We start from the raw sequence: 53,871 nt of genomic DNA, 5'->3' as shown, positions 1-53,871 counted from the left end.
TCGTTGGCGACGACCGCGGGGAACGCCACGCCGTAGTCGGTCGAGGCGACGACCGCGCCCTCGTCGTCCGGGTCGGCGTAGTAGGAGTGGACGAAGTAGGCGTACTCGCCGTCGACGCCCTCGACGAGCGGGTGGTCGCGCTGGACGTTGAGTTCGTTCCAGCCCATGTGCGGGACCTTCTGTCCCTCGTCGAACCGGACGTTGCGGCCGGGGATGAAGTCGAGTCCCTCGACTTCGCCCTCGCCGGCGTGGTCGGCCTCCTCGGAGGAGGTAAGCAGCATCTGCATCCCGAGACAGATGCCGAAGACGGGCGTCCCGTCGGCGGCGGCCTCGGCGAGCGGTTCGCGGAACGGTCCGGCGTTTTCCATCCCCTCGGAGAACGCGCCGACGCCGGGGAGAACGATGCCGTCGGCGTCGTCGAAGTCGGCGGGGTCGTCCGAGATGACGACGTTCGCCCCCGCGCGTTCGAGCCCGCGCATGGCGCTCCGGAGGTTTCCGAGCCCGTAGTCGACCATCACCACGTCGGCGAGGGTCTCCTCGGGCGGCTGTGTCGTGCTCATACCGAACGTCCGCAGAGGACAGCAAAGTGATTTTCCCTCGGGGTGAGCGCTCCGCGCGGGAGCCGTCGGAGACCGGCCGCGCGACCCTGCCGCACGCCTCTGACCCGTCGCGTGAAGGGGTCCGAAGTCCGAACTCGAAGACTCCACGGGGGCTTGCAGGGGCGATAGCGCCGTCAACCTGAGAACACCGGTTCTATTCAATACGAATATAGAGAAAAAATAGCAAATCTTAACAACAAGTGTCGGAATTACAAGACGAGTTCAATGGCGAGTAGACGAGAATTCATCAGAACGGCAGGAATCACTGGCGTCGCGGGGTTGACGGCGCTCAGTGGATGTACGGGTGGCGACGATAGCTCGGAAGCGACGACGACCACGACGGAGTCGGGAGCGTCCTCGGAGACCGAGGCGACGACGACGTCGACTACGACCGAGTCGTCACCGGAGTCCATCATGTTCGCGCTCACGCCCGCCGAGTCGGACGTGGACGTGGAAGCGCAGTATCAGCCGCTTTTCAACTACATCGAGTCCGAGGTCGGCGTCACGGTCGAATCCACCGTGGCGGCCGACTACGCGGCGGTGTTGCAGGCGCTCGACAGCGGACAGGCCGACATCGCCGACGCCGCGCCCGCAATCGCTATTCAGGGCGGGAACGAGGGCATCACCGAGGTCATCGGCATCCGCATCGCCTACGGGGCCTCGCGGTACTTCTCGCTCATCACGACGACGCCCGACAGCGACATCGAAGAGCTGACCGACCTCGAAGGCGAGACGGTCGCGTTCGCTGACCGCCTCTCGACGAGCGGGGCGCTGTTCCCGCTGTCCATGCTGAGCCGAGCCGGACTCGACACGGGCGGCGCGCCCGACGGCAACCCCGTTGACTTCGAGGCGCAGTTCTCCGACCACTCGACGGCCCGCGAGACGCTCATCAACCGCGACGACGTCGTCGCCGCCGGCACGGGCGCGTTCTCGACGGCCCCGCACGTTCCGGAAGACCAGTTCCCCGAACAGTTCCTCGACATGTCGGCCGAAAACGACGGCGACCTCGGAACGGCGTCGCCCGAACTGCAACTGCTGTCGTGTTCCGACCCCATCCCGCGTGCCCCGATTCTCGGCCGCACCGACATGGACCAAGGGCTGTACGACGACATCGAAGAGGCGCTGCTCAACGTGACCGAAGACGACCTCATCAACGAGGACCTCGAAGACGACCAACAGCTCTGGTTTACCGGGGTCGACCAGGGGTCCGTCGACGACTACGCGCCCGTTCAGGAAGTCCTCGACGAGCTCGGCGTCACGCTCGGACAGTAAAAGCGAGACTCCGCGGTTTTGATTCCCTACCGTGCGGTCGCAACCCGACGAACGGTTCGACCGCACGCGAACTACGCGACGCGACAGACACGATAATGAGTACGATTGAAGTAACGAACCTCAGCAAATCCTACGGAGATGTCACGGCCCTCGACGACGTCTCGTTTACTATCCCGGACGGCGAGTTCGTCGTCGTCCTCGGGCAATCGGGGGCGGGGAAGTCGACCCTCCTCCGCTGTCTCAACGGAATCACTCGCCCGACGAGCGGGTCGATTACCATCGACGACGCGAACGTGATGGGGCCTCGAAACGACGTGGCAATGATATTTCAGCAACACTACATCCTCGGGCAGATGAGCGCGTACAGCAACGCGCTCACCGGGGCGCTCGGCCGGACATCGTTCCTCGGCAGCCTGCTCGGCCTGTACGACGGCGACGACAAGCAGGAGGCGCTCCGCGCGCTCGAAACTGTCGGACTGCTCGACGAGGCCAACCAGCGCGCCGGGAAGATGAGCGGCGGGCAGCAACAGCGCGTCGGCATCGCCCGCGCGCTGGTCCAGAACCCGAACCTCCTGCTCGCGGACGAACCCGTCGCGAGCCTCGACCCCGCGAGCGCGGAGACGGTGATGCGGTACATCCGCGACGCGGCCGACGAGCGCGACTTGACCACCATCGCGAGCCTCCATCAGGTCAACATCGCCCGCGAGTTCGGCGAACGGTTCATCGGAATGAAAGACGGACAAATCGTCTTCGACGGCTACCGCGAGGACTTCGACGTCGACGTCATCGACCGCATCTACGGCGACATCGAGACGGAGGCCATCCGCGAAGAACAGACCGACGAGCCGCCCGAAAACAACGCGGCCGCCACGAGCGGAGCGAGGTCACATGAGTACTGATACCGACCGAATCGAGGACGCGCTGCGGAACATCCAGATTGCAAAGCGAGTCAGACTGCTGTTTTCAATCGTCGTCCTCGTCCTCTTCGCGTGGTTCTTCACGAACGCGCTGAGCGAGGTCGGCTTTTCCATCGGTGAAATCGTCGAGTACTGGCCGGAGTTCACCGACGCGCTGGGCGACTTCTTCCCGCCGGGGACGCTGTTCGGCGTCATCCCCTTCGTCGACGTCAGCCAGTACTGGGCGTTCATCCAAGAACGGAACCTCCTCCTCCAGTTCCAGGACGGGAACCCCGTTCTCGGCGCGGTGTTCGTCACGTTCGCGATGGGGTTCGCCGGGACCGTCCTCGGCATCCCCGGCGCGCTCATCCTCGGGGTGCTCGGCTCCGAGCGCGTGACGCCGTACCCCTTCAACTTCATCTTCCGCGGGACGATGAGCGTCATCCGCGCCATCCCGGCGCTGGTGTGGGCGCTCATCTACATCCCCCTCGGCGGCGTCTCGCCGTTCACGGCGACGCTCGCCATCGGGACCGACACGATGGGGAACCTCGGTCGCCTGTTCACGGACGCCCTCGAAGAAGTCGAGGACGGACCGATAGAGGCCATCGAGTCGACCGGCGCGAACAGCCCCCAGAAGGTCGTCTTCGGGATGCTCTCGCAGGTCTTTACGCCCTTCATCGCGTGGACGATGTACATCCTCGAAATCAACGTCCGCATCGGCGTCACGATGGGACTCATCGGCGGCGGCGGCCTCGGACAGGTGCTTCAGACCCAGCGCGGTCTGTTCCGGTACACGAACATGATGGCGACGATTCTCGTCATCTTCATGCTCGTCGTCTCCGTCGAGTTCGTGAGCCAGCGGGTCCGGTCGTACATCCGCGGCAACGAGGAAGGGACGAGCCTGCTCAAACTCATCGTCGAGTTCCCGCAGCGGATGGCCCGCTCCATCTGGGAGTAGGCGTCCGCCCGCTCGGTGACGCACCCGCGGTTCGGTTTTTATCGCTCCCCTGCGTCTCACAGCGTCGCCCATGTCGTCGCCGCCGACTGCCACCACGAGGTCGCGTCTCGCCTCTTCGCCGGCCGCCCGCGCCGCGCTCAGAAGTCACCGAGACTGGCCTGTCCGTCCGCGGAGTCCGCGAGCCCCGAGAGGTCGGCGGCGCGCGCGATGGTCTCGAAGAAGCCCTCGCGTTGGCTCCGGTCGTACAGCGTCGCCGCGGGGTGGACGGAGAGGAGGACGCGGTAAGAGGCGTCCCCGACGCGGGCGTCCACGACCGACCCGGACTCGTTCGTGATGGCGACGCCGCGGTCGAGCAGGTGCTGGGAGGGCACCTTTCCGAGCGTGACGACGAGTTCGGGGTCGACGAGTTCGAGTTCGCGGGCGAGGTAGCCCCGGCAGTTCGACAGTTCGTCGCTCGTCGGGTCGCGGTTGTCCGGCGGGCGGCACCGCACGCAGTTGGTGATGCGAACGTCGGCGCGGGCGAGGCCGGCCTCGCGGAGCGCGTCGTCCAACACGGAGCCGGAGCGACCCACGAACGGCTCGCCGCCCTCGTCTTCCTTCGCGCCCGGCGCTTCACCGAGGAAGAGCAGGTCGGCGTCGTCGGGGCCGACCCCGTTGACGATGCGACTCCGCGAGTCGACGAGTTCGGGGCATCGCTCACAGCCCGTCACGCAGAGGCCCTCCATGTGTTCCATACTCGGTTCGAGGGCGGGGACGGCTTAATCCCCGGCGAAGCGTCGCGCGGCGCGGGCCGCCATCCGGGCCACGCGAATCGGCTCGGGGCGGCCGCCGGTCGGGGTAAAGCCGCGGACGACTTGCGCGGCCTCGTCGCCGTCGCAGCCGGCGGCCCGGACGAACACCGTCTCCCCGTTCACCTCGACGGGTCGGCGGGGCGGAGCTGCGCGGTAGGTGTCGAGTCGTCGGTCGAGCGCCGCGCCCGAGAACTGCTCGGTGAGCGCGGGTTCGAGCCCCTCGCTCTCCTCGAAAGAGACTGAAAGGACCGGGCGGTCGAGGGCCGCGGCGAGGCGGTCGATGTCGACGAGGTTGAACCACGCCGGAGCGATGCCGGAGACGAGCAGGTAACGTACGTCCTCGCGGTCGAGGGAGTCGTACAACGAGGCGATGGCGTCGGTCGCGTCGTCGCCGCCGACGGCGCACGTCTCGAAGGCGAGGCCGTCGACGACCCGGTCGGCGCGGACGACCGCGCCGCAGAGGACGCTCTCCGGAGACGGGTCTGTGGAAAAATGAGCGTCGTCAGCGTCGTCTGTGGGTGCGCGCGCCGCCCCGGGAGAGGATTCCGCGACCCCGAGGGCGCGAGACCCCGACTTCACTCGTCTTTAATCTCCTGGAGCCGGTCGAGGAGTTCGTCGTTGGACGCGCCGATTTCGAAATCGACCTCGCCCTCGTGTTTCTCCTCACTCGTCGTGACGCCGTCTTCCTCGTCGAAGTCGACGTTCTGGTCTCCTTGTTCGGACTCGTCGTAGCTCCCAAATCCCATACAGATATACGTACACGACCGAGCCCCAAAAAGGATTTGTCGCGTGAGCCCGATGTTCGGGGGCGATTCACGCGGCGAGGTGACGCCTCACCCGCCCGACTTTTTCCGGTCGAGCGCGTACGCGGCGGTATGGAAGTCATCCCAGTCACCGCCGACGCCGAGACCTTCACCTGCAACGCCTACCTCGTCCTCGGCGAGCGAACCGTCCTCGTCGACGCCGGGACGATGTCGGGCGTCGAAGACGTCGTCGCAGAACACACCGACGACCTCGACGCCGTGGTCGTCACCCACCAGCACTCCGACCACGTCGGCGAACTCGGCGCGGTGGTCGAACGGTTCGACCCCGACGTGTACGCCTACGCCGACCACCCGCTTCGGACCCACGAGCTCGGAGACGGCGACCACGTCGAGATGGGCGACGAGTCGTTCGAAGTGGTCTACACGCCGGGCCACGCCGACGACCACGTCTCGCTCGTGAGCGGGCGGTCGCTGTTTTCGGGCGACGTGTTCGTCTACAACGACGGCGCGTTCGACGACGGCAGTTTCGGCCGCACCGACATGCCGGGGCAGTCCCGCGAGCGCCTCATCAGCAGCCTGCACACGCTCCTCGACCGCCTTCCCTCGACCGTCGAGGCGCTGTACGCCGGCCACGGCGACCCCTTCGAGAACGAGGCCGGCGGCGACACCGTCCGCGACGCGCTCGAACGCGCAATCGAACGCGCGGAGCGGCGCGAGCCGAAGTACCCGGAGGCCTGAGATGGCGACCGACGCGGTCACGGAGCCGAGCGACGACCTGACGCGACTGCACTACGTCGGCGTCGCCCTCGCGGCCGTGACCGGCGCGATTCACCTCGTCCTCGGCGCGGGCGCGCTGGCCGCGAACCCCGCCGACCCGCTCGGCATCGCGTTCGTCGGGGCCGCCGCGGGGTTCGCGGCCGGTATCGTCGGCGTCCTCCGCGGCGACGAGCGCCGCCGCTCGCGGGTGGTGTTGCTCGGTATCCCCTTCACCGCCGGGCAGGTCGTCCTCTACGTCGCGCTGAACTGGCCGAATATCTTCGGCATCGGCGGCGTCGCGGACAAACTCGTCCAGCTCGCGCTGCTCGCGGTGCTGTTCGCGCTGTATCGGCGAGACGCCTGAGAGAAGCGTGCGGGCTTACGCGGCGCGGCGTTCCTTCGACTTGGGTCGAAGGTGCTTGTAACCGCACTTGCGGCACTGCTTTGCCTTCTGGGGGTTGCGCGCGTTGCACCGCATGCAAATCTGCTTCTCGAGCGTCCGCTTCGTCGCAGCGTCACTAGCCATGCATACGAGTCCCGCCGCCGGTCGTATAACGCTTGCGAGACACACCGCCGGCGCTCGCGGCGCGCTCGGCGGTCGTCCGGATGGGTCGGAAAACGCGGCGGTCCGCGGCGCGCTTACGCGCCGGCCTGGCTCAGCGCCGACTCGATGTCGTCGCGCTGGGTGACGCCCACGAAGCGGTCGACGATGCCGTCGTCGTTCTCGACGATGAGCGTCGGAAGCGAGCGAACCTGATACTGGTTGGCCACGTCCTGCTCCTCGTCGACGTCGACCTTGACGAACTCGACGGTCTCGTAGTCGCCTTCGAGCTCGTCGAGAATCGGGTCCTGCGTCTTACAAGGGCCGCACCAGTCCGCGTAGAAGTCCAAGAGTCGAACAGTCATCGTATCCCGGCGCAACTTGCCCGCCCCGGCGCATAAGGATTACTCATGGGCCCGCGGCTCTCCGGTTGTGCGCCCGTCCAGTTCAGTCGAATTCCAGCCTTCTGAGCGTCGAGGGGGCCGTCAGCCGACTCGCAATCCGAGCGGATTCGCCGGCAAGTCGGGAGGCGTTCCGGCCGGGCGACCCCCGGGACCGGAGCGAGCCGAAACGTTTAGGCGGCGGACGCACGGACGGTGGAACATGAGCAAGGGCCAGAACAGCGGCGGTCTGATGTCGAGTGCGGGCCTCGTCCGCTACTTCGACGCGGAGGACCGCAACGCGATTCGAGTCAACCCCAAGACCATCTTCGCCGCGGGGGCGCTGTTCGGCATCGGCGTGCTGGTGCTGAACTCGCTCGCGTTCTGAACCGCGCCGACCGCCGAACGGACGCTTTTTGTCCACGGCTTCCCGAGACCCGTCTATGACTACGCTACGCGCCGGTGTCGTCGCCGTGCAAGGCGACGTGTCCGAACACGCCGACGCCGTCGAGCGGGCCGCCGAGGCCCACGGCGTCGACGCCGAAATCGTCGAGATTCGAAGCGACGGCCTCGTCCCCGACTGCGACGTGTTACTCATGCCAGGCGGGGAGTCGACAACCATCTCCAGACTCCTCGAACGCGAGGGCATCGCCGACGAGATTCGCGCCCACGTCGAGGCTGAAAAGCCCGTCCTCGCCACTTGTGCCGGCCTCATCGTCGCCTCCCGCGACGCCAAGGACGACCGCGTGACGACGCTCGACCTCCTCGACGCGACGGTCGACCGCAACGCCTTCGGCCGGCAGGTCGACAGCTTCGAGGCCCCGCTGGACGTGGCCGGTCTCGACTCGCCGTTCCCCGCGGTGTTCATCCGCGCGCCCCTCATCGACGAGGTCGGCGAGGGCGTCGAGGTGCTCGCCGAGTGGGACGGCAACCCCGTCGCCGTCCGCGACGGCCCCGTCGTCGGCACGTCGTTCCACCCCGAGTTGACGCCCGACAGCCGCCTCCACGACCTCGCGTTCTTCGACGAACTGGCGGTCGAAATCGACGCCTGAGCGGCCGGCTAACTGGCTGAGTGACGGCCGCTCGCCGGAACCAGAGGGTCTTTTTCCGCGCCCGCCCGTCGTGCGACCATGGACGCCGACACCCCGACCGACGAGGTCTTGGACGAACTCTTTGCGACCATCGAGTCGCGCAAAGCCGACCTCCCCGAAGACTCCTACACGACGACGCTTTTCACCCACGAGAAAGGCGAGAACTACGTCCTCGAAAAGCTCGGCGAGGAGACGACGGAGACCATCCTCGCGGCCAAGGACGACGACGGCGAGGAACTGCTCTACGAGAGCGCCGACCTCGTCTACCACCTGCTCGTCCTGCTGTCGATGAAAGACGCCTCGCTCGACGACCTGCGCGACGAGCTGAAAGCCCGCTTCTGAGACGGGGTCCCACGACCGCGACCGCGACGACGACGCCGGTAGTCGCTCGCCGCGCCGACGCCCGCAGTTCCCGGACGAGACGGCCCGATTGCAAAGCACCAAGAGCGTGCGTTTACGATAGCGCACCCTCTCGATGCACGCCCCTCGAACCCGCGACTCCCAGTCCGCTCCCGCGCATCCCACGCCCCACCGCGCCGCGTCCGCCTCCCGAGGGTCGGCGGCGTGAGTCGGCTGTTCGGCGGCGACGAGCCGTCAGTCGAGTTCGTCGCGGGCAGCCTCATCGCGGGCGTCTTCTTCGGCGGCGTCGGCGCGGGCGTCGCCTTCCCGACGCTCCCGACGCTCGGCCCCATCATCGGCATCACGCCGTTCGTGGTCGGTCTCATCCTCTCGGCCAACCGGTTCACCCGGCTGGTCGTGAACACGCCCGCCGGGCAGATACTCGACCGGATGGGGACGCGCCGGCCGATGATAGCCGGCTTCGTCGTGCAGGGGCTGTCGCCGTTCGGCTACGTCCTCGGGCTGAACCCCGGGCCGATTCCGCTCGACAGCGCGACCGTCTTCCTCCTGTCGCGGGCCTGCTGGGGCGTCGGCTCGGCGTTCGTCTTCGTCGGCGCGTTCAGCACCATCACCCACGTCACCTCGGACGGAAACCGCGGGAAGTGGGTCGGCTACATGCGCGGCGGGCAGAGCCTCGGCTTCCCCGCGGGCCTCGTCGTCGGCGGCCTCGTCACCGACGCGTTCGGCTACGCCACCGCGTTCGCCGTCGCGGGGTGCGCGGGGCTGTTCGCCGCCCTCGTCGCCATCTCCGTCCTCCCGGACGTGAAAACCGACGTGACGGCGGCGAGTTCGCTCCGCGAGGTGCCGCGGCTTGTCAGCGCCGACATCCGCATCTTCACCGTCGGCACCGTCAACTTCGCCGTCCGATTCCTGTTTTCGGGCGTCCTCCTCTCGACGGCCGTGCTGTACGCGACGGCGAACGACATCTCGCTCGGCGGGCTGTCGGGGGCCGGCGTCAGCGGCGTCGTGATGGCCGTCGGCGTCGTCGCGTCGAGCGTCACGACGCTCGTCGTCGGCCGGTACTCCGACCGTCTGTCGAACCGCGCGGCGCTGACGCTCCCCGCGCTGGGCGTCCTCGCGGCCGGGTTCGCCCTGCTGGCGCTCGTACCGACGCTCCCCTCGACGCTCGCGGGCGTGGCGCTCATCGGCGTCGGCGTCGGCGGGTCGAACCCGCCGCTTTTGGCCTATCTCGGAGACCTCAGCCCGGCCGACGACGTGGGCAAACTCGGCGGCGTCTACAACGTCTTCGGCGACTCGGGGTCGACGCTCGGCCCGCTCGTGGCCGTCCCGCTGGCCGAGGTGGTCGGCTTCCGCGTCGAGTACCTCGCCTGCGTCGCGCTCGTCGTCGTCGTCGGACTGCTCGTGGCGCGGACGCTCTACGGGGAGGCCGCGACAGTGCCGCGGTCAGAACTGTCGTGAAAAATGGCTTCGGGCGCGGGTCGGACGGCGCTACTTGAACCGGATGCCGAGGTCGTGTAGGCCGTCGTTGTTCCGCGCGACGTTGATGAGAAGCGGGGTGATACCCTCGATTTCGGGGGCGTTGGCGAGGCCGCCGCCGTCGAGCGCGCGGAGGCCGTCGATGCCCTCGGCGAGCAGGCGCACCGTCTCTTTGGCGTCCTCGTCGTCGGCGACGAGCAGCGTGTCGATACCGAGGTCGGCGTCGAGGTCGGCCAGTCGGCCGGCCGCGAGGTTGTGGAACGCGCCGACGACCGGCACGTCGTCGGGGGCCGCGTCGGCGACGAGCGCCGTCACGCTCCCGGCCTTCGGCGGGTGGTAGTGGAAGCCGTCGTCGTCGCGCTTCATGCCCGCCGCGGGCGTGACGAGCACGTCGCCCTCGGACAGCGAGTCGGAAACGGCCTCGACGGTGTCGGAGACGTGGTACGGCGGCACGGCGAGGACGACCACGGAGGCGCGGTCGGCGGCCATCTCGTTCGTGAAGCCGTTTACCTTCACGTCGCGGCCGCGGCTGGAGAGTTCGGTTTCGTACTCGTCGGCCTTCGCGCGGGCCTTGTCGGGGTCGCGCGACCCGACGATGACCTCGTGGTCGGTGTGGTAGGCCCAGCGGAGGGCGAGGCCCTCGCCGATGTCGCCGGACCCACCGAGGAGTGCGATTCGCATACACACACCTCCGGACCGAGCCGACCTAAAGGGTTGTGCGACCGGTCGGTTCTGCCTGTGTTCGCGGGCGGGCGGCGGCGGGTGGACGGCGCTATCGACCCCCGCCGTCGGACTCGACGAGCGCCTGCACCCGCTCGAAGCCGTCGCGGTAGACGAGCCACCACGCGACCACCGGGGCCAAAAGCAGGAGCGGCCCGAGGAGGACCAACTGCGCGAACGGGTCCGGCGGGAGGAGGTACGTCCCGACGACGACCACGAGCGCGTCGAGCGCGAGCAGCGTGACGACGAAGGCGCGGAGGTGTCCCATCAGCGACCCTCCGGCGGCGAAACGGGAGTCTGAGTCGGCGTCTGAGCCATCAGTCGAGCAGGTCCGGAACCTCGTTCACGTCCTCGACGACGGCGGCCGCACCGATTTCGGAGAACTTCTGTCGGCCGTCGTCGCCGGTCAGACCGCCCGAGAGGACGCCCACGCCGTAGTAGACGCGCTCGGGGTCGGCGGCGTCGGCGTTCAGCGCCGTCTTCACGTCGTCGAGGGTGTCGCCGACGAAGACGACCGAGTCGGCTCCGAGGCGCTCCGCGACCGTCACGAGCGCGGCGGGGTGGGGCTTGCCCTCCTCCCAGTCGTCCATCGTGAACCGGTGGTCGTCGGCCACGTCGAGGTTGACGCGGTCGAGCGCGATGTCGGCCTCGGCGGCGGGACGACCCGTGACGACGCCGAGTTCGCGGTCGCCGAGGGCGTCGAGCGTCTCCGGGCGGAGGAGCACCGGTTCGTCGTGGATGTAGCCGGGGGCCTCGAACGGCGGGTCGCCGCCTTCGAGGTCGCGGTACAGGTCGCTCCCGAGGTAGAGCGCCTGAAACGTCTCGCGGAGCGCCTCGGGGTCCCACTCGTCGAAGACGACGCTCGGCTCCGAGAGCAGGGCCTCGACGGTCGCCTCGGCAGCGTCGAGGCCGCCGCCGCGGGCCTCGATTTCGCCGGTGAACGCGGCGACCGACAGGTCGGCCTCGCGGGCGGCGAGGACGGACAGCGCCGCCGCGTAGGTGAGTTCCCAGTCGTTGTTGAAGCCGCCGGCGTCCTTGAACAGTTGGACCTCGTCGCGGGAGATGGTCGTGCCGTAGTGTCGGTCCACGGATTCGACGATGGCGCGCCGGTAGGAGTCGGCGACGTCGACGAGCACTCCGTCGATATCGAGGACGACAGCGTCCGCGTGCATACCGGAAGCCCGCGACGAGCGGGCAAGTGCCTTACTCTTGGGACCGACCGGGAGAGTCCCGCCGGGCGCGCTGGTCCCGTCGCCCGCGCTCGGCGGCGTACAAGGTGTCGCCCGGCAGCGACTCGCGGGAGACCGGAATCGAGGGCTCGTCGTAGCCGAGCGTGGTAAACAGGAAGTCGGCGTCGGCGCGGCGGGCGACCTCCGCGGCGGGGCGGTGGAGTTCGACGGGGACGTTCAGCGCGTAGACGACCTCGGCGGCGGCGTAGGGGCCGAGGTCGGCGGCGTCGGCGCGGGCGAACACGTCGTCGCGGACGAACGAGACGTCGTCGGGGACGGGGAAGTCGTGCACGTCGACGGCGACCACGTCGACCCCGCGGGCGGCGAGGGCGGCCGCCACCGACGGCTCCCGGCCGACCCCGACTTCGACCGCGCGGTCGTACCCCGACAACCGTCTGACGAGCGCGTCGCGCAGCGATTTTTTCACGTCGGGATATTTATGAAGCGTCCCCGCTTAATCCCTCGCATGCTCGTCGATATCGTGCCTATCGGGGATATTTCTGCGGCCGTCAAGCGGGAGGCATCCGCCGGACTCCGCTCCGTCTACGACTGCGACGTGACCGTGCAATCGAATCAGGCGATACCCGAGGGCGCGTTCGACCGGAGCCGAAACCAGTACCGGGCCGAGCAGTTCATCGAGCTGGCGAGCCGCATCGGGCGCGGCGAGAAGAACATCGGCATCACCGAAAAAGACCTCTACTACCGCCGCCGAAACTACGTCTTCGGCCTCGCGTACCTCAACGGCAACGGCTCCGTCATCTCCACGTACCGTCTCCAAACCTCCAGCGACGGCGGCATCACGAACAAACCCGCCGAGGAGGTGCTGTCCGACCGCGTGCGAAAAGAGGTCGTCCACGAAATCGGCCACACCCTCGGCCTCGAACACTGCGACAACAACAAGTGCGTCATGTCCTTCTCGCCGACGGTCCGAGAGGTCGACGTGAAAGAAGAGAACCTCTGTGGCACTTGCAGTCGGCTCGTCCACTAGCGCCCGAACGCGAGTCCCGCCCGTCTCGTCTCGTTCCGTCTCGCTCCGTCTCGACTCACCCTTTTTCTCGTCTCGGCACCTGTATTCAGGTATGAACTTCGTCGTTGCAGTAGACGGCTCTGCGGCCGCCGACAGAGCGCTCGACCACGCGCTTTCGATGCTCGAACCGCTGGGTGCGACGGTCACAATCGTCCACGCGGTCGAACCGCAGGTCCTCGTCGAAGGCGGCGAGGAGCCGGTCGCGGGCGTTGCGGGGACGGGCGACCGCATCGTCGCCGAGAGCCTCGAAGACGCGGAATCGCGCGCCGAACGCGTCCTCAACGCGGCCGCCGAACGCGCCGCCGACGCCGGCGTCGACGCGGCCACGGAACTCCTCTACGGCGACCCCGTCGAGGCGATTCCGGCCTACGCCGACGAGGCGGACGCGGACGGCATCTTCGTCGGCCACCGCGGCCTCTCGAAGCGCTACGAGGGGCTGGTCGGCAGCGTCGCCAAGGAACTGGTCGAACGGGCGTCCTGCCCCGTCACCGTCGTCCGCTGAATGCGACGACTCGACGGCCGAAACGGCGGCGGCCAACCCCTGCGAACCGCCCTCGCGCTCTCGCTCGTCACCGGCGAATCGTTCGAGATGACGAACGTCCGCGGGAACCGCTCGACGCCCGGACTGAAGGCCCAGCACGTCGCCTGCGTCTCGGTCGCGGCGGCCGTCTCGAACGCCGCGGTCGAGGGCGGCGAGGTCGGCTCCTCGACGCTCCGCTTTTCGCCCGACCGCGTCCGAACCGACCCCGTCGAGGTCGCCGTCGGCACGGCCGGGAGCGCGACGCTCGTCTGTGAGACGGTGCTCCCGGCGGCCGTCGCCCTCGACGACCCGCTTTCGCTCACCGTCACCGGCGGCACCGACGTTCGGTGGTCGCCGCCGGCCGACTACCTCCGGTACGTAAAGCGCCCGCTGTGTTCGGCGTTCGGCGTCGAGTTCGGCGTCTCGGTGCCCCGCCGCGGCTTCTACCCGGCCGGCGGCGGAAGGCTTTCGCTCCGCATCGAACCGGCCGAGCCGACCCCGCTGGCGCTGGACCGCCGCGCGGACCCCGACGAACTCCGGGTCTACTCGGTCGAAAGCGGCTCGCTCGCGGCCGCCGCGGTGGCCGACCGGCAGGTCGAAGGCGTCCGCGACGCGCTCGCCGAGGCGGGCGTCGAGCTCCCCGTTCACGCCGCGGTCTCGTCGGTCGAAAGCGACTCGCCCGGGTCGGTCGTGGTCGCCGTCGCGCGGGGAGAGGATGACGAGCGCGCCGGCGACGGCTCCGAGTCGGTCGTCGCCGGCTTCGACGCCTACGGCGAGCGCGGCACGCCGGCCGAGGCGGTCGGGTCGCGGGCGGCCGCGTCGTTTCTCGACTGGCTCGGCGGCGACGCGCCCGTGGACCGACACATGGCCGACCAGCTGCTCGTCTGGGTCGCGCTCGCCGGGGGTCGCCTGCGGATTCCCGCCGTCACGGACCACGTGCGGACGAACCTCGACGTGATTCGGGCCTTCGGCTACGACGTGACGCTTCTGGCGGGCGACGACGGCGCAGGTGCGGTCGTGGAGTCCGACGGCGGCCGGTGAGCGAGGGACCCGTTTTCGGCCGGGTCAGAGCGCGTAGCACCCGGTCAGTTTCGTCTCGGCGACGACGTGTCCCGCGATGGCGCGCTTCAGGTCGGCCTTCGTCGCGCCCGCGTCGAGGTCGAGGGGTGCATCGAGCGCGTACAGCAGGAACCGGTAGGTGTGCTCGCCGTCCGGCGGGTTCGGGCCGCCGTAGCCCCGCTCGCCGTAGCTGTTCGTTCCCTCGACCGCGCCCGGTGGCGTCTCGCCCGCCGCGATGGCGTCCGTCTCGGGGGCGACGTTCCAGACGAGCCAGTGGTCCCACACCTCGCCCGCGGGCTTCACGGCGTCGGGGTCGTCCATCACGAGGGCGAGCGAGGCGGTCCCGGGTGGCACGCCGCCGATGCGGAGCGGCGGATTCTCGTTTGCGGCCGCGTAGCCGTGGGGGCGGGGTATCGGGCATCCGTCGTCGAACGCCGGGCTCCGGAGGGTGAGCCCGCGACGGCGCTCGCTCGACTCGCTCGATATCATACCGTCGCGTTGGGCGACCAGCGACAAAATTATTCGTTCGGGAAACCCGACGCGTCAGCGGCTGCGAACGACGCGAACGCCGATTCCGTCGGGGTCGGAGAGGACGAGCGACTCGGTCGCGGTTGACGCGTCGGCCGCGTCAGTCGCGTCGCCGTCGCCGGACCCGGGCTCGTCGGACCCGTCCTGTTCGATCTCGTGGCCGGCGTCGACCAGCGACTCGCGGACCGCGTCGAGCGTCGCGGCGTCGGGGACGACGACTTCGAACCACTCGATGCCGCGGCTCCCGCCGGCCGGGGCGCTTCGGGTGTTCCAACTGTTCAGGCCGACGTGATGGTGGTACTCGCCGGCGGCGACGAACGCCGCGCCGGGGTAACCCTCGTCGCGGACGCGCATACCGAGTGCGTCGACGTAGAAATCCCGCGAACGAGGGACGTTCGTGACTTCGAGGTGGACGTGGCCGAGGTCGGTGCCGGCGGGCGCGACCTCGTCGCCGGCGGCGTCGTCCGCGAGCGCACCGAGGTCCAGCGGGAGCGTGTCCATCGACACCCGGCGGTCGTCGGTCCACGGCCACTCCTCGCGCGGGCGGTCGCGGTAGACCTCGACGCCGTTGCCCTCCGGGTCGCGGAAGTACAGCGCCTCGCTGACGAGGTGGTCGGACGCGCCGGAGAGCGTCGCACCCGTGTCGCCGGCGCGGGTTCGGGCGCGGGCGAGCACGTCACCGAGCGCGCCGCGGTCGGGCACGCGAACCGCGAGGTGGAACAGCCCGGCCTCCCGGCGACCGCGCTCGGGGGCGTCGGAGTCCTCGTCGAGGACGACGACGGGCGTCTCGCCGGCCGAGAGCACCGCCCGCGACCCGTCGCGTTCGCGCTCGACCGCGAGGCCGACCACGTCGCGGTAGAACGGGACGACGCGGTCGAGCGAGCCGACGCGGAGCGCGACCCGACCGAGGTGGGTGTCGTCCGTGAGCGAGCCGTCGGATGGGGAATCGTTCGTCATATCCCCGTCTTCGAGCGTGGCCGTGAAAACGTCCGTAGTAACATCGGAGTCACTCGCGGCGCGGCGTGTAACCGGGTCGCCGGCGGCGAGAAACCGCCGGCTGAGACGGAAGGAAACCGAGACCGAGAGCTAACCGAAAGCGAGAGCGAAGGAGCGAAAACGGAAACAAAAACGAGGCGGACGGAAACGCGAACGGGCGACCGGGTCGCTACTCGGCGTAGTAGTACTCGCCGGCGCGCTTCTGCTCGCGGTCGAGTTGCGAGTCGGGCTTGTTGATGCGCGGGCGCTGGGTGCGCTCGTCGCGGCGGAACGTGATGTCGAGGTCCGACAGGAAGTCGTTCATGCCGTCGCGCATCTCCTGCGGTTTCGAGGCGTGGCCCTCGATGGACGGCTCGCCGTCGAACACCATCAGGCGGTCCGCGAGCAGGTCCATCATGTAGATGTCGTGGTCGATGACCATGACCGTCGCGTCGTGGTTCTCGGCGTAGCGGCGGATGGCCGAGGTGGCCTGCACGCGCTGTTCGACGTCGAGGTGGGCCGACGGCTCGTCGAGCAGGTAGAGGTCGGCATCCTGCGAGAGACACGCCGCGATGGCGACGCGCTGGCGCTCACCGCCGGAGAGGTCGGTGAGGTTGCGCTCCATGATGCGGTTGAGCTGGAGCGGGTTCGCGATTTCGGTGTTCCAGTACGACGAACCGAACTGGTCGGTGATGGACGAGAGGAACGCGTCGACCCGCATCGGCTGGTCGATTTCGATGTACTGCGGCTTGTAGGAGATGTCGAGCGCGAAGTCGAGGTCGCCCGCGTCGGGCGTCAGGTCGCCCGTAAACAGCTGTGCGAGCGTCGACTTCCCGATACCGTTCGGGCCGACGACGCCGAGCACTTCGCCGTTGTAGATGGTGCCGGATTCGACTTCGAGCGAGAACTCGCCGTCGCCGTAGGACTTGGCGAGGTCGGGGTACTCGACGAGGGGTTCGGCCTTCGTCGTCTCCCGCGGCGCGTGTTCCTCGAAGGTGATGGCCTCCGGGCGGATGCGCATGTTCTCGTTCGAGAGGTAGCCCTTCAGATACTCGTTGATGCCGTTTCGGACCGACTTGGGGTCGGTGATGACACCGTACGCGCCGGGCTCACCGTAGGCGACGTGGAGCGTGTCGGCGAGCAGGTCGAGGATGGCGAGGTCGTGTTCGACCACGAGCACCGCGCGGTCTTCGTCCTCCGCGAGTTCGCGGATGAGCCGCGCGGCGGTGACGCGCTGGCCGATGTCGAGGTACGGCGAAATCTCGTCGAGGAAGTAGAAGTCGCGGTCGCGGGCGAGCGTCGCCGCGAGGGCGACCCGCTGGAGTTCGCCGCCGGAGAGCGTCTCGATGTCGTTGTCGACGACGGGCCCGATGTCGAGGCGGTCGATGTAGGAGTCGAGCGCGCCGCGCTCGTCGGTCGCTTCGAGGAGTTCGCGCGCCGTCCCGTCGAACTGCTTGGGAATCTGGTCGACGTACTGCGGCTTGCGCGCGATGGAGACCTCGCCGTCGCGGACCTGCTCGACGTAGTTCTGGAGTTCGGTCCCGCGGAAGCGGTCGAGGACGGCCTCCCACGTCGGGTCGTCGTCGTAGTTGCCGAGGTTGGGGACCATCTCGCCCGCGAGGGCGCGGACGGCGGTCGTCTTCCCGATACCGTTCGGGCCGAGGATGCCCGTGACCGAACCGGCCTCGGGGACCGGAAGCCCGTACAGCGAGAAGGCGTTCTCGCCGTAGCGGTGGGTCGGCTCCTCGTCGAGCTCCGACGGGAGGTTGATGATTTCGATTGCATCGAAGGGGCATTTCTCGACGCAGATGCCGCAGGTCTCGCCGAGACAGATTTCCTCGGAGATGCGCACCTGGTCGGGGCCGCCCTGCTCGGCGTCCTCGCCGCGGAGCGTGATGCACTCTTTGCCCGTCCGGTTCGGCGGACAGAAGTTCGAGCACTCGTAGCTACAACGGTCCGGGGAACACCGGTCCAAGTCGACGACGGCGATACTATCGTCGGCCATCGTTAGAGCTGAACACCCGAAGTCAGCAGGATGGCGAACGTGATGAACCAGAGCGCGAAGGTCATGAACACCACGTAGAGGTAGTCCTTCGCGCCGAACCCGTTGACGTCGACGCCGACGACGCGGAGCACGGGGAACTGAATGAGGACGAGCGCCCCGAGGATACCCACGGCCAACTGATTGGTCGCGGCCTCGGGACTCGTCCCCACCACAGCACCCGAAACCACCGCGGCGGCGATGCCGGCGAGGCAGGCGAGTGTCGTGACCGTCACTCCGCGAATGTGACTGGAGAGTCCGGTCTGCGTTTCCGTGGCCATGTGTTCCCGTGCGATATCCGGCGTCAAAAGGCGTTCGTTCCTCCCGCCACCCCGCGGATAAAGCGTTGTCGGCCGGTCGCAGGCCAACAAGGTTTATGCTGGTAGCGCGTTTCGATTCGTAACGATGGCTGGAACAGAAGAGGAGAGTCTCGACGACCTCCCACCGAGTGCGAAGCTTGTTTTCAAAGTGCTCGAATACAACGGTCCGCTCACCCAGAAAGGCATCGTCGAAGAGTCGATGCTCTCGGCGCGAACCGTTCGCTACGCGCTCGAACGACTGGAGGGAATCGGTATCGTCGACGAGGACGTCTACTTCGCCGACGCCCGACAGAACCTCTATCAGTTGACCGATCTCGCGCCGCAGCAGGCGCAGGCCAAAGCCGACGGCGGCAAGGAAAAGGCCTGCTGCGCCGAGTAATCAGAACCGCCGCGGAACCACCGCACGCTTCGCAGTCGGTGTCGTAAGAGACCAGTTGCGACGTGTCGACCCGGTCGAACTCCGACCGACGAAAACGACGATTCGGCCGTTCTGTTAGGCCGGAACGACCGTAATCTGCTGTTTTCTGTCGATTGCGTTCTCCAGTTCCTCGGCGATGGCGCTGCCGCGGGAGACCTGAATGTCGCCGCCGCGACCGACCGTCGCCGTGAACAGGTACTCCCCGTCGGCGCGGACCTCGACCGTCTCACCGACGTGGCCGTCCATCCGAACGACGACGTGCCGCGAGGTGACCTCGGGCGTCACGACGACGCCCTCGTCGGCCCCGCCCGCGGAGGCTGACGCGCCGGACTGTCCGCCGGCGTTCGCGCCCGCGTGCTGCCCCGACGACGAGGGCTTCTCGTCGTGGGTCCGCACGTCGATGTCGATTCCGAGTCGGTCTTCCACGTCCGAGATGCGGCCGCCGCCCTTCCCGATGACGTAGGAGATGTCGTCTTCCTCGACGTAGACGACCGCGCGGTTCTGGCCCTGCAAGTCGACGTCGACGTGGCCGCGGGCGATGGAGCGAATCTCCCGTTCGATTTCCTGTTTCGCCAGCCGGGAGACGCCGCTTTCCTTCTCCTCGCCGTCCTCGCCGAGCGGGACGGTGACGACCTGCCGGTTGAACGTGTAAATCTCGTACTTCGGGGTGCCGGTCTCGAAGTCCCGAATCTGGATGACCGGACGGGCGAGGTCCTCCGCGAAGAGGCCCTCGGGCACCTTCACCTCGGTGCGCACGTCGTACACCGTGTGGACCTCGCCGTCTTCGATGTAGACGACGGTGTCGACGACCTGCGGAATCATGCCGAGTTCGACCCGGCCGACGAGGCGCTGGAGCGCGTCGATGGCGCGGGTGGCGTGGACGACCCCGACCATGCCGACGCCCGCCAGCCGCATGTCCGAGAACACGGAGAAGTCCTCGGTCTTTCTGACCTCGTCGTAGATGGTGTAGTCGGGGCGAACGAGCAGCAGCGAGTCGGCCGTCTTCGCCATGTCGCCGCCGAGGGCGGTGTACTGGGTGATGTCGGGGCCGACCTGGAGGTCGCGCGGCTTCTCCATCGTCTTGACCGCGTAGTCGCTGTCGTTGAGGAACTCGGCGACCGCCTGCGCGAACGTGGACTTCCCGGCCCCGGGCGACCCGGCGATGAGGACGCCGCGCTGGCGCTCGGAGAGTCGGTCGCGGAGTTCGTCGGCGAACTCGTAGTCGTCGAGTTCGGTCTTGACGATGGGACGGACGGCGGTGATTTCGATGCCGTCGGCGAACGGCGGGCGGGCGACCGCGATGCGGTAGTCGCGGAACTGGACGATGTCCATGCCCGGCTCGGAGAGTTCGACGAAGCCGTCGGTGGCGGCGCGGGCGGAGTTGACGATGTCGTCGGCCCACTCCTTCATCGTCGCCTCGTCGGTCGGCTCGTCGGCGATGGGCTGGTAGTGCATCTCGCCGACCGCGCCGCGTTTGGCCTTCGGGCGGGTGTCGGTCTTGAGGTGGACCGACATCGTCTGGTCGTCGAAGAAGCGCTCGATGATGAGCCCGCCGGAGCCGCGGACCGCGGCCTCGACGTACTCGACCGAGACGCCCTTCGCCTTCGCCACTTCGGCCTGCACCACGTCGCTCGTCAGGAGCGTCGCCGACCGCTCGGTGGCGATGTCGCGGATGAGCGCGTCGATGTCGCCCTCGCCGGCACCTTTCGTCTCGCCCGAACTCGGGCGACGGCCGACGTAGTTGAGGTCGATGACGCCGTCGTCGGCGAACTCTGCGAGGCGCTGGAGCTCCGAAAGGCCCTCCCAGCCCGTGTCACGGCCGTCGTTGGCCTGCGATTCGAGTTCGCTGACGACCGCCTCGGGGACGAGTACGTCGGCACCCTCGTAGGTGCCGTCGTCGACTCGCTCGGACACGCGACCGTCGATGACCGCGCTCGTGTCCGGCACTATCTTCATGCGCGTGAGTTTGGGCGGGTGACGGATAAGGTTGTAGATAAAAGCGGTGACACCGCCGGCGGGTCGTCGGGTGGTACCGCGTCCCGCGTTCCGCGCCCCGCGTCCGGCGACCCCGACTCAGTCGTCGCCCGGCGCGACGGCTCGCTCGCCGTCGACCACCTCGAACGACTCGACGAGGTCGTCGAGGTCGGCGGCCTGCGACGACAGCACCTCGGTCTGGTCCGCGAGGTCGCCGATGGACTCGGACTGCTCCTGTGCGGTCTCGACGACGGTTCGCGACTGGCCGGCGGTCTCCTCGGAGATGTTCGCCACGTCGTCGACGCGGGCGGCGATGTCCGCCGCCGACTCGGCCTGCTGGTCGGTCGCGGCGCTCACCTCGGCCACGCTGGCGTCGATATCCGTCACCATGTCCACGATGGTCTCGAACTCGCCGATGGCCTCCGTGACCGTCTCCAGACTGTCGGCGACCTGCCGGTTCATCTCCCGCACGTCGGCGAGCGTCTCCTCGGAGTGCTCGGTGATGTCTGCGATGAGGCCCGATACCTCGTCGGCGGAGTCGCGGGTCTCCTCGGCGAGCGACTTGACCTCCTGTGCGACGACCCCGAAGCCGTCGCCGGCCTCGCCCGCGTGGGCGGCCTCGATGGCCGCGTTGATGGCGAGCAGGTCGGTCTGCGAGCCGACGTGGTCGATGAACGCCGCGATTTCGTCTATCTCCTCGATGCTCTCGGTGAGTTCCGCGACGGCGTCGGCGGTGCGGTCGATGCGGGCCTCCACGGTGTCTAACTCCTCCATCGCCTCGGTCGCGGCGGCGCGGCCGACCTCGCCGCGCTCGGAGGCCGTCTCGGCCGTGGTGGCGACCTCGTCGGCGGAGGCGGCTATCTCCTCGACGGTCGCGGAGAGCGTGTTGAGTTCGTCGGAGACGGTCTGGAGGTGTTCCGTCTGCGCCCCCGCGCCGTCGGAGATTTCGGTGACCGAGGCGGCGACTTCCTCGCTGGCGGCGTCGGCCCGGCGGACGTGCTCGCGGGCGGTCGAACTCATCTCCGACACCTCCTGTGCGAACGACTGCACCTCGCCGATGGTCGACGAGAGTGTGCGGACGAGGTCGTTGTAGGTCGCCGCGACCTCCGCGTACCGCTCGTCGTCGACGCCCCAGTCGTCGGTGTCGATGGTGGCGGTGAGGTCGCCCGCCTGCGCCCGCGAAGTCGCCTCCGCGAACGCCTCCACGAGGTGCTGGAGGTTGCGCGTGTAGTCCGCGAGGTCGCGCTGCATCCGGTCGAGCGCGTCACCGAACTCGCCCGGTAAGTTCTCGTCGAGCGCCGGGTCGTCGAACCGCTGGTCGGCGAGCGCGCCCGCCTGCGAGGCGACGACGCAGAGGTGGTCGTGCATCGCGCCGAAGTCGTCGGCGAGGCGGGCCACCTCGTCGGTTCCGCTCACGTCCGGGGGGCGGGCCGACAGGTCGCCCGCCGCGACGCCCGCGGCCGCCGACGAGATGGACTCGATCGGCGAGACGATGTCTTTTCGCGTGATGATAATCGTGTTGACGAACGCGAGGCCGGCACCGAACAGGAGGAGCGCCGAGAGTTCGAGTCGGAGCGCGCCGGTCGCGACCCACGGAAGCGCGGCCTGCGCGAGCGAGACCGCGAACTGGATGGCGACGGCGGCGACGACCTTTCTCTCGACCGAACCCGAGATACCGAGCGCGTCCATGCTTCCCCAGAGCAACCGTTCGTACGTCGAGACGAGTCGCATACTCCGACGTGCGGGGTATACGTCATAAGCCGGACCGGGCATTCTCGGAATTTGATAACGGACTCCCCGCGAGGCGGCGCGAGGGAGTGCCCGACCGCAGTCGCGACGGGTCCGCGGCGGGACTGCCGGACGCACACGCTTTTGGAGCGACCCGCCGACGGGCCGGCATGGACGAACTCCGCGACCTCACGGAGACGCTCGTGTCGGTGCCGAGCCACGAGGACGAGACCGCCGCCGGCGACGCCATCGAAGCGTGGCTCCGCGAGGAGACCGACGCCGACGTGGCCAGAGACGACGCGGGGAACGTCGTCGCCCGCGTCAACCCCGGCGTCGGCGAGTCGCTCGCGCTCGTCGGCCACCACGACGTGGTTCCGCCGGCCGACCGGCAGACCACGGACGGCGGCGACTACGTGGTCGAGACCCGCGACGGCCGCCTCTACGGCCGCGGCGCGGCGGATATGAAAGGTGCCGTCGCGGCGTCGATGCTCGCCTTCCGCGACGCGGCCGCAGACGCCGACTCGGAGGTCGCCTTCGCCTCGTTCGTCGGCGAGGAAATCGGCGGGGAAGGCGTCCGCGCGGCGCTCGACGACGGCTTCGAACTCGACTACGCCGTCGTCGCGGAGGGGTCGACGAACTACACCGGCCCGGACCGAACCGACGTGGCCGTCGCCCACCGGGGCCGCCGGGCGAGCACCCTCGTCGCGTCGGGGACCGCCTGCCACGCCAGCGAACCCGAGCGCGGCGAGAACGCCGTCTACCGCGCGACCGACGCCGTGGACGTGGTTCGCGGTCTCTCCGTGCCGGACGCCGAGGTCCTCGGCCACCCCGTCTCGGGGAGCATCGCCGTCACCGAAATCGACGGCGGGAGCGCGTGGAACGTCATCCCCGACCGCTGCGAGGTGACCATCGACGAGCGGACCGTCCCCGGCGGCTTTGCTGACCTCGCGCTGGCTGCGGAAATCGAGGGCGTCGAGTGGGTCGTCGAACAGGACCTCCCGCCGATGGCGTGCGACGACGCCGAGTTCGCTGACCGCGTCCTCGACGCCGCTCGGACGGTCCACGAGGCCCGCGGCGACGAAGCACCCGAACAGACGACGAAGCCCCACGCGACCGACGCCGGGTGGCTGGCGCAGGCGGGCACGACCTGTGTCGTCTACGGCCCCTCGGAGCCCGGCGAGGCGCACACGAGAGACGAGAGCGTGTCGCTCGACGTGCTGGCGCGGTGTTACGAGACGTACCGCGCGCTCGTTGGGGAGTGGTGAGAGCCACCGGCTCCGCCCGCGACGACACCTGAACACCCCGCCCGCGACGACGCCCGAGACACCACCGGGCGGGACTGAAAGGGGCCGCGGGAGTCGTCGCTCGCGGGGGCTTTCGCGGTGTCGTTCACGGCTGTTGTGTCGTTGGAGCCGGTCGCAGTCTCGTCGGCGTCGGGAGAGCGACCAGCTGAGTCGCAAAAGCCCGCCACGAATGACCGCCTCCTGCGGTTTAATACGCCTCCGAGACCACCGTTCGTACCATGGCACAGTCCTCCGCGGAATCCGACTCGGAGTCGGCGTACGACCGACTCCTCACGAAGTACAAGCGAATCGCCAACGTTGAGAACGCCGGCGGCATCCTCTCGTGGGACCAGCAGGTCATGATGCCCGACGAGGGAACGCCCGCGCGCTCCCAGCAGATGTCCGCGCTCTCCGCGTTGAGTCACGAACTCCTGACCGACGACGAGTTCGGGGACCTCCTCGACGCGGCCGAGGCCGACGACCCGACCGACGAGCAGGCCGACGTGCTGCGCGAACTCCGCCGCGACTACGAGCGGGCGGCCCGCGTGCCGAACGACCTCGTCGAGAAGATTTCGGCGGCGTCGTCGGAGGCCATTCCGGCGTGGAAGCAGGCGAAGGCCGAAGACGACTTCGAGAAATTCGCGCCGCATCTGGAGAAGCACGTCGAACTGAAGCGGCAGTACGCCGAGCACATCGACCCCGACCGCGACCCCTACGAGGTGCTGTTCGAGGACTACGAGCCGTGTCTCCCGCTCGAACAGGCCGAGGAGATTCTCGCAGAGGTGCGCGAGGTGCTCGTCCCGATGATAGCGGACATCCGCGAGTCCGACGCGGACCTCGCGGTGGACGCCTTCGAGGGCGAGTTCCCCGAAGAGGACCAAGAGGAACTCGTCCGCGACGCGCTGACGACGCTCGGCTACCCGTGGGAGCGCGGCCGTCTCGACACCGCCCCGCACCCGTTCTCCTCGGGGACGCAGTTCGACGCCCGCGTGACGACCCGCTACGACGAGTCAGACGTGCTCGGGTCGCTGTTTTCGACCGTCCACGAGTTCGGCCACGCGCTGTACACCCTCGGCCTGCCCGACGAGCACTACGCGACCCCGCTCGGTGAGGACCGCAACCTCTCGGTCCACGAGTCGCAGTCGCGGCTCTGGGAGAACCACGTCGGCCGCTCGCGCGCCTTCTGGCGGCACTTCCTGCCCACGCTCGAAGACCGGTTCCCCGAGGTCGACGCGACGGTCGAGGAGGCCTACGAAGCGGCCAATCGGGTGTACGACGACAACCTCATCCGCGTCGAGGCGGACGAACTGACCTACCACCTCCACATCGTCATCCGGTTCGAACTCGAACGCGACCTCATCGCCGGCGACCTCGACGTCGAGGACGTGCCGGAGGCGTGGAACGACAAGTACGAGGAGTATCTCGGCATCCGCCCGGACACCGATTCCGAGGGTTGTTTGCAGGACATCCACTGGGCGTACGGGAACTTCGGCTACTTCCCGACCTACTCGCTCGGCTCCATCATGGCCGCCCAACTGTTTTCGGCCGCCGAGGAAGACATCGACGACCTCGACGGGAAACTGGCCGACGGCGAGTTCGACGACCTCCGGGAGTGGCTCCGGGAGAACGTCCACCGCCACGGTCGGCGCTACGAGACGAACGACCTCGTGAAGCGAGCCACCGGTGAAGACTTCGCCGCCGACGCGTTCCTCGACTACGTCGAGTCGAAATACGGGGCGCTGTACGACCTGTAAACGAGCGGAACAGTCCGCCGCAGTCGCCCGGTTTTCGACAACTCGGAGTCGTCGTAGGAACTAAATAGGGGTATGCCATATCATACCATGTATGGCCTCAGCACCCAGTGACGACTTGTTCGACCAGTTCTTGACCGACCGCGGTCACGAGACAGAACCGGCACGCTGGGACCGATCCTATAACAAGTTGCAGTGCCCCGACTGCGGGGCCCTGCACGACATGGGCGCGGCGACCTGCTCCGTCTGCGGGTGGGTGCCGGAGGCCTGACGCGTCCGAACTGACCACGCCACGAGCACCTGTTCTCGACGGTTTCCCACCCGTTCGGTGAGCCGTCCGCGAACGCCCGGCGAGTACGCTACTCCGGGCGCGTTCGCCCTCGTCCGAAGCACGTCGCTTATCACCGATAAGACCGTGAACGTGCACAATGAGCGAATCCGACGTGACCGTCACCCGGTTGTTCGGCGGCCCGGGAAGCGGGAAGACCACGGCCTTGCTCGACAAGGTCGAGGAGATTCTCGAACAAGACGGCGTCACCATCCGCGACATTCTCGTCGTCTCTTACACCCGAGCCGCGGCGGCCGAGGTCCGCGACCGGCTCGCTGAGCGACTCGACATCAACCCCCGGTCGCTGAAGGGGAACGTCTCGACGATGCACGCGAAGGCGTACGAACTCTTGAGCCTCTCGCGGAACGACGTGGTCGGCGAGAGCGACAAACAGGAGTTCTGCGAGGACTACGGCATCGAGTTCGAAGACGAGTACGGCGGCGCGGGCCGCCGGACCGCCCGCTCGACCACCATCGGCAACAAGGTCATCGCCACGAGCCAGTGGCTCCAGCGCACCCGCCGCGACGTGTCCGACTGGTACGACGTGCCGTTCCAGTGGAACGTCGAGGAGGTCCGCCTCCCGCCGGAAGTCGACCCGAACGCCCAAGAGGGCAACAAGTACACCCCGACGTGGCCCTCCGACGACGACCGCATCGACATCCCCGAGGCCATCCGCGCGTGGCGCGCCTACAAGGGCGAACACGGGTTGGTCGGATTCGCTGACATGCTCGAACGCGTCAAGCAGCGCGCGCTCGTCCCCAACGTCGACTACCTCGTCATCGACGAGTTCCAGGACATCACGACCCTCCAGTACGACGTGTACGAGGAGTGGAAGCCCCACATGCGGGGCGTCCTCATCGCCGGCGACGACGACCAGGTCGTCTACGCGTGGCAGGGCGCGGACCCGAACCTCCTCCTCGACGCCGAACGCGACAACGACGAGATTCTGCCGAACTCCTACCGCCTCCCGTCGAACGTCCTCAACGTCGTCAACCGAGAGATTCGCCACATCGACAAGCGACAGGAGAAGGACCTCAAGCCGCGCAAGGAAGGCGGCGCGGTCGAGGCCGTCGAGAGTCCGTCGATGCTCGAACTCGCCCGGAACGTCCGCTACACCGTCGAGAAAGACGAGGGCACCGTGATGGTGCTGTTCCGCGCGCGCTACCAGATGTTCCAGTTCATCGACGAGTTCCTCCCGTCGGGCATCCCCTTCTCGACGCTGACCGACCAGCGCATGTGGACCGACCGGCTCACGCAGTACGTCCGCGCGGTCGAGGCGCTCGACGCCGAAGAGCCCGTCAACGGGCTGGAGGCCCGCCGCCTCGCGGACATGCTCCAGGACTCCGCGTTCGGCACGAACGACCGCGACGACCTGTTCGACGCCATCGACGACAGACAGGAGGAAGTCGGCGTCGACGACATCACGAACATCGAGTTCACGCCGAAGGAAATCAAGAACTTCGCACCGTTCGCCCCCGACAGTTCGTCCGCGAGCGACATGGTCCGCAAGGTGACGAGCTTCCAGCGCAAGTCCGTCAACGCGTACTTCGGCGGCGGCTACGAGGAGATGGACCCCAGTCGCGTCCGCGTCGGCACCATCCACTCCGCGAAGGGTCGCGAGGCCGACCACGTGTTCATGGCGACCGACCTGACCGAGAAGGTGGTCGAGCAGATGGCGGCGTCCGTCTCCGACGAGGAGCTCGAAGCCCGCGGCATCGAGGAGTTCACCGCGACGACGAGCCCCGTCCCGCTCATCACCGACAACGAGCGCCGCGTCTTCTACGTCGGGATGTCCCGCGCCCGCGAGCGCCTCATCGTCCTCGAAAACCTCGTCACCGGCGCGCCGACGCTCCCCATCAGCGTCCTGCTCCACAACGAGATTCGCGAGGAACCCGCGCAGGAACTCGTCGACGACGCGCAGGAACTGCCCGCGCCCGAACCAGAGGCGTAACGTCCCGTGCGGTGGAGTCCGCGCGGCGGCGACGCCATCGACGCCGCCGTGTCCGAGCGAGACGCCGTCGGCTTCGTCGCCGTCTCCCGCGGTGCCGACCCGACGAGTCGCTACCTCACCGGCCGCGCGTTCGACTGCGACCTCGTGTTCGTCCGCGTCGGCGGCGAGACGCATCTCCGGGTCCCCTCGACCGTCGAACCGCCGTCGCTCCCGGTCGCCTCGGTCCGCGTCGACGACAGGCCGCCGGGGACGGCCGCCGCGGCCGTCCTCGCGGAACACGGCGCTTCCGACGGGACCGTCCTCGCGCCGCGGACGGTTCCGCACGACGCCGCGCTCCACCTCGAATCGGCGGGCTACGACCTCGCGTCGACCCCGGCGGTCGAAGCCGCCCGCGCCGTGAAAGACGACGCCGAGCGCGACGCCATCGAGGCCGCTCAGCGCGCGGCGACTCGCGGCGTCGGGCGCGCCGCCGCGATACTGTCGGCGGCGACGGTCGAGGAAGCTGACGACGGCGACGACGGCCGCGACGACAACGGCGACGACGAACAGTCCGTCCTCCACTGGGACGGCGCACCGCTGTCGACCGAGCGACTCCGCCGGCAGGTGAACGCGACGCTCGCGGCCGAGGGCGTCGATGCCGCGGGCGCGACGACGGTTCGCGCGGGACCCCGAGGCGACGGGGGCGGGGGCGAGCCGGTCGAACTCCGACCGGGCGAACCCATCGTCGTCTCGGTCGGCCCGCGCGGACCGACCGGCTACCGCGGCGCGCTGGCTCGCACGTTCGTCGTCGACCCCGACGGCGGGTGGGAGCGCCGGGCGCACGTCGCCTGCGACGCCGCCAGAAAAGTCAGTCTGGCCGAAGCCGACCCCGGCGACGACGCCGGCTTCCTCGGGAGCGAACTCCGGGCGGAGACCGCCGCGTTCGGCTTCTCGATGGCCGACGAGGTGACGAGAGACGTGGGCGGCGGCATCGGCCTCGCGGCCCGGGAGGACCCGCCGCTCGGCGGCGACAGAGAACTCGTCGCCGGCAACGTCCTGCGCGTCCGCGCCGCGGTCACGCACGCGGACCACGGGCGAGTCGAACTGACCGACGTGTTGGTCGTCGGTGACGACGGCCCGCGGCTGCTCGGCGGCGCGCCGACCGGTCTCGACCCGAGTCGCTGGTAGTTATTCCTCGTCGTCCGGCTCTTTCGCAACGCCGCCGACGACTTTCTCGGCCGCGAGCGAGGGGAGGTCCTGCGGCATGGTGAGGAACTTCGGGAGCGCGACCATGAGCACCGCGAGAAGGAGCATCGCGCCGCCGAAGGCGGTCCGCCCGTCGGCGAGGAGCGTGAGGCCGAAGCCGCCGACGGGGATGGCGAAGATGAGGGTCGCCGCGAGACCGACCATCTCCATGATTCCGAGTCGCATCGCCCGAGGCTACACCGCGGGCGACTAAAAGCGTCGCGACCGGCGAGTGAGCACGAGCACCGATGGGACGCCGGCGGCAAGCGACCCGTCGCCGCGGCCGACAGTCGCGCGGGGTAGCATTAAGCCGCCGCCGAGTCGACTGCCCGCATGGTCGCCGTCACGTCCGGAATGCTCGTCGTCTTCGCCCTCGTCGTCGTCACGATGGCGCTGTTCGTGACGGAGGCGGCCCCGCCGGACGTGACGGCCATCGGCGTCATCGTCGCGCTGGTCGTCCTCGAACCGTGGACGCGAGTCGGCCTCCAGACGGGGCTGTCGGGGTTTTCGAGCGCCGCGACGATTACCATCCTCTCGATGTACGCCCTCAGCGAGGGGGTTCGACAGACCGGCGCGATTCGCGTCCTCGGCGACGCGGTCGCCTCGTTCACGAACGGCAGCGAGAGCCGACTGCTCGCCGCGGTCGTGGGCCTCACCGGCCCCATCGCGGGCGTCGTCAACAACACGCCGGTCGTGGCGGTGTTCGTGCCGATGGTGTCGGACCTCGCGGACCAGGCGAACGTCTCGCCGTCGAAGCTCCTCATTCCCCTCTCGTACGCCTCGATGCTCGGCGGCACGCTCACGCTCGTCGGGACGGCGACGAACCTCGTCGCCAGCGAGGCCTACGCCGAGGCCACCGGACTGCCGCCGTTTTCGATGTTCACGTTCACGCCGCTCGGGGCGCTCGTGTTCGTCGTCGGCGCGGGCTACCTGCTTGCGGTCGCGCCGCGGCTCCTCCCCGAGCGAATCGAGCCCGGGAACCGAACCGGCAACTACGGCGTCGAGCCGTTTCTCGCCCGCGTGCTCGTCCCCGCGCGGTCGCCGCTCGTCGGCATCCCCGCGGGCGAGGTGTCGGACGACACCTACCGCGACCTCAACGTGGACATCCTCGACGTGCTCCGCGGCGGCGAACACTTCATCGCGGCCGACTCCGACCGCGAGGTGGCCGCCCGCGACATCCTGACCGTCCGGGGCGACCCGGCGACGATTCGGCGCTTCTGCGACCTCGCGGGCCTGCGATTTCTCCCGCGGGCGTCGGTCACCGACGCCGAACTCGACCGACCCGACCGCGTGGCGCTCGTCGAACTCGTCGTCCCCCGAGAATCCGGCCTCGTCGGCGAGACCGTCGGCGGCGCGCGACTCCGCGAGCGGTACGACGCGACCGTGCTCGCGGTCCGCCGGCGCGGCGGCGACCTCATCCGCGAGCACTTCCGCGACGTGGACCTCCAAGCCGGCGACTCGCTGCTCCTCCAGACGACGAACGAGACGGCGCGGTATCTCCGCGACAGCGGCGACTTCGTCGTGACGAGCGAGGTCGCAGACGAGTTCATCGAGGACAACGGCGGGCTGTCGCCCACGGCGTTCCGGGCGTTCGCCGTCGTCGCGGCGGTCATCGGGCTGGCCGCGCTCGGCGTCGTCCCCATCGCCATCGCCGCGCTCGGCGGCGTCGCCGCGATGGTCTCGCTCGGCTGTCTGTCCGCGAGCGACGCCTACGACGCGGTGAGCTGGAACGTCATCTTCCTGCTGGCGGGCGTCATCCCGCTCGGCCGGGCGCTCCAACTAACCGGCGGCGTCGCGCTCATCTCTGAGTTCGTCGGCGTCGCCGCGACCTACCTGCCCGTCATCGCCGTGGTCGCCGCGTTCTACCTGCTCACGGGGCTGCTGGCGAACGTCATCACCCCGGTCGCGAGCGTCGTCCTCCTGCTCCCGGTCGCCATCGACACCGCGTTCGGCCTCGGTGCCGACCCCTTCGGCTTCGCGCTCGCGGTCACGTTCGGCGGGAGCACGGCCTTCATGACGCCCATCGGCTACCAGACGAACCTCATGGTGTACGGGCCGGGCGGCTACCGATTCACCGACTACCTCCGCGTGGGCGCGCCGCTCCAACTCCTGCTCGCGGTCGTCACGACCGCCGGCATCGCCCTCATCTGGGGCGTGTAACTCACTCGCCCCGGCTCTCGCCCGCGCTGCGACGCTGGTCAGTCTCCGCCCGGACGCCGCCCTCGCCGTTCGAGGGGTCGTATCCCGCGGGTCCGGAGGGAAGCGTCTCCGGGTCGTCGACGCTCAGCCCCGTGGTGACGAGCAGTCGGAGGCCGCGGCGGACCGGCATATCGAGCTCACGAATCCCGTCGGGCGAGACCATGACGAGCGCCCCGGCGGTCGGGTTCGGGCTGTGCGGGACGAACACGGTAAACAGGTCGTCGTCGGAGACCTCCGAGACCGACGGCGGAGCCTCGTTCGTGACGAAGCCGATGGAAAACAGCCCCTCGCGCGGGTACTCGACCAACACCACGCGGTCGTAGCCGGCGGTCGGTTCGGTGAGCGACTCCGACACCTGCCGGACGCCGAAGTAGATGGTGCGGACGAGCGGCAGGAGCCGAACGCCGCGCTCGAAGCTCCCGAAGAGCCGCTGACCGAGGCTCATCGACGCGAGGTAGCCGAGAAGCGAGATGGCCACGGCGATGGTGAGCGCCGACAGCACCTGCGAGATGAAGACTATGTCGCCGGAGTAGTTGAGCGCTCCGGCGAGGAAGGGCGTCACCTCGCGGACGACCGGGCGGAGCGCGGCGGTGATGCGGTTGAACGCGAACTGGAGGACGAACACGGTCACGGCCAGCGGGGTCACGAGAATGAGGCCGGTGACGAAACTGCTCCGCAGTCGGGACAGAACGTCCATACCGACTCTCCGGACGATGACGGTAAAATTGTATGGGCGAGAGGGTCACGAAAACGTGATGAAGAACGGAAACGATAGGCATTAACTGCACCCGACCGAAGCCGCGGGTATGTTCACGGGAATCGTGGAGGGGCCGGGCGAAATCGTCGCTGTGACCGACACCGACGGCGGTCGCCGCCTCCGCATCCGAACCGACCTCGCGTTCGACGACCTCCACCACGGCCAGTCAATCGCGGTCTCGGGCGTCTGCCTGACCGTCGAGGCATTCGGTGACGACTGGTTCGAGGTGTTCCTCGCGGCCGAAACCGTCGAGAAGACCTACCTCGGTGATGCGGTCGAAGGCGACCGCGTCAACCTCGAACGCGCCCTCGCGGCCGACGACCGCTTCGACGGCCACATCGTGCAGGGCCACGTCGACGGGACGACGACGGTCACGAACGTCGAACGCGTCGGCGACGACTGGTTCTTCGAGTTCGACCTCCCCGAGTCGCTGGCGAACTACGTCGTCCAGAAGGGCTCGGTCTGTCTCGACGGCATCAGCCTCACCGTGGCCGACCGCCGCGAAGGCGCCTTCGCCGTGGCCATCATCCCGACGACCTACGACCTGACGACGCTCTCCGAAAAGGCGGTCGGTGACCCGATTCACGTCGAGGTGGACGTGGTGGCGAAGTACGTCGAATCGATGCTCGACGGCTACGCCGAGCGGTTGGTCGTCGAGTAAGCGGGAGAAGGACGCGGTTCGTCTCGCTCGCTTTTTCGCGCCGTCGCCGCCTCGCTTCAGTCCTCGAACTCAGTCTGCTCCGAGCTGAACGACGCCGCGCTCGGACCGGACGCGTGGGCGCTGTGGTAGGCCTGACTGTACCGGCGGAGCTTCCCGATGAGGTAGAGCCCGAAGACGCCGTCGTAGATGATGACGTAGACGAGGAAGGCCGCGAGACCGCCGAGGCCGGTTATCCCCGCGATGACGGTCGAGCCGAGGCCGACCGTCGAGTTGTACGTCGCGTGGACCAGCGCCGCGAGGATGAGGCCCTTGATGACGATGGGGCCGGCGTTCTCCTTGTTGAACTTGGCGAGGCCGAGGTAGTAGCCGGCGATGGCCGAGTAGATGACGTGCCCCGGCCCGGCGAGCGCTCGGACCGCGGTAATCGTCCCGCCGGCGGCGATGATGCCGACGCCGCCGGAACCCACATCGAGCCCTGAAGAACTGAGATTCCGAGTGATATACAGCGCGTTTTCGATGGTGGCGAAGCCGAGGCCGGCCATCGCGCCGTAGACGGCCCCGTCGATGACGGCGTTGAAGCTGTCGTGAGAGTAGGCGTACAGCCTGACCGCGAGGAGCTTGACGGTCTCTTCGACCGGCCCGACGACGAGGAAGTAGAACACGACGCTGCCGAGGAAGCCGAGCGCCAGCTGGAACTCGCCCGCGATGGTCTGGCCGACGTTGCTCAGAAGCGAGTTGAGAATCGCCGCGAACGTGGCCGTGAGGACGCCGAGGAGGAACGTCACCACGAGCATCGAAAGCGGCTCGTTTTGGGTCACGTCGGAGTAGTAGACGTAGCCGGCGAGCGCGAGCGCCGGCAGCGCCGAAAGCAGGGTGAGCGCGCCGACCTGCGGGTCGGTGAGCGCCGAGAGGCCGCCGATACCGACGAGGATGAGCAGCGCAGCGAGGATGACGACCACTCGCGTCGACGCGACCAGCAGCCGGTAGAGCGCGACCGCCAGCCCGTCAACCGAGGTTCGTTCCTCCCACGTGGCGATGTCGTAGAGGTCGTCCGAGCCGTCGGACGCCTGCTCGACTGGGTCCTGCTGGTCCATTACGTGGCATAAAGGGTATTGCGTCTGGTAATAGCTTCGGCCACGGCATCCCGTGACATGGGGGGCGGAGGGTCGACAGTCGGATGGCTGGCGACCGGCGACCGGCGACCGACTGGTCGACGGCCGACCGTACGACGTTAATGCCTCCGCTCCGAAGGGCGGGTATGCACTTCGACCCCCGCGAACAGGCGGCGCTCCGCGAGGTCGGCCTCGACACCGACGACCTCCGGGCCGCGTCGGACCTCGTGAGCGACGCAGTCGAATCGGACGCAGACGCCATCGCCGCGTTCTTCGGCGACGGCGGCACCGTCTACTCGGACATGGAGATGGCCCACAGCGCCACCGACGTGCAGGAGCACGTCGTCGACCACGTCGACCTCTACACCCACGGCGCGGAGCTCCGGGGCTACCTCAAGTTCGACTCGTGGGGCGTCCCCATCGAGGGCGGCCGCGTGCTCTCGGAGGGGAAAGTCGAACTGACGCTCGGCCCGACGGTCGACGCCCGCGTCACCTTCGCCCGCGACGCCGACGAGCTATGAGAGTCCGCGTCCGCGGCATCTACGCCACCGCGCTCACGAGCGTCTTCCTCGACGACGGCCACGACGTGGTGCAGGCGTCCGGGCCGATTCGTGAGCGCTTCGACGCCGAGTTCGACTCGTCGGACCACGACGTGTCGGTCGAGACGACGCGGAACCGACAGGGCGTCGGCGCGACCGGCGCGCCCGAGGCGGTCGCAACGGCCACCGAGCGCCTCTCGGACCTCGGCATCGACACCTTCGCGTGGGACGACCCCGCGCCGACCGGCGCGGTGTTCGACGCCCGCGTGACCGACACCCTCGGCGGCGGCGCGGTCTGCGACCTCGGTGAGACCGAGGGCTACCTCTCGTACGGCGACATCGACGGCCGCGTCGAGGTCGGTGACGAGGTCCGCGTGCAGGTCGCGGAGTCGGCCCCGCCGTGGGCTTCCCGCCGCGCCGAACTGACCGGCGAGGTCCGCGCCGTCGCGGGGCTGGCGACGCTCGACCCCGACTCGGAAGGCGTCCGCGTCGACACCCGCGACGAGGCCGCCGCCCGCGAACTGGCGGGCATGACCGACCTCCTCGGCGGCGACCCGCCCGAGGGCTGGGGCATCCGCTGGCACCGCGACGCCGTCGACGCCGACATGAGCGCCCTGAACGACGCGCTCGACCGGGCCGCCGAGGTGGCCGCGGAACTCGACGACGCGCTCTCGGAACCCGTCGACGCCCCGCGGGCGGTCGCCGCGCCCACCGCGACGACGTGGGTCTGGTTCGGTCGCGAGACCCGCTTCGAACTCGATTCCCAGCGCCGGGCCGTCGAGACGACGATGCCCGGCCACCACCGGACGAAGGCCGCCTCGCAGAAGGCCTCCGCCGGCGTCGACCTCGCGGAGGCGCTCTGCGAATCGGTCGGCGACGGCGAGTTCCCCTTCGGCGTGGTGACCGCGCAGTTCGGCCCGCTCGAAGGCGACGACGTGGAAATCGGCCACGGCAAGCCCGACGGCCGACTCATCACGCTCGGCTCCGGCGAGGTGACGGAACACGACTCCGAGGGGACCGTCGAACTCCGGCGCGGCATGAGCGGCGGCGGCACCTACGACGCCCTCGGCGTCGACCGCGAGTCCGGCGACGTGGCGGTCACGAAGTTCCGCGAGGGGCGCTGGTGGTACCCGACGGTGTACCGCGACGCCGACGGCGCAGTCAAGGGGACCTACGTCAACATCTGCACGCCCGTCGAGTGCTTCCCCGACGAGATTCGCTACGTCGACCTGCACGTCGACGTGGTGAAACACGCCGACGGGACGGTCGAGCGCGTCGACGACGACGAACTCGACGCGGCCGTCGAGGCGGGACACATCTCGGAGGAACTGGCGGAAAAAGCGCGGTCGGTGGCGTCGAGTCTGGAGTCGGCGCTGTCGGGGTAGGCGTCGCAACTTCGGAAGACGGGCAGGCGTCGTTACCGGAGCGGACCCAGTCGTCGTGGTGGCGGGAGTTATCGAAAAGACGTACTGAGAACCGCGGAACAGGGTGCGAGTGTTAGAGGGAACCGTACGGCTACGACCGAAGGGAGTAGCCGCCTTTTTTGGTCCAGATTTTTTGGCGGGGTTCGAGGCGACGACGTGGCCGAGGACCCCGTGAAAAAAGGTGGGTTAGAAGTGCCCCGGTCCCTCGTCGCCGTACTGGAGTTCGCCGCCGCGGCCGCCCTCGACGGTGCTGCTGCCGTGGTCGCCGGAACTGGGGACCTTGACCTGCACGTCGGTGATTTCGTCGAACGTCATGATGAGGTCCGACTGGATGTTCTGGGCGGTGATGTTCGAGATGCCGCACCCGGCGCACGCACCCCCGAGTTCGACGACGACTTCCCCCGATTCCGCATCGGCCTTGCGCACGACGCTGTTGCCGCCGTGCATCTGGATAATCGGCATCTGACCGACCATCCACGTCTCGACGCGCTCTTTGAGGCTCTCCGACTCGTCGCTCATACCCCGATGCTTCGAACCCCACGGATTAGAATGAAACGGTTCTCCCGACGCGCCGGCCGGCGAGAGAAAGGCTGTCTCGGTCGTTCGTGATAGATTCGACGCGGGAACCACGCGGTGCGGTGTTCCCGTCGACGCTCTCGGGCGCGAGCGTCGGTCGCTCTCAGTCGCGCCGCTCGTGACGGCGGACCAGCCAACCGGCGACGCCGAGCGCCGCCGCGCCGACGCCGAGTCCGAACCCCGGCGCGTCGGTCGTCGAGGTCGACGATTCGGTTTCGGACGCCGGCGCAGCCGTCTCGTTTCCGGACGGGGACGGCGTCGGCGTCGGCGTGTTGACGAGAGGTTCGGTGGTCGGCTCCGCCCCGAGCGTCGGCGGGTCGCGCTGGTCGCCGGCGTGGTCGGGGAACGTGTAGAGCGCGGGCGACGCGTCGTCGACGCCGCGGCTCGACGCGACGAAAACGCCCTCGTCGGCAAAGGGGTAGGCGTACTGCGCGGTCCAGAAGCTCGCGCGCTCGGGGTCGCGCCACCACGCGAGTTCGACGGGGTCGGTCGGGTCCGACACGTCGTGGCGCTTGACGCCGCCGCGGTACCACGAGGTGTAGAGCCTGTCGTCGCGGAAGTCGAAGTTGTGCGCCGTGGTCCAGACGCCGCCGAGCGTCGGGTCCGGGCTGGCCGGCGGCTCGATGGTCGAGCGCCGCTCGGGATTCGCGGGGTCAGTCACGTCCCAGAGTTCGACGCCGCTCGGCCCGCCGACGAGCTCGGTCGTCCCGTCGTCGCGGTCGACCTCGATTGCCCACGACTCGACGCCGACGCCGAGGAGGTCGCCGGCGTCGTCGGTGGCGACGTAGTGGTGGTTACCGGGCGGCGTCCGCCGCTCGCGGTTGCGGCCGCGAGGGGTTAACGCGGCGATTTCCTCGGGGTCTCCGGGAGAGACTGCCCCGAGGACCGACGGCGACGCGGGGTCCGAGAGGTCGACGAGCCACGTCCCGGCGTCCCAGAGAGCGACGTGCGCGACGCGGTCGTGAACCCACACGTCGTGGACGGACCGCATCGAGGGCGGCACGTCGGCCCAGCGGTCGTCGACGTCGACGACCGACCAGCGGCCGAGTTCGTCGCCGGAGTCGATGTCGAGGACGACGAGCGGATTTCGGTCGCCGTCGTTGGCGGTCAGATACGCCCGGCCGTCGGCGGCGAAGCAGTTGTGGATGGGAAACCCGATCTCGTGGAACGCGATTTCGTCGGGGTTCGCGGGGTCGGACACGTCGACGACGAGGACGCCCGCCGGCGCGCCCGGAATCGGGTTGGCCGGGCCGACGACCAGCAGGGTGTCCCCGTCGAGTTTCGCGTCGTAGAGGCCGCGGAAGGGGCCGTCTTCGCGGTCCGAAAGCGGGTCGCGGCGCTCGGCGAGGAGTTCCGGGCGGTCGGGCGCGGAGATGTCGACGACGGCGTAGCCGCTAGTCGCGGCGACGAAGACGGTCTCGCCGTCGGCCGACACGACGGCCTCTTTCGCGCCGTCGATGTCGATGCGGCCCAGCGGCTCGAAGGGACCGGGATGTGCGGTGGCGGGACGGGAACCGACGACGGCAGCGGTCGAGACGGCGAGCGCGCTCGCGCCGACGGTGCGGAGGAACTGGCGGCGGTCCACGGTGAATCTGCGGGTGCCGAGGGGAAAAATCGGACGGAGGCCCGGGTACTGAAACGAGCGAGGACCGCTCAGTCTGCACTGGGTTGCGTGAGAACTGAAGCGACGCCGGCGGGGATGGGTGGGTGGGTGGGTGGGTGGGTGTGGGTGGGTCACCCCGGCGGCGTCGGTCGGTCGACGATGGTGGTGGGGGGTGTCGACCGGTCCCGTTCTAGGCATCCGGTGGAACGCCCGTGCACCGTGCGGTTCGACGAGAACGGGAACGCGCCGACCGGCACGCCGAACGACTCGGCGTCGTCGGGTGCACGTCATCGCGTTTCTCGACCGGGGTTATAAGGCTGCGCCACCGAGTATCAATCGAGATAATCCGGTCGTGGTGACAGGAAGTGTCGCGTCGCAGCCGCGAGCGGTCACCGGTGCCACCTGCGCTGAAACCCGCGAATCCTCGCGGCCTCACAGCCGCGAGCGGTCGCCAGTTCCACCGGTCATCGCGCTCGCCAACGCCCCCTCGACCACGACCTCGTCGCCGAGCGTCGTCAGTTGAATCTCGGGGATGTTCGACATGACCATCTCGCTCATCTGTTCGCGGATGGGCTCCAACACGAGGTCCGGGTTGTTGAGCGCGACCGCGCCGCCGACGTAGATGATAAGCGGCGCGTACGCGTGGACGATGTTGGCGACGCCCATCGCGTTCCAGTGGCCCAGTTGGCTGATGATGTGGTCTGCGAACTCGTCGTCGCCGGCGTGCTCGAACACGTCGACCGCGGAGAAGTCGGGGTCGGAGATGGGGAGCGCGGTGTCGACCGGGTCTTCCTCGTGGAGTTCGCGGGCGTACTTCGGGATGTTGTTCCCCGAGCAGTAGCCCTCCCAGTGACCGTTGTGGCCGCAGCCGCACGTCATGAAGCCGTGCGGGTCGAGCGTCAGGTGGCCGACCTCGCCGGCGTTGCCGTCCCAGCCGGCGAGGACGTGCCCGTCGACGCAGACGCCCGCACCGATGCCCGACGAGATAGTGAGATACACCATGTCGTCGGGGTTGCGGTCGGAGTGGAACCGCTCGCCGATGACGCCGGCGTTCGTGTCGTTGTGCAGGTACACCTCGTCCGTCTCCAACAGCACCGAGAGGGGACCGGTCAGCGGGATGCGGTCGATGGTGTCCGGGAGGTTCGCCGGGTTTTCGACCGCGCCCTCGGCCAAGTCGAGCGGGCCGATTGCACCGATACCGGCCGCGACCGCGTCGCTCGGGTCGATGCCCGCCTCGGCACACGCCTCGCGGACGACGCCGAGGACCGCCTCGGTGACCGCGATTCCCGTCGGGCCGCGCGGAGTGTTGTCACGGGCCTCTCCGAGGACGGTTCCATCGTCGTCGCCGACCACGGAACGGACGTTCGTCGCCCCCAAGTCGACGCCCACGTAGTACGCCATCGTTCCCATAGGGATGCGCCCACCACTTAACTAAGCGGGATTTTGGGCAGATTTACTCGCGGCGATGTAACTCCCGCGTCTGGGTCACGCGGAGCTGTTGGTCGGGAGTTTGGGGATGAGCCACGAGAGGAACGAGTCCATGCTGCGCGACTGTATCCAGACGGTTCCCGGGCCGGTGAACGTACAGACGAGGCCCTCGCCGCTGAACAGGGTGGACTTCAGGCCGCCGACGCGCTCGACCGAGAAACTCGTGGTTTCGTCGAAGGCGACGATGTGGCCGGTGTCGACCGTGTAGCGTTCGCCCTCACCGAGTTCGACCTCGTGGATGGCCCCGTAGCTCGACAGGAAGCTGTCACCGGTGCCGGTCAGTTTGAGCAGGAACAGCCCCTCGCTCCCGAAGAAGGTCTTCGCCCCGCCGAAGGAGGTGTCGAGGTCGAGCGCGGGGTCGGAGGCGATGTACGACCCGGACTGCACGTACAGGGTCTCGTCTTCGAGACCGTGGTGGACGATGTCGCCCGGCAGCGGGGGCGCGAAGGAGACCTCCCCCGCCTGCCGCGCGCTGAACGTGTTCTGGAAGAACGACTCGCCGCCGAGGACGCTCCGCTTGAGCGACCCGAACAGGCCGCCTTTCGCGTTCGTCTCGATGTCGATGCCGTCGGAGTAGCTGACCATCGCGCCGGCCTCCGACCGGAGCGACTCGCCCTCGTCGAGCGAGACGGTGAGGAGGGCGAACGACGGGCGGTAGTCGATGGTGTGGTCCATGCGGGAGTCGACGGCGCGCTAAGATATGTAGTTGCCTGCGAAAATCGGGAACATCGAGGGGTCGCGCCGCCCGCGACCCGTCACTTGGTGTCCGCGCGGACGAACGTCACGGGGCACGACGCTTCGAGCATGACCTCCTGTGCGACGCTCCCGAAGACGGCCTTGCCGGTCGGCGAGCGCTTCCGACCGCCGACGACGAGGCGGTCGGCGTCGACCTCGCCCGCGAGTTCGACGAGTTTCTCGCCGTGGTGGCCGACCCGGCCGTGGATGACGTAGTCGATGTCTGCGTCGTCGAAGCGGCGCGTGAGTTCGCGGACGGTGGCGTGTCGTCGGGCCACGTCGTCCGCCGAAACCTCCTCGGCCGTGATATCGAAATCGAGGTTGTCGAGCGCGTCGTCGTACTCGTCTTTCGTGAAGACGTGCCCGATGACGACCGTCGCGCCGGTCGGCCCGGCCACGTCGATTGTCTCCTCGGCGAGTCTGTCGATGCGCTCGGCGTCGCCCGCGCCGACCGCGAGCAGGATAGTTTCGATAGCCATACCAGTCCGTTCGTCCCGGTATCACTTAACCGTGCCGGAGATTTTTACTCGAACCGAAGTAAAAATTCATATTCGACCGTGTTACGGTCGCTCGCACTGAGTGTGTCACGAGGGAGCGATATGTGCGTTTCGCTGGCAGCGCGGCCGCTCGGCGGGCGACTGTGTGAGAAAATCCGGACCACGTCGGACGGCTCAGACGTCGGGCGCGTCGTCTTCGACCGCGCGCTTCATCGAATCGCGGCGGGACTTCGCGTCGCGGCCCGTCGCCTCCAGGAGGAAGTCGTTTTTCGCGCTGACGGCCTCGCCGGCGGCTTCAAGGTCTTCGGGAGCGAGGTCGGCCGGGTCGGCCTCCTCGAAGTTGACCGCAAGTTTGTCTTTCTTGCCGCTGTACTTGACCGCGCCGGCGACGATGCGGGTGAACACGGGGTTCTTGGGCTCGCCGACGACGTAGAGGTCGCTGCCTTTGAACTCCTCGGTGCCGGTGATGGGGCCGAAGTAGTCTTCGACCGTCGCTTCCATGTCCGGAATTCGCTCTTCGAGCGTCTCCCCACGACGCATCTTGTACTCCTTCATGGACGCCTTTTCGACAGGGTATGGTTTACCTGTTTCGCGACTCCGCGACGCCTGCGAGGGCGTGCCGCGGTCAGGACTCCCGCTCGGCTATGTAGCCCTTTTTACACTCGGGGCAGATGTCGCCGGCCCGCATCGACGACGAGGACGCGCCGCGGGCGTGGCCGCAGTTCGGACAGTAGTACTCGACGGCGTCGTCGGGGGCTTCGTTGCCGACGTTCGACTCGTCGGCCCGGACGAAGTCGTCTTCGCCCTCCGCCTCGACGTACTGCCCGTTGGCCTGCTGGCTCGACGAGCCGTTGTTCTCGGGCGTCAGACCGCCGCCGAACGAGACCGAGACGGGCTCGCCGTCGTCTGGCTGGGCGTTCCAACCCTCGTCGTCGCCCGGCGCGTCGGGCCACGCGCCGCGTTCGCGGGTCTGGCTCCCTTCGGGCTCCGCCTCGGCGTCGGTCTCGACGCCCGCCTCGGCGTCCGCGTCGATGAACTCCGCGTCGTCGCCGTCGGCCGGCGGCGTCGGGTCGTCGGTCTCGACCTCGTCGACCTCGTCGGGCCACTGCGTTCGGTCGCGGGTGGCCGACTGCTCTTCGTCGTCGTCGAGGATGATGCCGTCGTCGGTCACGGGCGGCGCGTCGGCGGTCCCGGCGTCAGCAGTGCCGGCGTCGGCGCTCGCGGCCGGCTGGTCGCCGGGTTGGTCGGCCGGCTGGGCGTCGGGCGTATCCGCGCTCGCGGCCTCGGTCGGCTGTTGCGCCGCGGGGTCCGGGATGGCGTCCGCGTCCGTCTCAGCGGCGGTTGCGGCGTCGGCTTCGGCCCGCGTCTCCGCGTCCGGAGCCGTCTCGATGGCGGCGTCCTCGGCGTCGGAGACGCCGGGCTGCGGGTTCGCCGGCTCGAAGCCGGCGGCCGCGGTCTCGACTTCGCCCTCCGTCATCCCGACCTCCTCGGGCGTTCGGATGGCCGTGACCTCCTTGTTCTCGCTGATGACCTGTTCGTGTCCGCACCGCGAGCAGACCTGTATCTCCCGAATCGAGACGACCACCTCGTCGCCGCGTTCCTCGCGCTCCCGTTCCGTCTCGGCGTCTCCGTAGGAGTGCCCGAGAAGACGGCAAGTAAGTCCCATTACGCGAGGATTCCGGGATTCGGAAACAAAAAGCTACCCCCTGCCTGTCGGACGCCCGTCAGACGGGCGGTACAAGTAAACAGGAGGCGAACGATGTACCCGCTATGAGAGCGAGGCGGGAGTTTCGGAACCGCCGCGACATCGAGGTCGCGGTGCTCGACGCGCTCGTCGACCGCCACGACGAGGGGATGACGGTGTTCGAACTCCGTGCCGCCGTGGACGCCGACATCGACACCATCGAAGAGGCGCTGTCGGCGCTGAAAGACGAGAGCCTCATCGTGGTCGAAGAGGCCGACACGGGGGTCCTCATTCACGCCGACGAGCGCGTCGTTCCGGACCCGAGCGAAGCCGTCGAAGAGGACGCGTCGCTGTTCGAGAGACTCCGCGAGCGGTTCGGGCTCTGAGCGCGGCGACGCGGAGCACAGACTCGTTTTGACTACCCGCCCGCCGGCCCGCGACCGACGCCGGGTCGACCCCGCGACCGAAAACCGGGACGGCCCCGAACCAAAAGCCGGGGGTGTCGTCCGGGAGTGGGAGGGTTTTACGCGCCGAAGGCGAAACGGGGAGTAATGACACTCGTCGCCGACATCCACGAGGCACACGGTGCGACGTTCGAGACGCGCGGCGGAATCGAGGTCGTGAGCCACTACGGCCGCCCCGAGCGGACCCACCGCGCCGTCAGAAACGGCGTCGGCGTCATCGAACACGGCTACGGCGTGGTCGTCGTCGAGGGCGAAGACCGGGTCGACTACGTCGACAACGCGGTGACGAACACCGTCCCCGACGAGGACGGCGAGGGCGTCTACGCCCTGCTTCTCGACCCCGACGGCCGCATCGAGACGGAGATGTACGTCTACAACGCGGGCGAGCGCCTGCTGATTTTCACCCCGCGGGACCGCGCCGAACCGCTCGTCGAGGAGTGGGGCTCGAAGACGTTCCTCCAGCGCGTCAAGATACGCGACGCCTCCGACGAGTTCGGCGTCTTCGGCGTCCACGGCCCCCAGTCGACCGAGAAGGTGGCGAGCATCCTCTCGGGAGCGGGCGCGCCGGAGCCGGAGCTCTCCTTCGTCCGCGGCTCCATCGGCGGCGAACTCGGCGTCACGGTCGTCGCCTCCGACAACCCGACCGGCGAGGAGGGCTACGACGTCATCTGCCGGGCGAAGGACGCCGAAGACGTGCTCGACGCGCTCCTGTTCTACGGCAACCCCTCGGTCCCCGTGGGCTATCGGACGTGGGACAGTCTCACCGCCGAGGCCGGCACGCCGCTTTTCGAGTCGGAACTCCGCGGCAACGTCCCGAACGTCGCCGGCGTCCGCAACGCGCTGGACTTCGATAAGGGCTGTTTCGTCGGGCAGGAACTCGTTTCGAAGATAGAAAACCGCGGGCGACCCTCGCGCCGGCTCGTCGGCTTCCGCGCCGACGCCCTCCCCGACTCGGGTGCCGAGGTCTCGGCGGACGGCGAGCCGGTCGGCACCGTCACCCGCGCCGTCGAGAGCCCGATGCTCGACGCGCCCATCGGCTTCGCGCTCGTCGACTACGGCCTCGATACCGACGCCCTGAAAGTCGCGGTCGACGGCGACCGCGTCGAGGCGACCCGCGAGTCGCTCCCGTTCGTCGAGGGGAGCGCGGTTTCGGCGCGGATTCCGGCGTATCCGGGCGGGGAATAGGAGCAGGAACGGAGAGTTGGGCGGCCCTCGGCCGCCTCAGAGCAGTTTCTTCAGGTGCTCGCGCGAGAAGAACGAGCTCGGCTTGTCCATGTGGACGCCGATTTCGCCCGACAGCGACCGGAGGCCGACCCGTTGGAGCCACTCGGGGAAGGAGTAACACCGGCGCACGAGGTGGCCCAGCCGAATCTCCCGCGAGAGTTCGTCGCGCCACGCCGACTCGTAGGCCGACAGCGTCTCGGGGTCGCCGGGGTCGATGGTCGACGCGGCGATGTCGGCCGCGGTCATCCCGTAGAGGATGCCGCCGCCGGTGAACGGCTTGGTCTGTGCGGCCGCGTCGCCGACGAGGAACGCCCGCCGGGTCGTCGTCCGGTCCGGCGGGCCGATGGGGATGGCTCCCGAACAGAAATGCTCCGTCTCCACGTCGTAGGTGCTCGTGAGCGCGTCGAACATCTCGTTGACCTCAGCGCCCGGCGGGGCCGCGAGGCCGTACTCGACGCCGGCGTCGCCGCGGGGGATGCGCCACGCGAAAAAGCGCGGGACCGTGAGGTGCACGTCCACGAAGTCGCCGTCGTCCGGGTCGGGGTCGAACGCGAGGACGCCGTGGAGCGTCTCCGACGGTTCGGGGAGGTCGAGCGCCCGGCGGACCCGCGAGGTGGGGCCGTCACAGCCGGCGACCATCTTCGCCTCGAACTGGACGGTGCCGGCCTCGCCGGCCACGCTCACGGTCAGTCGGACACGGTCGTCGAGTTCCTCGACGGCGGTGACGGTGTGGCCCTCGCGCACGTCTGCGCCGGCGTCGCGGGCGCAGTCGGCGAGGGTGCGGTCGAGTTCGACGCGGTCGATGACGTTCGAGACCTCGCTTTGCTTGTAGAACGGGTAGGCTTTCGAGTTCGGGCCGCCGACGCGGAAGTTCGCCCCGTAGATGCGGTTCTGAAACAGGCGGTCGCGCGCCTCGTCGGGGACGTACTCCCAGATGTCGGTGCTGACGTGGCCGGAGCACGCGAGGGGCGTCCCGACCTCGCCTTTCTCCAGCGCGAGCACGTCGTAGCCCGCGTCGGCCGCGCGGCGGGCGAACCGCGCGCCGGCGGGACCGACGCCGACGACGGCGAAATCGTACATGGTTGGGCGTCGCCGCGCCGACCCATGAATCTTCTCGCTTCGGACGAGGGAACCGCCCCGATGGAAACCGCCCGACTACGCGACGACCGCCAGCCCCGCCGCGGTCCGCCGCGTCCCGTCCCACGGGACTTCGATTCGGTCCCACGAGTCACCGAAATCGGTCGTCCGATAGAGACCGCGGTCGTTCGCAGCGTAGCACTCGCCGCCGGTTCGCCCGGCGGCCAAGACCGCGCGGGTCGCGCCCGACCCGGTCGGCAGGCCGGTCTCGTCGAGTCGGTCCCACGACTCGTCGCCGTCGCCCTCGTCGTCCGGCGAGTCCCGCCTGCGGTAGAGGTACGCCGCCGCCGACTCGACTCGGTGAGCGCGCATCGGCCCGGAGGCGGCCGTCAGAAGCACCGACTCCGGGTCCGCGGGGTCGACGGCGACGCTCCAGCAGTAGCCGTGGCCGAGCCCCGCGGTCGGCGTCGTCCACGTCTCGCCCGCGTCGTCGGTCTCGGCGTAGCCGTCGCCCGCGGCGACCCAGACGCGACCCGGCCGGTCGGGGTGCGTCGCCATCGAGTGCGTGTCGCGCTTGCTCGACGCCACGCGGTCTTGCCACGTCTCGCCGCCGTCGAAAGAGCGGACGAGCGCCCCGGCTTCGACCGCGACGAACAGTCGGTCGGCGTCGGTCGGGTCCGGCTCTATCCAGCGGACGTGGTGGGTGTGCGGGCGGGGCGGGAACGCCCACGACGACGCCGAATCGAGGGCCGAAAGCGGCGCGAGTTCGGCCCACGTCTCGCCGCCGTCGCGGGAGCGGAAGACGGCCGAGGGCTCGGTGCCGGCGTAGACCACGTCGGGGGCGGCCGGAGAGACGGCGAGGCTCGTCACCGACTCGGGGAGCGCGTCGGTGCCGACCGCGTGCCACGACGCCCCGCCGTCGGTCGTGCGGAAGACGCCGGCGTCGAAGGTCCCGCAGAACGCCCGGTCCGGCGCGCGCGGGTCGGCCGCGACGCACTCGATTCGGTGCTCGCCGAGTCGCCGGCGGGTGGTCGAGTCGTCGGGCGACCCCGAGACCGCGAGGACCGCGCCGTTGGCGGCGGCGTAGAGTTGCATGGGGGACGTAGGCGCTCGGGGATGAAAAACGCGGGTGCGGGGTGAGTCGCGGTGGGAGCGACGACGACGACAGGTCCCGGCGCTCGTCGTGGCCCTCGCGCTCGCGGGCGTCGGCTACTGGTGGTACCGGCGGCGCTGAAGGACGGCCGATGCTAAAAAAAAGTCCGCGGACGCTCAGTCGTCGGCCGGCGACGCGGGGCCCGGCATCCCCCCGGGCGTCGTCGGCTCGCTGACCCACGCCTGCCACGCCATGATGAGCATGGAGACGATGAGACAGACTCCCCACAGGAACGTCGTCGGAATCAGGAACGTCAGCCCGAACCCGACGCCGACCCAGATGGTGAGCGGTAACAGCCACTGCCCGACGACGAACAGCCCGCTCACCGCCGCCCGGAGTCTCCCCGTCAGTGCGAACGCGTCCACCGCGAACCCCATCACGACCGCGAGAATCGACAGCACACCCAAGTGCGCGTGGCCGCCCACCAGCCACGACGGCACGCCCCCGGATTCCAGCAGCGTGTACTGGTACAGTCCCACCACCATCATCGTCGTGAGCCCGAGGAACCCCGACGTTTTGAGTATGCGTGACATACACATGGAGAGACGCGAAACGGTCGGAAATGTCTTTCCCCGGAGTAGTTTGATTGGCGAAAGCGTCTCGCCCGGCGAGCGGCCGTCGGCCGACCCGAGCGTGAAAACGAAACGTCGCAGTTACGGCGACGCGCGGCTCAGTCGTCGTCGTTCGTCACTTTCGCGGGCTTGCGGCGGTCCGACCGCGGCCCCTCCTCGTCCACGTCGGGGAGGTAGTCGCGGAGGTACCGGCCCGTGTGGGAGTCGGGGTTCGCGGCAATTTCCTCGGGCGTGCCGCTGGCGACAATCGTGCCGCCGCCCGCGCCGCCCTCGGGGCCGAGGTCGACGATGTGGTCGGCGTTCTTCACGAGGTCGAGTTCGTGTTCGACCACGAGCACGGTGTTGCCGTTGTCGACGAGGCGCTGGAGCACCTCGATGAGCTTCCGCTCGTCTTCCTTGTGGAGACCCGTCGTCGGCTCGTCGAGCAGATACAGCGTGTCGCCGGTCTGCTTCTTGCCGAGTTCTTCCGCGAGTTTGACGCGCTGGGCCTCGCCGCCGGAGAGGGTGGTCGACGGCTGGCCGAGCTGCATGTAGCCGAGGCCCACGTCGTGGAGCAGTTGGAGGCGGCGGCGAATCTGCGAGTTCGCCTCGAAGAAGTCGAGCGCCTCGTCGACTTCCATGTCGAGCACGTCGGCGATGGTCTTGTCCTTGTACGTCACGTCGAGCGTCTCGGCGTTGTAGCGCGCGCCGTTGCACTCCTCGCAGGGCACGTACACGTCCGAGAGGAAGTTCATCTCGATTTTGACGTTGCCCTGTCCCTTGCAGGCCTCACAGCGGCCGCCCTTGACGTTGAAGGAGAACCGCCCCTTCTCGTAGCCGCGCTGTTTCGAGAGCTTCGTCTCCGCGAACAGCTCGCGGACGTAGTCGAAGACGCCGGTGTACGTCGCCGGGTTCGACCGCGGGGTGCGGCCGATGGGCGACTGGTCGATGAGCCGCACCGTCTCGATGTCGTCGTAGCCCTCGATGGCGTCGTGCTCGCCGGGGTCGACGGAGGTGTTGTCGTTCATCCGACGGGCGAGCCCCTTGTAGAGAATCTCGTGCATCAGGGTGGACTTACCCGACCCTGAGACGCCGGTGACGGCCGTGAACGTCCCGAGGGGAATCGGCACGTCGAGGTCGTCGAGGTTGTGCTGGCGCGCGCCGCGGACGACGAGTTCGCCGTCGCCCTCGCGGCGGCTCTCGGGCACGTCGATGTCCTTGCGGCCCGAGAGGTAGTCGGCCGTGATGGAATCGTCGGCCGCGACGATGTCGTCGAAGTCGCCCTGCGCGACGACCTCGCCGCCGCGCTTGCCCGGACCGGGACCCATGTCGATGATTTCGTCGGCCCGGCGCATCGTCTCCTCGTCGTGTTCGACGACGATGAGCGTGTTACCGAGGTCGCGGAGGCCTTCGAGCGTGTTGAGCAGCTTGTCGTTGTCGCGCTGGTGGAGGCCGATGGACGGCTCGTCGAGGACGTAGAGGACGCCCACGAGGCCGGAGCCGACCTGCGTGGCGAGGCGGATGCGCTGGGACTCGCCGCCCGAGAGCGTGGCGGCCTCGCGGTCCAAGGTGAGGTATTCGAGGCCGACTTCGGTCATGAAGCCGAGGCGGGCGCGAATCTCCTTGAGAATCTCCTGTGCGATGGTGCGGTCGCGCTCGGAGAGCTCTGTTTCGAGCCCCTCGAAGTGTTCGAGCGCGCCCGCGATGGTCATGCGGTTGACCTCGGGGAGCGTCGTGCCGCCGACGCGGACGTGCCGGGACTGCTCTTTGAGCCGCGAGCCGTTGCAGTCGGGGCAGGTCGTGACGGCCATGAACTCCTCGATGTGGTCGCGCGTCCGGTCGGAGTCCGTCTCGACGTGACGGCGTTCGAGGTTGCCGACGACGCCCTCGAAGGGGTGTTCCTTGTGGCGCGTGCCGTTTTTCGTCGTCCACTCGAACACCACGTCCTCGCTCGTGCCGAACAGGAAGGCGTCCTGCACCTCGTCGGAAAGTTCCTCGAACGGCGTGTCGACGCTGACGCCGAAGTGGTCCGCGACGTTGTCGAGCTGGCGGCGGTAGTACGTCCGGTTGTAGCTCCACGGCTCGAAGACGTGCTTCAGCGGCTTCGAGGGGTCGGTGACGACGAGGTCGGGGTCGACCTCCTTGGCCTTGCCGAGGCCCTCACACTCCGGGCAGGCCCCGTGGGGGCTGTTGAACGAGAACGAGCGCGTCTCGATTTCGGAGAATCGGAACGACGAGTTCGGGTTGCCGAGTTCCTCGGAGAACTCGACGACGAGGCGGTCGTCGCCCTCGCCCGCGAGCGACCCGGTCGACCGGGTGTTGGAGGCGAAGGGGAGGTCCGCCGGCGGGTCGGGGACGATGAGTTTGAGGACGCCGCCGGCCTCCTCAAGCGCGGTCTCGACGGAGTCGGCGATGCGGGAGCGCGCCTCGGGCGCGACTTTCACGCGGTCGACCACCACGTCGATGGTGTGGTCGTAGTTCTTGTCGAGTTCGGGCGTCTCGAACGAGAGGTCGAACTCCTCGCCGTCGACCTCGACGCGGGCGTAGCCCTCGGAGACGAGGTCCGAAAACAGGTCCTTGAACTCGCCTTTCTGGTCGCGGACGACCGGCGCGACGACCTTCGCGCGGGTCCCTTCGGGGAGTTCGAGAATCTGGTCGACCATGTCCTGTGCGGACTGCTCGCCGACCTCCTCGCCCGTGATGGGGTCGTACTGGGTGCCCACGCGGGCGTACAGGAGGCGGAGGTAGTCGTGGAGTTCGGTGACGGTCCCGACGGTCGACCGGGGGTTGTTGGCCCCGTTCTTCTGGTCGATGGAGATGGCGGGCGAGAGGCCCTCGACGGCCTCGACTTTCGGCTTGTCCATCTGGCCGAGGAAGTTCCGCGCGTAGGCCGAAAGCGACTCGATGTACCGCCGCTGGCCCTCCGCGTAGACGGTGTCGAACGCGAGGGAGGACTTGCCTGACCCCGACAGGCCGGTGACGACGGTGAACGTCTCGCGGGGGATGCGAACGTCGAGGTTCTTGAGGTTGTGCTCTTCGGCACCGCGAACCTCGATGTAGTCCTTGCTCATTCGGACGACTCTAGGAACGAGAGGACCGAATAGCCATCGGTTCGGGCCGTTCGAGCCGCATCGCTCGCGGCTGCGAGTCGGGGAGAAATCGGAGCGTAAGCGGGTGTCGTCCGCCGTCGTCAGCCGTTGAGCTTCTGCCGCGAGATAGAGATGCCCGTGGGCGTGATGACGATTTGGTCGTCGCCTTTCTGGACGATGTCGCCGTCGACCTCGCGCGCGACCTGTCGGAGGTCGTCGATGATGTGCTCCATCGTGCTGTCGGAGGTCGTGTGGCGGGTGATGTCCGCGATGACCAGGTTGCCGTCGTAGACGGCGTCCTTGATGGCGATAACGTCCTGCTGGCCGCCGATTTCGGCGATATGAACCGAGAGGCCGGCGTCGCCGCGAGCGGTGTCGAAGTCGTCGAGGTCGAGTTCGACGTAGTCCTCGGTCGTTCGGGAACCACCACCACCGAGAATCTTACTCATGATACCCATAGGACGTAGAGAGGCCACAACGGGGTTAGTTCTTACGTCAGACGATTGTCTGATTTCAGACAGGTCTCGCCCCGACGACGCGCCGAATCGCCGGCAGAACCGCCGCGAGCGCGTGCGACCGTGGAGTCGGCGGTTCCAGCTGGCGTCCGACGCGCGCGGGGCGGTCGCGGCGTTTCGCCGGGTGTTTTTAGCCAGCGGCGCGCGGGGGCAGACGAACACGATGACCTTCAGCATCTGCGTCCGCGAGCCGTACGTCGACGCCGACGGCGACGACCAGCACCGCTTCGGCGTCGCCGTGACGACCCGCCTGCCGGGCGTCGGCGCGCTCTGCCCGTTCGCAACCGAACACGGCGCGGTGGCGACACAGGCGCTGACGAACGTCGAACTCGGGGAGAAAGGCATGGACTACCTCGAAGACGGCCTCGCCGTCGACGACGCCTTACAGGCGCTGTTGAACGCCGACGACGGCCGGGCGGAACGACAGCTCCACGGCGTCGGTTCCGAGGCGACGTTCGCTTTCACCGGCGACGACTGCCTCGGCTGGGCGGGCCACCGCGAGGGCGACGCCTACACCGTCGCGGGCAACCTGCTCACGGGCGAGGCGGTCGTCGAAGCCACCGCCGACGCCTACGAGCGGACTGCTGACGGCGACGAACCGCTCGCAAAGCGCCTCATCGACGCGCTCGGCGCGGGACACGCCGCGGGCGGCGACAAGCGCGACGACCTCGCCATCCAGAGCGCGGCCGTCGTCGTGACTTCGACCGAGGACCGCGAGATGGAGCCGTACTACAACGACCTCCGCGTCGACGCGACGGAGACGCCGCTGCGCGACCTGCGGGAGACGTTCTCGATGGCGCGGGAGGGGTACGAGGCGGCGCTAGAGAAGTACGCCGAAGCGTAGCCGGGCGGAGCGCACGCCGACCCTGAGACCGCGGCGGTCGGCTCAGACCGAGAACTCGAAGAGGTCGTCGCCGACGTGGTGGATGGATTCGACGACCTTGCCGGAGTCACCGACGAGGTCGGCCCCGTCTTCGAGCGCGCGACCCACGGCGAGCACCTTGCCGTGGGTCTCCTCCGCGATGACGACCAGGTCGCCCGCCTCGATGGACTCGTCGGCCTCGGTGATGCCGGGGCGCATCACGTCGGCCCCGCTGGAGACGAACGAGACCGCGCCAGCGTCGACCGTGACGACGTTCGTCGTCGGCGGGAACTGGTTCGCGCCCTTGACCGTGAGAAACGGCTGGTCATCGACGTACATGACCGCCGGCTCGCCGTCGACGAGGACGACCTCGTAGTCGGCGTCCGCGAACTCGACCGCCTCGAACGCGTCGCCAGCGAGGGCGACGCCGAGGGACGATTCGATGGAGTCGCACAGCGCGTCGATCTCGTCGCTTCGGAGGTGGTGGCGAGACTTGACCTTCATACCGGGTCGTGGACGCTCACGGCCGATAAATCGACCGCTCCGCGTCGAGTGGTCGGTGATGCCCCACGGCGGCCGGTCGAGCGCGAGCCGCGTCGGCGTCGGACGCGCGTCAGACTGTAACAGGATAAACTGCTAAGTACGACTGGGTCCACTCCCCTCATATGTGGCGCTCCCGGACGAACCGGGACCGGAATCGTGTCGTGTGCATCGCATGCGGTGACGCGGTCCTCCGGTCGGCGGCGCGCGAGTACGACAAAGAGGGGAACCGCTGGGAACGACACGGCAAGCGGTTCGAACACCTCTGTAAGTCCTGTTACCGGGGACTCTGCCACCAGCCCCGCGAGGAACTCGAAGGCCTCCTCGTCGACATCGAAGAACGCGGCATCTCCGACGAGGAGTTCCTGCTTCGCTACTTCGACGCGGTCAAAGAGCGGTACGAATCGCCCGGCGAGCGCGGTCGCTGAAGACGGGTTCGGCGGCCCGTCGCTGGGCCACGCAAACGCGCGCCGACGAGTGATATCGATTCTCGTACGTCGCGGCTCGTGCCCGACACTCATTTCTCCCTGCCCCGTCTAGTCGGGGCTATGTCAGACGACGCGCAGGCGTACGCCGGGACCGCCGAAGGGCAAGGACCGGTGGAGATAGACGCCGAACTCGCGCGACACCTCCAGAACAAGCGCGAGGAACTGTTCGAGGAGTTCGAGATTCGTGACGCGTTCCCGCCGGAAGTCCTCTCGGAGGCGCGTGCGCGCACCGACGGCGTCCACGAGGAGATCGAAGACGAACTCGAACACCGCAAAGACCTCCGCGACCTCACGACGTGGACGACCGACCCCGTCGACGCCCAGGACTTCGACGACGCCCTGAGCATCCGCGAGAACGAGGAGACGTACACGCTGTGGGTCCACATCGCCGACGTGACCCACTACGTCCACCCCGGCTCGGAGATGTGGGCCGAGGCCGTCAAGCGCGGCAACACCGTCTACCTCCCCGCCTACACCATCCACATGCTCCCGCCGGCGCTGGCCGAGACGGTCTGTTCTCTCGTCCCCGAGGAGGACCGCCTCGCCCACACCGTCGAGATGGAAATCAAGAAGGACACGCTCTCGTTCGAGTCTATCAACATCTACAAGTCCGTCATCCACTCCAACGAACGGCTCACCTACACGCAGTGTGAAAACCGGCTGGAAGACCCCGACCTCCCCCTCCACGAGGAGAACGCGCTGGTCTTCGACCTCGCGGACCAACTCCACGAACAGCGCAAGGAAGACGGCTCGCTCGTCCTCAACCCGAGCCGCGACCGCGCCCACACCATCATCGAGGAGTGCATGCTGAAGGCGAACAAGGCCGTCACGCACGAACTCATGTGGAACCGCGGCGTCGAGGCGATGTACCGCGTCCACCCGCAGCCGACTCCCGACCAGTGGGACAAGGCGCTCCGCGAAATCACCGAACTCGACGGCGTGAGCATCCAGTCCACGTCGTGGGACGAGCCCCGAAAGGCCGTCAACGACGCCTTGGAGAGCGCGAACTCCCGCACGCTCAACAAGATTCAGCGCGCCGTGCTGAAGGTCATGCCCCGCGCGAAGTACATGAACGACCCCTTCGGCGGCCACTACGCGCTCAACTTCGACATCTACGGCCACTTCACCTCGCCAATCCGCCGGCTGTCGGACCTCATCAACCACTGGATCGTCCACGAAAACGACGTACCCGAAGATCTCGTCGAACTCTGCGACCGCGCCTCCGACCGCCAGAAAGACGCCGAGACGGCCGAGCGACTCTACAAGCAGTTCCTCCAAGAGGTCGGCTTGGACCCCTACGCGGTCAACAACCGCGGCATCGTCACCGTCGACGACGACGGCGAGGTCATCGACGAAAACGGCCTCCCGCCGCAGGAATAACCCGGCGGTCGCTCCCGTTCGACCACTTGTTTTTGGCCGACGAGAATCCACCGGCCGCTACTGGCGAGACGGGCGCGGAGTGACGGACTCGTAACCGAGAGGCTGAAACGGTGGCCCGCGTCCGACCGCCACGACCGCTTACTCCTCTTGTTTGTGCGTGAACAGGAGCACGTCGCCGTCGTGTTGGGTCACACAGAGGTCGAGCATCATGCTCAGTTCGAGGCTGTTGTAGTCGTTCTCGCAGACGACCAAGTCGTCGAACGGCTTCTCGCACGCCGGACAGGCGATAGAGA

Annotated in this window: 60 protein-coding genes (2 of these 60 cut by a window edge); 27 read left to right on the top strand and 33 right to left on the bottom strand. The window is 68.5% G+C overall.

From position 1 onward, the window contains the following. On the bottom strand, positions 1 to 560 hold the 5' portion of the coding sequence (gene hisH, locus E4P24_RS02465) for an imidazole glycerol phosphate synthase subunit HisH (RefSeq protein WP_004044475.1). It extends 100 nt beyond the left edge of the window; the window shows 560 of its 660 coding nt (coding positions 1-560); the start codon lies at positions 558 to 560; the stop codon falls past the left edge of the window. Between the two features lie 453 nt (positions 561 to 1,013). Between hisH and E4P24_RS02460 the strand changes: the two genes are divergently transcribed. The 3 genes from E4P24_RS02460 (at position 1,014) to phnE (ending at position 3,725) form a co-directional block, all read left to right on the top strand. Beyond that, positions 1,014 to 1,871 (top strand): PhnD/SsuA/transferrin family substrate-binding protein, encoded by an 858-nt coding sequence (locus tag E4P24_RS02460; protein ID WP_004065294.1) that lies wholly within the window; start codon positions 1,014 to 1,016, stop codon positions 1,869 to 1,871. A gap of 95 nt (positions 1,872 to 1,966) precedes the next feature. Beyond that, positions 1,967 to 2,770, top strand: coding sequence for a phosphonate ABC transporter ATP-binding protein (gene phnC, locus E4P24_RS02455; protein ID WP_006600721.1), 804 nt, complete (start codon positions 1,967 to 1,969; stop codon positions 2,768 to 2,770). Next, on the top strand, positions 2,760 to 3,725 hold the full coding sequence (phnE, locus tag E4P24_RS02450; RefSeq protein ID WP_004065296.1) for a phosphonate ABC transporter, permease protein PhnE: 966 nt from the start codon (positions 2,760 to 2,762) through the stop codon (positions 3,723 to 3,725). The genes phnC and phnE overlap by 11 nt, the downstream gene beginning before the upstream one ends. A gap of 137 nt (positions 3,726 to 3,862) precedes the next feature. On the opposite strand, the gene E4P24_RS02445 is transcribed toward phnE, so the two are convergent. Genes E4P24_RS02445 through E4P24_RS02435 form a run of 3 tightly spaced genes read right to left on the bottom strand, consistent with a single transcriptional unit; the run spans position 3,863 to position 5,262 of the window. Next, entirely contained in the window at positions 3,863 to 4,459 is a 597-nt protein-coding gene (locus E4P24_RS02445; RefSeq protein WP_004044480.1) for a uracil-DNA glycosylase family protein, read from the bottom strand. A 24-nt stretch (positions 4,460 to 4,483) separates the two neighbouring features. After that, positions 4,484 to 5,095: a DUF99 family protein gene (locus E4P24_RS02440; RefSeq protein ID WP_006600722.1), complete on the bottom strand. Its 612-nt coding sequence runs from the start codon at positions 5,093 to 5,095 to the stop codon at positions 4,484 to 4,486. Then, a complete protein-coding gene (locus E4P24_RS02435; protein ID WP_004044482.1) occupies positions 5,092 to 5,262 on the bottom strand; it encodes a DUF5786 family protein in 171 nt (56 codons plus the stop codon). The genes E4P24_RS02440 and E4P24_RS02435 overlap by 4 nt, the downstream gene beginning before the upstream one ends. Before the next feature lie 129 nt (positions 5,263 to 5,391). On the opposite strand from E4P24_RS02435, the gene E4P24_RS02430 reads away from it, so the two are divergent. Continuing rightward, positions 5,392 to 6,018, top strand: coding sequence for an MBL fold metallo-hydrolase (locus E4P24_RS02430; RefSeq protein ID WP_004044483.1), 627 nt, complete (start codon positions 5,392 to 5,394; stop codon positions 6,016 to 6,018). A gap of 1 nt (position 6,019) precedes the next feature. Beyond that, complete coding sequence (locus tag E4P24_RS02425; protein ID WP_115891389.1) at positions 6,020 to 6,400, top strand: hypothetical protein; 381 nt, start codon at positions 6,020 to 6,022, stop codon at positions 6,398 to 6,400. Between the two features lie 15 nt (positions 6,401 to 6,415). Here E4P24_RS02425 and E4P24_RS02420 read toward each other — a convergent pair whose 3' ends face one another. Continuing rightward, positions 6,416 to 6,562 (bottom strand): 50S ribosomal protein L40e, encoded by a 147-nt coding sequence (locus E4P24_RS02420; RefSeq protein WP_004044485.1) that lies wholly within the window; start codon positions 6,560 to 6,562, stop codon positions 6,416 to 6,418. Positions 6,563 to 6,675: 113 nt separating this feature from the next. After that, entirely contained in the window at positions 6,676 to 6,957 is a 282-nt protein-coding gene (trxA, locus tag E4P24_RS02415) for a thioredoxin (protein ID WP_394295201.1), read from the bottom strand. 223 nt (positions 6,958 to 7,180) lie between these two features. On the opposite strand from trxA, the gene E4P24_RS02410 reads away from it, so the two are divergent. The 4 genes from E4P24_RS02410 to E4P24_RS02395 all read left to right on the top strand — a co-directional run bounded on the left by E4P24_RS02410 (position 7,181) and on the right by E4P24_RS02395 (position 9,866). Beyond that, positions 7,181 to 7,345 (top strand): preprotein translocase subunit Sec61beta, encoded by a 165-nt coding sequence (locus E4P24_RS02410; protein ID WP_004044487.1) that lies wholly within the window; start codon positions 7,181 to 7,183, stop codon positions 7,343 to 7,345. 55 nt (positions 7,346 to 7,400) lie between these two features. Beyond that, positions 7,401 to 8,009, top strand: a complete 609-nt coding sequence (gene pdxT / locus E4P24_RS02405) for a pyridoxal 5'-phosphate synthase glutaminase subunit PdxT (RefSeq protein WP_004044488.1) — start codon at positions 7,401 to 7,403, stop codon at positions 8,007 to 8,009. Positions 8,010 to 8,087: 78 nt separating this feature from the next. Then, on the top strand, positions 8,088 to 8,390 hold the full coding sequence (gene hisE, locus E4P24_RS02400) for a phosphoribosyl-ATP diphosphatase (RefSeq protein WP_004044489.1): 303 nt from the start codon (positions 8,088 to 8,090) through the stop codon (positions 8,388 to 8,390). A gap of 222 nt (positions 8,391 to 8,612) precedes the next feature. Next, a complete protein-coding gene (locus E4P24_RS02395) occupies positions 8,613 to 9,866 on the top strand; it encodes an MFS transporter (RefSeq protein ID WP_188148060.1) in 1,254 nt (417 codons plus the stop codon). A 30-nt stretch (positions 9,867 to 9,896) separates the two neighbouring features. Here E4P24_RS02395 and npdG read toward each other — a convergent pair whose 3' ends face one another. From npdG to E4P24_RS02375, 4 genes are all read right to left on the bottom strand, one after another. After that, positions 9,897 to 10,565: an NADPH-dependent F420 reductase gene (npdG, locus tag E4P24_RS02390; RefSeq protein ID WP_115860488.1), complete on the bottom strand. Its 669-nt coding sequence runs from the start codon at positions 10,563 to 10,565 to the stop codon at positions 9,897 to 9,899. A 91-nt stretch (positions 10,566 to 10,656) separates the two neighbouring features. Then, positions 10,657 to 10,872 (bottom strand): hypothetical protein, encoded by a 216-nt coding sequence (locus E4P24_RS02385; protein ID WP_115891390.1) that lies wholly within the window; start codon positions 10,870 to 10,872, stop codon positions 10,657 to 10,659. A gap of 49 nt (positions 10,873 to 10,921) precedes the next feature. Next, entirely contained in the window at positions 10,922 to 11,776 is an 855-nt protein-coding gene (locus tag E4P24_RS02380; RefSeq protein ID WP_115802133.1) for a TIGR01548 family HAD-type hydrolase, read from the bottom strand. 31 nt (positions 11,777 to 11,807) lie between these two features. Continuing rightward, positions 11,808 to 12,260, bottom strand: coding sequence for a UPF0146 family protein (locus E4P24_RS02375; RefSeq protein ID WP_188148059.1), 453 nt, complete (start codon positions 12,258 to 12,260; stop codon positions 11,808 to 11,810). 39 nt (positions 12,261 to 12,299) lie between these two features. Here E4P24_RS02375 and E4P24_RS02370 point away from each other — a divergent pair, with 39 nt between their 5' ends. The 3 genes from E4P24_RS02370 (at position 12,300) to rtcA (ending at position 14,421) form a co-directional block, all read left to right on the top strand. Beyond that, a complete protein-coding gene (locus E4P24_RS02370) occupies positions 12,300 to 12,821 on the top strand; it encodes an archaemetzincin family Zn-dependent metalloprotease (RefSeq protein ID WP_004065304.1) in 522 nt (173 codons plus the stop codon). 91 nt (positions 12,822 to 12,912) lie between these two features. After that, positions 12,913 to 13,362 carry a universal stress protein gene (locus tag E4P24_RS02365; protein ID WP_004065305.1) on the top strand — a complete coding sequence of 150 codons (450 nt, stop codon included), beginning with the start codon at positions 12,913 to 12,915 and terminating at the stop codon, positions 13,360 to 13,362. After that, entirely contained in the window at positions 13,363 to 14,421 is a 1,059-nt protein-coding gene (gene rtcA, locus E4P24_RS02360) for an RNA 3'-terminal phosphate cyclase (RefSeq protein ID WP_188148058.1), read from the top strand. A 24-nt stretch (positions 14,422 to 14,445) separates the two neighbouring features. On the opposite strand, the gene E4P24_RS02355 is transcribed toward rtcA, so the two are convergent. From E4P24_RS02355 to E4P24_RS02340, 4 genes are all read right to left on the bottom strand, one after another. Beyond that, positions 14,446 to 14,928 carry a YbhB/YbcL family Raf kinase inhibitor-like protein gene (locus E4P24_RS02355; RefSeq protein ID WP_115802130.1) on the bottom strand — a complete coding sequence of 161 codons (483 nt, stop codon included), beginning with the start codon at positions 14,926 to 14,928 and terminating at the stop codon, positions 14,446 to 14,448. 54 nt (positions 14,929 to 14,982) lie between these two features. Then, a complete protein-coding gene (locus tag E4P24_RS02350; protein WP_115802129.1) occupies positions 14,983 to 15,924 on the bottom strand; it encodes a VOC family protein in 942 nt (313 codons plus the stop codon). 208 nt (positions 15,925 to 16,132) lie between these two features. Continuing rightward, a complete protein-coding gene (locus tag E4P24_RS02345; RefSeq protein ID WP_004044500.1) occupies positions 16,133 to 17,947 on the bottom strand; it encodes a ribosome biogenesis/translation initiation ATPase RLI in 1,815 nt (604 codons plus the stop codon). Positions 17,948 to 17,949: 2 nt separating this feature from the next. After that, a complete protein-coding gene (locus tag E4P24_RS02340) occupies positions 17,950 to 18,264 on the bottom strand; it encodes a hypothetical protein (protein ID WP_004044501.1) in 315 nt (104 codons plus the stop codon). A 124-nt stretch (positions 18,265 to 18,388) separates the two neighbouring features. Between E4P24_RS02340 and E4P24_RS02335 the strand changes: the two genes are divergently transcribed. Then, a complete protein-coding gene (locus tag E4P24_RS02335; RefSeq protein ID WP_004044502.1) occupies positions 18,389 to 18,682 on the top strand; it encodes a helix-turn-helix domain-containing protein in 294 nt (97 codons plus the stop codon). Between the two features lie 114 nt (positions 18,683 to 18,796). Here E4P24_RS02335 and E4P24_RS02330 read toward each other — a convergent pair whose 3' ends face one another. Next, positions 18,797 to 20,677, bottom strand: coding sequence for a PINc/VapC family ATPase (locus tag E4P24_RS02330; RefSeq protein WP_004065310.1), 1,881 nt, complete (start codon positions 20,675 to 20,677; stop codon positions 18,797 to 18,799). A gap of 117 nt (positions 20,678 to 20,794) precedes the next feature. After that, complete coding sequence (locus E4P24_RS02325) at positions 20,795 to 22,426, bottom strand: methyl-accepting chemotaxis protein (RefSeq protein ID WP_188148057.1); 1,632 nt, start codon at positions 22,424 to 22,426, stop codon at positions 20,795 to 20,797. A 167-nt stretch (positions 22,427 to 22,593) separates the two neighbouring features. Here E4P24_RS02325 and E4P24_RS02320 point away from each other — a divergent pair, with 167 nt between their 5' ends. From E4P24_RS02320 to E4P24_RS02305, 5 genes are all read left to right on the top strand, one after another. Further along, positions 22,594 to 23,688, top strand: coding sequence for a M20 family metallopeptidase (locus E4P24_RS02320; RefSeq protein WP_188148056.1), 1,095 nt, complete (start codon positions 22,594 to 22,596; stop codon positions 23,686 to 23,688). A gap of 257 nt (positions 23,689 to 23,945) precedes the next feature. Next, complete coding sequence (locus E4P24_RS02315; RefSeq protein ID WP_188148055.1) at positions 23,946 to 25,460, top strand: carboxypeptidase M32; 1,515 nt, start codon at positions 23,946 to 23,948, stop codon at positions 25,458 to 25,460. A 91-nt stretch (positions 25,461 to 25,551) separates the two neighbouring features. Then, the gene (locus tag E4P24_RS19225; protein WP_004044508.1) at positions 25,552 to 25,728 is read left to right on the top strand and encodes an HVO_0416 family zinc finger protein; all 177 of its coding nucleotides are present in this window, start codon (positions 25,552 to 25,554) and stop codon (positions 25,726 to 25,728) included. Between the two features lie 157 nt (positions 25,729 to 25,885). After that, the gene (locus E4P24_RS02310) at positions 25,886 to 27,736 is read left to right on the top strand and encodes a UvrD-helicase domain-containing protein (RefSeq protein ID WP_008605905.1); all 1,851 of its coding nucleotides are present in this window, start codon (positions 25,886 to 25,888) and stop codon (positions 27,734 to 27,736) included. Between the two features lie 6 nt (positions 27,737 to 27,742). Beyond that, a complete protein-coding gene (locus tag E4P24_RS02305) occupies positions 27,743 to 28,903 on the top strand; it encodes a M24 family metallopeptidase (protein ID WP_115802125.1) in 1,161 nt (386 codons plus the stop codon). Here E4P24_RS02305 and E4P24_RS02300 read toward each other — a convergent pair whose 3' ends face one another. Continuing rightward, positions 28,904 to 29,146 (bottom strand): hypothetical protein, encoded by a 243-nt coding sequence (locus tag E4P24_RS02300; protein WP_115802124.1) that lies wholly within the window; start codon positions 29,144 to 29,146, stop codon positions 28,904 to 28,906. It abuts the gene before it with no gap. A 147-nt stretch (positions 29,147 to 29,293) separates the two neighbouring features. Here E4P24_RS02300 and E4P24_RS02295 point away from each other — a divergent pair, with 147 nt between their 5' ends. After that, positions 29,294 to 31,120, top strand: a complete 1,827-nt coding sequence (locus E4P24_RS02295) for an SLC13 family permease (protein WP_008607296.1) — start codon at positions 29,294 to 29,296, stop codon at positions 31,118 to 31,120. Between the two features lies 1 nt (position 31,121). On the opposite strand, the gene E4P24_RS02290 is transcribed toward E4P24_RS02295, so the two are convergent. Then, positions 31,122 to 31,856 (bottom strand): DUF502 domain-containing protein, encoded by a 735-nt coding sequence (locus tag E4P24_RS02290; protein WP_188148054.1) that lies wholly within the window; start codon positions 31,854 to 31,856, stop codon positions 31,122 to 31,124. Between the two features lie 109 nt (positions 31,857 to 31,965). On the opposite strand from E4P24_RS02290, the gene E4P24_RS02285 reads away from it, so the two are divergent. Beyond that, positions 31,966 to 32,577 (top strand): riboflavin synthase, encoded by a 612-nt coding sequence (locus E4P24_RS02285; protein WP_188148053.1) that lies wholly within the window; start codon positions 31,966 to 31,968, stop codon positions 32,575 to 32,577. A 56-nt stretch (positions 32,578 to 32,633) separates the two neighbouring features. Here E4P24_RS02285 and E4P24_RS02280 read toward each other — a convergent pair whose 3' ends face one another. Beyond that, entirely contained in the window at positions 32,634 to 33,671 is a 1,038-nt protein-coding gene (locus E4P24_RS02280; protein ID WP_004065320.1) for a PrsW family intramembrane metalloprotease, read from the bottom strand. Positions 33,672 to 33,835: 164 nt separating this feature from the next. Here E4P24_RS02280 and E4P24_RS02275 point away from each other — a divergent pair, with 164 nt between their 5' ends. Then, positions 33,836 to 34,210 (top strand): hypothetical protein, encoded by a 375-nt coding sequence (locus E4P24_RS02275; RefSeq protein ID WP_004044517.1) that lies wholly within the window; start codon positions 33,836 to 33,838, stop codon positions 34,208 to 34,210. Continuing rightward, entirely contained in the window at positions 34,207 to 35,613 is a 1,407-nt protein-coding gene (locus E4P24_RS02270) for a DUF402 domain-containing protein (protein ID WP_115802120.1), read from the top strand. Before E4P24_RS02275 ends, E4P24_RS02270 begins: the two co-directional genes overlap by 4 nt. Before the next feature lie 225 nt (positions 35,614 to 35,838). On the opposite strand, the gene E4P24_RS02265 is transcribed toward E4P24_RS02270, so the two are convergent. The 7 genes from E4P24_RS02265 to E4P24_RS02235 form a co-directional block, all read right to left on the bottom strand. Continuing rightward, positions 35,839 to 36,171: a NifU family protein gene (locus tag E4P24_RS02265; RefSeq protein ID WP_004058105.1), complete on the bottom strand. Its 333-nt coding sequence runs from the start codon at positions 36,169 to 36,171 to the stop codon at positions 35,839 to 35,841. A 160-nt stretch (positions 36,172 to 36,331) separates the two neighbouring features. Further along, a complete protein-coding gene (locus tag E4P24_RS02260; protein ID WP_188148052.1) occupies positions 36,332 to 37,813 on the bottom strand; it encodes a hypothetical protein in 1,482 nt (493 codons plus the stop codon). 450 nt (positions 37,814 to 38,263) lie between these two features. Then, positions 38,264 to 39,232, bottom strand: a complete 969-nt coding sequence (locus E4P24_RS02255) for an ROK family protein (RefSeq protein ID WP_004044520.1) — start codon at positions 39,230 to 39,232, stop codon at positions 38,264 to 38,266. 84 nt (positions 39,233 to 39,316) lie between these two features. Beyond that, the gene (locus E4P24_RS02250) at positions 39,317 to 39,994 is read right to left on the bottom strand and encodes a TIGR00266 family protein (RefSeq protein ID WP_115802117.1); all 678 of its coding nucleotides are present in this window, start codon (positions 39,992 to 39,994) and stop codon (positions 39,317 to 39,319) included. A gap of 80 nt (positions 39,995 to 40,074) precedes the next feature. Then, complete coding sequence (locus tag E4P24_RS02245; RefSeq protein WP_004044522.1) at positions 40,075 to 40,533, bottom strand: universal stress protein; 459 nt, start codon at positions 40,531 to 40,533, stop codon at positions 40,075 to 40,077. Between the two features lie 192 nt (positions 40,534 to 40,725). Further along, entirely contained in the window at positions 40,726 to 41,106 is a 381-nt protein-coding gene (locus E4P24_RS02240; protein WP_004044523.1) for a DUF5611 family protein, read from the bottom strand. Between the two features lie 70 nt (positions 41,107 to 41,176). Next, positions 41,177 to 42,217: a hypothetical protein gene (locus E4P24_RS02235; RefSeq protein WP_188148051.1), complete on the bottom strand. Its 1,041-nt coding sequence runs from the start codon at positions 42,215 to 42,217 to the stop codon at positions 41,177 to 41,179. A gap of 104 nt (positions 42,218 to 42,321) precedes the next feature. Here E4P24_RS02235 and E4P24_RS02230 point away from each other — a divergent pair, with 104 nt between their 5' ends. Together E4P24_RS02230 and E4P24_RS02225 are read left to right on the top strand one after the other, a co-directional pair. After that, positions 42,322 to 42,621: a DUF6432 family protein gene (locus tag E4P24_RS02230; RefSeq protein ID WP_004044525.1), complete on the top strand. Its 300-nt coding sequence runs from the start codon at positions 42,322 to 42,324 to the stop codon at positions 42,619 to 42,621. 165 nt (positions 42,622 to 42,786) lie between these two features. Beyond that, entirely contained in the window at positions 42,787 to 43,884 is a 1,098-nt protein-coding gene (locus E4P24_RS02225; RefSeq protein ID WP_115860508.1) for an aminomethyltransferase family protein, read from the top strand. A 36-nt stretch (positions 43,885 to 43,920) separates the two neighbouring features. Here the strand turns inward: E4P24_RS02225 and E4P24_RS02220 are convergent, their stop codons facing one another. The 5 genes from E4P24_RS02220 to sepF form a co-directional block, all read right to left on the bottom strand. Beyond that, positions 43,921 to 45,003, bottom strand: coding sequence for a geranylgeranyl reductase family protein (locus tag E4P24_RS02220; RefSeq protein WP_188148050.1), 1,083 nt, complete (start codon positions 45,001 to 45,003; stop codon positions 43,921 to 43,923). A 75-nt stretch (positions 45,004 to 45,078) separates the two neighbouring features. Next, positions 45,079 to 46,095 (bottom strand): hypothetical protein, encoded by a 1,017-nt coding sequence (locus E4P24_RS02215; protein ID WP_188148049.1) that lies wholly within the window; start codon positions 46,093 to 46,095, stop codon positions 45,079 to 45,081. 174 nt (positions 46,096 to 46,269) lie between these two features. Next, complete coding sequence (locus E4P24_RS02210; RefSeq protein ID WP_188148048.1) at positions 46,270 to 46,692, bottom strand: hypothetical protein; 423 nt, start codon at positions 46,690 to 46,692, stop codon at positions 46,270 to 46,272. A gap of 131 nt (positions 46,693 to 46,823) precedes the next feature. After that, the gene (uvrA, locus tag E4P24_RS02205) at positions 46,824 to 49,775 is read right to left on the bottom strand and encodes an excinuclease ABC subunit UvrA (RefSeq protein ID WP_004065331.1); all 2,952 of its coding nucleotides are present in this window, start codon (positions 49,773 to 49,775) and stop codon (positions 46,824 to 46,826) included. 119 nt (positions 49,776 to 49,894) lie between these two features. Continuing rightward, complete coding sequence (gene sepF, locus E4P24_RS02200) at positions 49,895 to 50,251, bottom strand: cell division protein SepF (RefSeq protein WP_004044531.1); 357 nt, start codon at positions 50,249 to 50,251, stop codon at positions 49,895 to 49,897. Between the two features lie 220 nt (positions 50,252 to 50,471). On the opposite strand from sepF, the gene E4P24_RS02195 reads away from it, so the two are divergent. Next, positions 50,472 to 51,152, top strand: coding sequence for a DUF1028 domain-containing protein (locus E4P24_RS02195; RefSeq protein WP_188148047.1), 681 nt, complete (start codon positions 50,472 to 50,474; stop codon positions 51,150 to 51,152). A 42-nt stretch (positions 51,153 to 51,194) separates the two neighbouring features. On the opposite strand, the gene E4P24_RS02190 is transcribed toward E4P24_RS02195, so the two are convergent. Continuing rightward, positions 51,195 to 51,674 (bottom strand): RNA-binding protein, encoded by a 480-nt coding sequence (locus E4P24_RS02190; RefSeq protein WP_004044533.1) that lies wholly within the window; start codon positions 51,672 to 51,674, stop codon positions 51,195 to 51,197. A 161-nt stretch (positions 51,675 to 51,835) separates the two neighbouring features. On the opposite strand from E4P24_RS02190, the gene E4P24_RS02185 reads away from it, so the two are divergent. Both E4P24_RS02185 and E4P24_RS02180 read left to right on the top strand, forming a co-directional pair. After that, positions 51,836 to 52,138, top strand: coding sequence for a hypothetical protein (locus E4P24_RS02185; protein WP_115802114.1), 303 nt, complete (start codon positions 51,836 to 51,838; stop codon positions 52,136 to 52,138). Positions 52,139 to 52,258: 120 nt separating this feature from the next. Then, on the top strand, positions 52,259 to 53,578 hold the full coding sequence (locus E4P24_RS02180; protein ID WP_188148046.1) for a ribonuclease R family protein: 1,320 nt from the start codon (positions 52,259 to 52,261) through the stop codon (positions 53,576 to 53,578). Positions 53,579 to 53,716: 138 nt separating this feature from the next. Here E4P24_RS02180 and E4P24_RS02175 read toward each other — a convergent pair whose 3' ends face one another. Beyond that, a protein-coding gene (locus E4P24_RS02175; RefSeq protein ID WP_004065334.1) for a hypothetical protein crosses the window boundary here: on the bottom strand, positions 53,717 to 53,871 show its 3' portion. It continues 85 nt past the right edge of the window; the window shows 155 of its 240 coding nt (coding positions 86-240); its start codon lies off the right edge, out of view; its stop codon occupies positions 53,717 to 53,719.

Origin of the sequence: Haloferax sp. AS1, from assembly GCF_014530665.1 — an archaeon.
Classification (GTDB): Archaea; Halobacteriota; Halobacteria; order Halobacteriales; family Haloferacaceae; genus Haloferax; species Haloferax volcanii.
The sequence above is the reverse complement of the archived record's forward strand: the minus strand, read 5'-3'. Positions and strand labels throughout refer to the sequence as shown.

Coding starts and splice junctions, on each gene's coding strand:
- E4P24_RS02460 (WP_004065294.1), top strand. CDS start 1,014: ATGTTCGCGCTCACGCCCGCCGAGTCGGACGTGGACGTGGAAGCGCAG.
- phnC (WP_006600721.1), top strand. CDS start 1,967: ATGAGTACGATTGAAGTAACGAACCTCAGCAAATCCTACGGAGATGTC.
- phnE (WP_004065296.1), top strand. CDS start 2,760: ATGAGTACTGATACCGACCGAATCGAGGACGCGCTGCGGAACATCCAG.
- E4P24_RS02445 (WP_004044480.1), bottom strand. CDS start 4,459: ATGGAACACATGGAGGGCCTCTGCGTGACGGGCTGTGAGCGATGCCCC.
- E4P24_RS02435 (WP_004044482.1), bottom strand. CDS start 5,262: ATGGGATTTGGGAGCTACGACGAGTCCGAACAAGGAGACCAGAACGTC.
- E4P24_RS02430 (WP_004044483.1), top strand. CDS start 5,392: ATGGAAGTCATCCCAGTCACCGCCGACGCCGAGACCTTCACCTGCAAC.
- E4P24_RS02425 (WP_115891389.1), top strand. CDS start 6,020: ATGGCGACCGACGCGGTCACGGAGCCGAGCGACGACCTGACGCGACTG.
- E4P24_RS02420 (WP_004044485.1), bottom strand. CDS start 6,562: ATGGCTAGTGACGCTGCGACGAAGCGGACGCTCGAGAAGCAGATTTGC.
- E4P24_RS02410 (WP_004044487.1), top strand. CDS start 7,181: ATGAGCAAGGGCCAGAACAGCGGCGGTCTGATGTCGAGTGCGGGCCTC.
- pdxT (WP_004044488.1), top strand. CDS start 7,401: ATGACTACGCTACGCGCCGGTGTCGTCGCCGTGCAAGGCGACGTGTCC.
- hisE (WP_004044489.1), top strand. CDS start 8,088: ATGGACGCCGACACCCCGACCGACGAGGTCTTGGACGAACTCTTTGCG.
- npdG (WP_115860488.1), bottom strand. CDS start 10,565: ATGCGAATCGCACTCCTCGGTGGGTCCGGCGACATCGGCGAGGGCCTC.
- E4P24_RS02385 (WP_115891390.1), bottom strand. CDS start 10,872: ATGGGACACCTCCGCGCCTTCGTCGTCACGCTGCTCGCGCTCGACGCG.
- E4P24_RS02380 (WP_115802133.1), bottom strand. CDS start 11,776: ATGCACGCGGACGCTGTCGTCCTCGATATCGACGGAGTGCTCGTCGAC.
- E4P24_RS02370 (WP_004065304.1), top strand. CDS start 12,300: ATGCTCGTCGATATCGTGCCTATCGGGGATATTTCTGCGGCCGTCAAG.
- E4P24_RS02365 (WP_004065305.1), top strand. CDS start 12,913: ATGAACTTCGTCGTTGCAGTAGACGGCTCTGCGGCCGCCGACAGAGCG.
- rtcA (WP_188148058.1), top strand. CDS start 13,363: ATGCGACGACTCGACGGCCGAAACGGCGGCGGCCAACCCCTGCGAACC.
- E4P24_RS02355 (WP_115802130.1), bottom strand. CDS start 14,928: ATGATATCGAGCGAGTCGAGCGAGCGCCGTCGCGGGCTCACCCTCCGG.
- E4P24_RS02350 (WP_115802129.1), bottom strand. CDS start 15,924: ATGACGAACGATTCCCCATCCGACGGCTCGCTCACGGACGACACCCAC.
- E4P24_RS02345 (WP_004044500.1), bottom strand. CDS start 17,947: ATGGCCGACGATAGTATCGCCGTCGTCGACTTGGACCGGTGTTCCCCG.
- E4P24_RS02340 (WP_004044501.1), bottom strand. CDS start 18,264: ATGGCCACGGAAACGCAGACCGGACTCTCCAGTCACATTCGCGGAGTG.
- E4P24_RS02335 (WP_004044502.1), top strand. CDS start 18,389: ATGGCTGGAACAGAAGAGGAGAGTCTCGACGACCTCCCACCGAGTGCG.
- E4P24_RS02330 (WP_004065310.1), bottom strand. CDS start 20,677: ATGAAGATAGTGCCGGACACGAGCGCGGTCATCGACGGTCGCGTGTCC.
- E4P24_RS02325 (WP_188148057.1), bottom strand. CDS start 22,426: ATGCGACTCGTCTCGACGTACGAACGGTTGCTCTGGGGAAGCATGGAC.
- E4P24_RS02320 (WP_188148056.1), top strand. CDS start 22,594: ATGGACGAACTCCGCGACCTCACGGAGACGCTCGTGTCGGTGCCGAGC.
- E4P24_RS02315 (WP_188148055.1), top strand. CDS start 23,946: ATGGCACAGTCCTCCGCGGAATCCGACTCGGAGTCGGCGTACGACCGA.
- E4P24_RS19225 (WP_004044508.1), top strand. CDS start 25,552: ATGGCCTCAGCACCCAGTGACGACTTGTTCGACCAGTTCTTGACCGAC.
- E4P24_RS02310 (WP_008605905.1), top strand. CDS start 25,886: ATGAGCGAATCCGACGTGACCGTCACCCGGTTGTTCGGCGGCCCGGGA.
- E4P24_RS02300 (WP_115802124.1), bottom strand. CDS start 29,146: ATGCGACTCGGAATCATGGAGATGGTCGGTCTCGCGGCGACCCTCATC.
- E4P24_RS02295 (WP_008607296.1), top strand. CDS start 29,294: ATGGTCGCCGTCACGTCCGGAATGCTCGTCGTCTTCGCCCTCGTCGTC.
- E4P24_RS02290 (WP_188148054.1), bottom strand. CDS start 31,856: ATGGACGTTCTGTCCCGACTGCGGAGCAGTTTCGTCACCGGCCTCATT.
- E4P24_RS02285 (WP_188148053.1), top strand. CDS start 31,966: ATGTTCACGGGAATCGTGGAGGGGCCGGGCGAAATCGTCGCTGTGACC.
- E4P24_RS02280 (WP_004065320.1), bottom strand. CDS start 33,671: ATGGACCAGCAGGACCCAGTCGAGCAGGCGTCCGACGGCTCGGACGAC.
- E4P24_RS02275 (WP_004044517.1), top strand. CDS start 33,836: ATGCACTTCGACCCCCGCGAACAGGCGGCGCTCCGCGAGGTCGGCCTC.
- E4P24_RS02270 (WP_115802120.1), top strand. CDS start 34,207: ATGAGAGTCCGCGTCCGCGGCATCTACGCCACCGCGCTCACGAGCGTC.
- E4P24_RS02265 (WP_004058105.1), bottom strand. CDS start 36,171: ATGAGCGACGAGTCGGAGAGCCTCAAAGAGCGCGTCGAGACGTGGATG.
- E4P24_RS02255 (WP_004044520.1), bottom strand. CDS start 39,232: ATGGCGTACTACGTGGGCGTCGACTTGGGGGCGACGAACGTCCGTTCC.
- E4P24_RS02250 (WP_115802117.1), bottom strand. CDS start 39,994: ATGGACCACACCATCGACTACCGCCCGTCGTTCGCCCTCCTCACCGTC.
- E4P24_RS02245 (WP_004044522.1), bottom strand. CDS start 40,533: ATGGCTATCGAAACTATCCTGCTCGCGGTCGGCGCGGGCGACGCCGAG.
- E4P24_RS02240 (WP_004044523.1), bottom strand. CDS start 41,106: ATGAAGGAGTACAAGATGCGTCGTGGGGAGACGCTCGAAGAGCGAATT.
- E4P24_RS02235 (WP_188148051.1), bottom strand. CDS start 42,217: ATGGGACTTACTTGCCGTCTTCTCGGGCACTCCTACGGAGACGCCGAG.
- E4P24_RS02230 (WP_004044525.1), top strand. CDS start 42,322: ATGAGAGCGAGGCGGGAGTTTCGGAACCGCCGCGACATCGAGGTCGCG.
- E4P24_RS02225 (WP_115860508.1), top strand. CDS start 42,787: ATGACACTCGTCGCCGACATCCACGAGGCACACGGTGCGACGTTCGAG.
- E4P24_RS02220 (WP_188148050.1), bottom strand. CDS start 45,003: ATGTACGATTTCGCCGTCGTCGGCGTCGGTCCCGCCGGCGCGCGGTTC.
- E4P24_RS02215 (WP_188148049.1), bottom strand. CDS start 46,095: ATGCAACTCTACGCCGCCGCCAACGGCGCGGTCCTCGCGGTCTCGGGG.
- E4P24_RS02210 (WP_188148048.1), bottom strand. CDS start 46,692: ATGTGTATGTCACGCATACTCAAAACGTCGGGGTTCCTCGGGCTCACG.
- uvrA (WP_004065331.1), bottom strand. CDS start 49,775: ATGAGCAAGGACTACATCGAGGTTCGCGGTGCCGAAGAGCACAACCTC.
- sepF (WP_004044531.1), bottom strand. CDS start 50,251: ATGGGTATCATGAGTAAGATTCTCGGTGGTGGTGGTTCCCGAACGACC.
- E4P24_RS02195 (WP_188148047.1), top strand. CDS start 50,472: ATGACCTTCAGCATCTGCGTCCGCGAGCCGTACGTCGACGCCGACGGC.
- E4P24_RS02190 (WP_004044533.1), bottom strand. CDS start 51,674: ATGAAGGTCAAGTCTCGCCACCACCTCCGAAGCGACGAGATCGACGCG.
- E4P24_RS02185 (WP_115802114.1), top strand. CDS start 51,836: ATGTGGCGCTCCCGGACGAACCGGGACCGGAATCGTGTCGTGTGCATC.
- E4P24_RS02180 (WP_188148046.1), top strand. CDS start 52,259: ATGTCAGACGACGCGCAGGCGTACGCCGGGACCGCCGAAGGGCAAGGA.